This window comes from Pseudomonas vranovensis DSM 16006 (assembly GCF_000425805.1).
Classification (GTDB): domain Bacteria; phylum Pseudomonadota; class Gammaproteobacteria; order Pseudomonadales; family Pseudomonadaceae; genus Aquipseudomonas; species Aquipseudomonas vranovensis.
In genome coordinates this window covers 512,273-568,272 of record NZ_AUED01000003.1, presented here as the reverse complement: position 1 = coordinate 568,272, position 56,000 = coordinate 512,273, and the positions used below count along the sequence as shown (strand labels likewise).

Sequence of the window (56,000 nt, the reverse complement as noted above, 5' to 3'; positions counted from 1 at the left end):
CTTTGGCGATGACGGCCGACTGCTGATCCTGCCCAGCGAGGCCGAAGGCGGCGAGCAATGGGTCAGCCGCGAGGAACTGAACCAGGCCTACAGTGGCGAGGCGTTGTTCGCTCGCCCCCGGCATGAACTCGAAGACTTGCGCGCACCGCTGATGCCACGGGTCAATGCCTGGTTTCGCGATACGCTCAAGCTGTCGCGCTGGCTGTACAGCGATGCCATTCTTGCCAGCCTGCTGATCAACTTGCTCGGCCTGATGGTGCCGCTGTTCGTCATGCAGACCTACGATCGGGTGGTGCCCAACCAGGCCCTCTCGACCTTGTGGGTCCTGGTCGCCGGCCTGCTGATCGGCACCCTCTTTGAACTGATACTGCGCGTGGTCCGCGCCCACTTGCTCGATCAGGCCGGCAAAAAAACCGACCTGATTCTTTCCGCCACCCTGTTCGAACGCATCACCGGCATGTCGATGAAAGCCCGCCCGGCCACCATCGGCGGATTTGCCCAGAGCATCCATGACTTCCAGGGGCTGCGCGAGTTTCTCACCGCCGTGACCCTGACCAGCATCATCGACCTGCCCTTCGTGGTGCTGATGCTCCTGGTCATCGGCCTGCTCGGTGGCTGGCTGGTGGTGATTCCGCTGGTCGCCTTTCCGGTGACCATTCTCTTTGCGCTGTTCATCCAGGTGCGCCTGCGCGACACCGTACAGAAAAGCCTGGCGCTCGGTGCCGTGCGCCAGGCCCTGTTGATCGAGACCCTGGGTGGCCTTGAAACCCTCAAGGCCTGCAGTGCTGAAAGCGAGCGCCAGTACCAGTGGGAAAGCACCCACGGCGCCCTCACCCGCCTCGACGCCCACGCCCGCAATCTCTCGGCCCTGGCCACCAATGGCACGCTGTTCATCCAGCAGTTCTGCGGCATGGCAACCATCGTTGCCGGCGTCTACAGCATCATCGCCGGCAACCTCAGCGTCGGTGCCCTGGTGGCCAGTTATATGCTCGGCAGCCGGGTACTGGCCCCACTGGGGCAGATCGCCGGGTTGATCACTCGCTACCAGCAAGCGCAGTTGACCATGCGCAGCACCGACGCCCTTATGGCCCTGCCCCAGGAGCGCCAGGCCGGCCAGCAACCGCTGGAGCGCACACAACTGCACGGCGCCCTCGAGGTCAGCCATGTCACCTTTCGCTATGGCGGACAGAACGCCGCCGCGCTCAATGGCGTGAGCTTCAGCGTCAAGCCGGGCGAACGTATCGGCATCATCGGTCGCAGCGGCTCGGGCAAAAGCACCTTGGCCCGCCTGATGATGGGGTTCTATGCCCCCGACGAAGGCCAGATACTCCTCGACAACCTCGACCTGCGCCAACTCGACATCGCCGACCTGCGCAACCAGATCGGCTACGTGGCCCACGACCTGCCCTTGCTGGCCGGCAGCCTGCGCGACAACCTCACCCTCGGCGCGCGCTACGTGAGCGATGCCCGCATGCTTGAAGTGGCCGAGCTCACCGGTGTCAGCGAACTGGCCCGCCAGCACCCGCAAGGCTTCGACCGTCCTGTGGGCGAGCGTGGCCAGCTGCTGTCCGGCGGCCAACGCCAGGCCGTACTACTGGCCAGGGCGATGCTGCTGGAGCCACCGATCATGATCCTCGACGAACCCACCAGCCACATGGATAACGCCAGCGAAGACCAGTTGCGTCATCGCCTGCACGACTGGGTCCAGGGCAAGACCCTGCTGCTGGTCACCCACCGTACCTCGATGCTCAGCCTGGTCGACCGCCTGCTGGTGCTGGACAACGGCAAGGTGGTCGCCGACGGACCGAAGGAAGCGGTCATCGATGCACTGCGTAAAGGTCGTGTCGGTACAGCCATCTAAGGGGGCGACTCATGTCCAGCAACCAAGGCCCGCGCAGCTACTTCCAGAGTTTCGGCAAGACTGCCGAACGCGACTACATGCCCGATGTGGCCGGCGCCACCCTGCAGGATTCCCCGCGTTTGTCGCGCATCACCGTATGGCTGGCGGCAGCGTTGATTCTGGTCGCCGTGGCCTGGGCCTGGTTCGCGGTGCTCGACGAAGTGACCATGGGTGAAGGCAAGGCGATCCCATCCAGCAAGGTGCAAGTGATCCAGAACCTGGAAGGCGGCATCGTTACCGAGATCTTCGTGCGCGAAGGCCAGATGGTGAACAAGGGCGATACCCTGCTGCGCCTGGACGACACGCGTTTCTTGTCCAACAAGGGGGAAAGCGAGGCCGATCGCTACGCCCTCACCGCACAGGTCGAACGCCTGTCGGCCGAAGCCGAGGGCCGGCCTTTCCAGGTCTCCGAGGAAGTGCGCAGCAAGGCACCCCAGGTGGCCGAGGATGAGCTGTCGCTGTTCCAGTCCCGCCTGCGGCGCCTTACCAGCGAAAAACAGACCCTCAATGAACAACTGCGGCAGAAAACCCAGGAGCTGGCCGAGTTTCGTTCCAAGGCCGAGCAATACCGCTCGGCCTTGGCCCTGCTGCAGCAGGAACTGAACATGTCGACCCCGCTGGTGGGCACCGGGGCGATCTCGCCGGTGGAGATCCTGCGACTCAAGCGCAGTACCGTAGAAGCCCGCGGCTCGCTGAACGCCACCACCCTGGCCATTCCCCGCGCCGAGGCGGCAGTGGCCGAGATCAAGAGCAAGATAGAAGAATCGGAAGCCGGCTTTCGCTCGGAGGCGGCCAAGGAGCTCAACGAGAAACGCACCGACCTGTCGAAGATCACCGCCTCGAGCATCGCCATCGATGACCGCGTCACCCGTACCACGGTGGTCTCACCCGTGCATGGCATCATCAAATTGCTCAAGGTCAACACCATCGGCGGCGTGGTACAGCCGGGCAGTGACCTGCTGGAGATCGTACCGCTGGAGGACAACCTGCTGATCGAGGCCAAGGTCCGCCCCCAGGACGTGGCGTTCTTGCATCCGGGGCAGACAGCGATGGTCAAGTTCAGCGCCTATGACTACACCATTTATGGCGGCTTGAAGGCCAAGCTCGAACTGATCAGTGCCGACACCGTGACCGACGACAAGGGCAATTCCTTCTACCTGATCCAGGTGCGCACCGACAAGAACCACCTCGGCGGCGACAACAAACCGCTGCTGATCATCCCCGGCATGACTGCCACGGTGGACATCATCACCGGACAGAAAAGCGTACTCGACTACTTGCTCAAACCCGTGCTCAAGGCGCGTACCGAGGCCATGCGCGAACGCTGATACCTCCGCTGCAACCCAACTTGTGGGAGCGGGCTTGCCCCGCGAAAGCGATCTACCCGTCACCCCTCATCGCGGGGCAAGCCCGCTCCCACTGAGCCCACGCTTACGTGGTTGCGTTCGTAGGTCTCGCGGCCCATTGCCTCGATCTGCCCTTCGATCAACGCCTCGAACGGCGTGAGCAAGGTATCGAAACTCACGGGTGCCTCCAACACATTCAACGCCTGCACCACCGCCTCCAGGGTCGACAACGCCCCTTCGGCCGGGGCCTTGCGCAAGCGGTAGCGTGACGGCAACACCTGCGCCAGGGTTACCCGCGGCAAGGCCGCCAGCGGCGGGTTCAGGTGCAGCAGCTTGCTCGCCTTGCGCCAGGTACCGTCGGGTACCACCAGCAGCCACGGGCGTTCATCGCCGTCGGCATAGCTCACCAGGGGCTGTGCATCGTCACCGGGAAACAGCAACGCACTTCGATATCCCGGCACCTCGATCAACCCCGCCAGGTCTTCAAACACCTCCCCCACCCGCAATTCGGCATTGCGCAACCCCAGTGCAGCCAGTTTTGCCGTGTTCAAAGCATGGCGAACTTCGCTGGGGTGCTGCAATACGAGCACGCGCGTACGGCTGTCGAGGGACGGGATCAGCGGACAAAGGCAATGGGCTTGTGGGCGCAGGCAGCGCTCGCACTGGATTCTGGACATCGGGTTCTCCTGGGCGGGCAAAGTGTGCCACAGCAGTCCCGTAAAAAGCCCACTTCCCTGTGGGAGGGATGTAAAGGGTCAGCGGTTGAAGCGTTCGGCCAGGCTGTACAGGTAGTCGGCCATGCGCTCCAGATCCTGGCTGATCTCGGCCCCCTGCTTGGCTTGCCCGGCGCTGTGGTCACACAGCTGGGCGATACGGGTGATCTGCTGGTTGATGTCTTCGGCCACATGGCTCTGTTGCTCGGACGCCGTGGCCATCTGCTGGCTCATGCCGGTGATGCGGCTAACCGCCTGGGTGATACCCACCAGCGCCGACTGCACCGCTTCGACCCGCTGCACGCTGTCGCGGGATATCTGTTCGCCGCGACTGGCCGTCGACACCGCCCGATCCGCGCCGGCACGCAGTGAGGCGATGATCTGGTGGATTTCTTCTGTGGACGCCCGAGTGCGCTGGGCCAGGGAGCGAACTTCGTCGGCCACCACCGCAAAGCCGCGACCTTGCTCCCCCGCCCGCGCCGCCTCGATGGCAGCATTGAGCGCAAGCAGGTTGGTCTGCTCGGCAATCGAGGTAATCACATCCACCACACTGCCGATCGACTGGGTCTGGCCGGCCAGTTCGTTGACCGCCTGGCCGATATCACTGACCGCCTCGCTCATGCTACCCATGGCCCGCAGACTCTGCTGGGCCAGGTCACTGCCCTGCTGGGCCAGTTGATCGGCGTCGGCCGCTGCCGTGGCGGTGCTCTGCACGTTGTGGGTAACCTCCTGAATGGTTGCCGCCATTTGCGCAATAGCGGTGGCTGACTGGTCGGTTTCGCTGCGCTGGCGGTCCAGCATCTGCGCCTGCGCGCCAGACAGGTCCGAAGATTGCGCCGCACGCGACTTGACCCCCACTCCCGCATCCACCAGGCGGGTCAGGGCCGTTTGCAAACGCGCCTCCTCGCTCAGGATGGCCAGGTCCAGTTGCCCCTGCAAACCGCTGTTGCTGCTGTAGGTCAAGGCCACCAACGGGCTGGTGAACGCCTTGGGGTGTTCCGCCAGTGTGCGTTTGATCACCCGGTTCTGACGCGACTCGATCAAGTACCAGGCACTGAGCAGGCTGCTCATCAGTACTCCGAGGGCCGCATAGGGCGCCAGCCACAGGTAGCCGGCCGCCGACAGCGCGCCGGCACCCAGCAGGGGCCAGCCATGTTCGACCACCTCACCCGCGCGAGCAGCCCAGGACACGGCTGCCCGCCCCTGGCGCAGGCGCGCGTACAACGCCGTGGCGCGACGGACCTGCTCGCGGCTCGGCACCGAGCGCACCGACTCGTAGCCACTGACCCGACCATTCTCGTAGATGGCCGTCACATAAGCACTGACCCAGTAATAATCACCGTTCTTGGCCCGGTTCTTCACCACGCCCATCCACGGCTTGCCCTGTTTGATTGTTTCCCACATATGACCGAACACCGCAGGCGGCATGTCCGGGTGACGCACCAGGTTGTGTGGTTGCCCAAGCAATTCGTCGTAGGTAAAACCGCTGATGGCGACAAAAGCGTCGTTGCAATAGGTGATGCGGCTGTTGAGGTCGGTGGTGGAAATAAGCCGTTGATCGGCGGGGAAGGTTCTTTCGTGTTCTGTGACGGGCAAATTCATGCGCATCGGGCGGTCTCTGCTTGAAAGACGATGGGGACATTCATCAAAGCAGGTACAGGTTTAGCAGAGCCTTCATGCCGGTGTTGCCAATAGTTTCAGGAATTTCGAGGGCCCTTCTGACATTTTCAGGGGCCCTTGCATTCAGGCGGGGGTCAACTGCGCCTTGAGCAGGTCGCGAAAGGTCTGGATCAAGGGTTCGCGGCTGCGGCCACGGCGGATGATCATGGAAAATGGCGCCTGGTAGCCGAAGGTTGCCGGCGACAGTACGCGCAAGTCACCCTTGTCGGCCCAGGCCTGGGCGTAGTGCTCCGGCAGATAGCCGATGTAGGCGCCCGACAGCACCAGAATCAGCTGCGCCTCCATACTCTCCACCGTGGCCGCACTGTGCTTGAAGCCGTGGCGGGCAAGCTCGGCCTGGCTCCAGTAGCCGCGTCCGACCATGCGCTGTTGAGTGATAACCTGCTCGGGAATGCGCCGCTCGTTGAACAGCGGGTGACGATTGCTGCAGTACAGCCAGTGCTGTTCGCGGTACAGCGGCTGATAGACCAGCCCGCTCATGCGAGTGGAGAAGGCACCGATGGCCAGGTCCAGGCGGTTGTCCTGCACGCCCAGTTGCAACTCGTAGGGGCTCGAGACCGACAGGTGCAGGTGAACAGCCGGGTGTTCCTGGCTGTAGGCGCCGATGGCCTCGGCCAGGGGCAAGGCACGGTCACCAACGGTGGAGTCGATCACCCCAAGGTTCAGCGTGCCGCGCAACTCGCCCTTGAGGGCGGCCGCGTACTGCTCGAAGCCGTCCATTTCCGCCAGCAGGCGCAAGGTCTCCTGGTGGAACAGCTCGCCCTTGCTGGTCAGGCTGAAGCCGCCTCGCCCTCGATGGCACAGCACGATGCCCAGTGCCGCTTCGAGCTGGCTCATGTAGGTGCTGATGGCCGAGGTCGAGAGGTTCAGTTCGCGCTGGGCGCTGGCGAAACCCTGGTGGCGTACCACGCTGACGAAGATACGCAGGAGTTTCAGGTCAGGCAGTGCAGAGGCCATGGAAAGCGGAGTCCGAAAGGCGGCAAGTGGCAAAAGTCTAACCAGATTCTCGGCATTAGTTTAGAAAAACATGAACTAAGTATTTGCCTGTAGCGATTCTTTTCGAGCACTACCTTTTGCAGACTCTGCCGCAATGCACCTGTCAGCCGGCGCTTCAGGGTTTTTCCCAACCCAGGCAGACAGGTTCCAACAACTAAAACAATCGAATCGATGAGGCCCGACCGTGGACAAGATTCTGCACCAACCACTGGGCGGCAACGAAATGCCGCGTTTCGGCGGCATCGCCACCATGCTCCGCCTTCCTCACCTGCAAAGCGCCGAGGGCCTGGACGCGGCCTTCATCGGTATCCCGCTGGATATCGGTACTTCGCTGCGTTCCGGCACCCGCTTTGGCCCACGGCAGATCCGTGCCGAGTCGGTAATGATCCGTCCCTACAACATGGCGACCGGCGCTGCGCCCTTCGATTCGATGTCGGTGGCCGATATCGGTGACGTTGCGATCAACACCTTCAACCTGCTTGAAGCCGTGCGCATCATCGAAGAAGCCTACGACGAAATCCTCGAACACAACGTCATCCCCATGACCATGGGTGGCGACCACACCATCACCCTGCCGATCCTGCGTGCCATCCACAAGAAGCACGGCAAGGTAGGCCTGGTGCACATCGATGCCCACGCCGACGTCAACGATCACATGTTCGGCGAGAAAATCGCCCACGGCACCACCTTCCGCCGCGCCGTGGAAGAAGGCCTGCTGGACTGCGACCGCGTGGTGCAGATCGGCCTGCGCGCCCAGGGCTACACCGCCGAAGACTTCAACTGGAGCCGCAAACAGGGCTTCCGTGTGGTCCAGGCCGAAGAGTGCTGGCACAAATCCCTCGAGCCGCTGATGGCTGAAGTACGTGAAAAGGTCGGCGGCGGTCCGGTCTACCTGAGCTTCGACATCGACGGTATCGATCCGGCCTGGGCGCCAGGTACCGGCACCCCGGAAATCGGTGGCCTGACCACCATCCAGGCCATGGAAATCATCCGTGGCTGCCAGGGCCTGGACCTGATCGGCTGCGATCTGGTAGAAGTCTCGCCCCCTTACGACACCACCGGCAACACCTCGTTGCTGGGTGCCAACCTGCTGTACGAAATGCTCTGTGTCTTGCCGGGCGTCGCGCGCCGCTGACCGACAAACACCAGGGAAGCTACACAGGCAGGAGCCATGAAAGCCGGGCCGCACACGCGGCCTGAGCCGTAGACGAATGACCGGCGCCGGGCATGCCTGGCGTCAGGATCGATCTCACCATAATAAAGATAATCGGAGACACCCCCATGGCTTTGGACCTATTCGTTGTTCTGATCTATGCGGCTGGCATGCTCGCGCTGGGCTATTACGGCATGCGCCGGGCAAAAACCCATGAAGATTACCTGGTGGCCGGGCGCAACCTGGGCCCAAGCCTGTACATGGGCACCATGGCAGCAACGGTACTGGGCGGCGCCTCCACTGTTGGCACTGTACGCCTGGGCTACGTTCACGGCCTCTCGGGCTTCTGGCTGTGCGCTGCCCTGGGCCTGGGCATCATTGCCCTGAACCTGTTCCTGGCCAAACCCCTGCTGCGCCTGAAGATCTTCACCGTGACCCAGGTACTGGAGCAGCGCTACAACCCCATGGCCCGCCAGGCCAGCGCCGTGATCATGCTCGCTTACGCACTGATGATCGCCGTGACCTCGACCCTGGCCATCGGCACCGTGCTGCAAGTGCTGTTCGAGATGCCATTCTGGGCTGCGATCCTGCTCGGTGGTGGCGTGGTGGTGGTGTACTCGACCATCGGCGGCATGTGGTCGCTGACCCTGACCGACATCGTCCAGTTCGTGATCAAGACCGTAGGCCTGATGTTTGTCCTGCTGCCGATCTGCCTCTACCGCGTAGGCGGCTGGGATGAGCTGGTGGCCAAGCTGCCGGCATCGAGCTTCAGCCTGACCACCATCGGCTGGGACACCATCATCACCTACTTCCTGATCTACTTCTTCGGCATCCTGATCGGTCAGGACATCTGGCAGCGAGTATTCACTGCCCGTGACGAAAAAGTCGCCAAGCGCGCCGGTACCACTGCAGGCATCTACTGCGTGATCTATGGCCTGGTGTGTGCGGTGATCGGTATGACCGCCCATGTGCTGCTGCCGGACCTGGGCAATGCCAACAACGCCTTCGCCGCCATCGTCAAATCCGCCCTGCCTGACGGCATCCGCGGCCTGGTGATTGCTGCAGCCCTGGCAGCGATGATGTCCACGGCCAGTGCCGGCCTGCTGGCGGCCTCGACCGTGCTCACCGAAGACCTGCTGCCAAAACTGCGCGGCGGCAAACAATCGAGCCTGGGCATCAACCGCCTGTTCACCCTGCTGACCGGCATTGCCGTGCTGGGAATCGCCCTGGTGGTGGAAGATGTTATCAGCGCCCTGACCCTGGCCTACAACCTGCTGGTAGGCGGGATGCTGGTGCCACTGATCGGTGCGATCTACTGGAAACGTGCTACCACCGCCGGCGCCATCACCAGCATGACCCTGGGCTTTGTCACCGCCCTGGTGTTCATGGTCAAGGATGGGATGGATGCCAACACGCCGATCTACTACAGCCTGGCGATCGCGCTGGTGAGCTTTGTGGTGGTAAGCCTGATGTCCCGCCGGACGGCGGGTGCAGTGAATCTGGCCTGATCAGGCCAGCGGTGGCCGTCGCATCAAGCTGATGCGGCGGCCCGAGCCAGGCGCTAGCGACGAGGCTGGCGCTTGCGCTGCTCCTCATCGGTGGGGATCGGCACCGGCTGCAACGGCGGTGGAATCAAGCCCAGGGCCGCAGCCAGGTCATGAAGCCAGTTGAACAGATTATTTCTCATAACTCCCCCTTACGGGTCAGCCTGCACGGCGATTCAATCCTGCGATGCTTCATACAGATCATAGTCCTATGTCGTACTTTACGCATGCTCATGGTCTACAAGTTGGGGCTAGTTTGATCTCGATCAAGCACTGACCGCCACTTCGCCCGCCCCTGCAACTGTTTCCCCTTGTTGCAGATCTATCCAGGCGCTCAGGTTCGCCCCCCGCATACCCTTGCGCCACATCAGCCAGGTGGTGGCCTGATCAAAGGGTACCTGCAAGCGGTGCACCGCAACCCGTTCACGTCCGGGCAAGCTGTCGAGCATCGACTGTGCCATCAGCGCCACCCCCGCCCCGGCGATCACGCACGCCAACATACTCGGATACGACTCGATCTCCATCACCCGGCCCATGGCCGCGTGATCGTGTGCGTACCAGGCCTCCAGGCGCATGCGGTACGAACAGCCCTGGCGAAAGGTGAACACCGCCCGCCCAGTGACATCCTGAGCACTGCGCACCGGCGGATGATCCGGCTCCGTGATCAGTATCAGAGTCTCATCGCACAGCGGCACACCGTCGAGCCCGGCCAGCGCCAGCGGGCCATCCACCAGCGCCGCATCCAGGCGACCACTGATCAGGCCTTCGAGCAACTCACCACTGGGCGCCGCTTGCACCTGCAGATTCACCGCCGGATACGCCTTGTGATAGCGCGCCAGCAACGCTGGCAGATGAATCGCCGCGGTGCTGTACATCGTGCCCAGCGCGAAATCGCCTGCCGGCTGCCCGCCCTGCACCGCCGCACAGGCTTCATCATGCAGCGCCAGCATGCGCCCGGCATAGTCGAGCAGCACCTTGCCTGCCGGCGACAACTGCAAGCGCTGGCGTTCGCGACGAAACAACTCGACGCCCAGTTGCTCTTCGAGTTGGCGCAAGCGCGTGGACAGGTTCGACGGCACCCGGTGCAAGCGCTCCGCAGCGCGGGTGATCGAGCCTTCCTCGGCGACTGCCTGAAAGATCCGCAGTTGGCTGAGCTCCACGAAACATTCTCCAGAACAGAACAAGTTCATCATAATTATTCAATTTTTCTGAAAGTCAATCACTCGTAGCCTGACGGTCATCGAATCCGTTTCAGGAACCTGACCATGTCCCCGTTCATTCGCCTGCTCGCCAGCGCTGTCGCCCTGATGATGGCCATGGGCATCGGCCGCTTCGCCCTGACCCCGCAGCTGCCGCACCTGCTCAACGAAGGGCAGATCAGCCTGACCGCAGCCGGGCTGATTGCCGCCGCCAATTATCTGGGTTACCTGCTCGGTGCGCTGGACGCCATGTTCGCCCGCCGCCCCGGGCAAGTCCGCGCCCGCTTGCACGGCGGTTTGTGGCTGTGCGTGTCGCTGACCCTGGCCTCTGTGTGGGCGCATGACTTCTGGAGCCACCTGCTGCTGCGCTTCGGCACCGGAGTGGCCAGCGCCTGGGTGTTGGTGATGCTCACCAGCCTGACCCAGCAACTGGCGGTGGCCAGCAACCGGCAACGCCTGGGCGCACTGGTGTTCGCCGGGCCCGGCGTGGGGATCATGCTCACAGGATTGCTGGCGCTGTTTTCCAACCTCTACGGCCTGGGCTCAGCGCCGTTGTGGCTGATCTACGCCGCTACCGCGCTGCTGATGTTGCTGGCCGTGCTGCCGTTCCTGCCTCGGCCACAGGCCCTGGCACCTGCCAGCACCAGCGTGGCCACGCCGACGCGGGGCATTGCTCGCCTGGGCCTGATCTATGCGCTGTACGGTATCGGCTACATCATCCCGGCCACGTTCATGTCACAGATGGCCAGCGCGCGGTTTCACGGGCATTGGCTGGCAGACCTGTTCTGGCCGGGGTTCGGCCTGGCAGCGGCACTGGGTGTGGTGATGGTCAGCTATCGCCGCCCACACTGGGGCAGCACCTCACAGTGGTTGATGGCAACGCTGTGGCTGCAAGCTGCCGGCGTGTTCGCCTGCCTGCTGGGCAGCGGGCCGAGCCTGGCCCTGGGAGTGATCTTGTGTGGCATGCCGTTTCTGGCCTGCATGCAGTTGATGATGCAGCGGCTGCGAGAGCTATCGCCCCAGGCCAGCCAACGCAACACCGGCTTGCTGACCGCCTGCTTTGCCCTGGGCCAGCTCAGCGGCCCGTTGCTGGCGGCCTTGAGTACTCAGTTCGCCGCCAGCCTGCAGCCGGCGCTGGTGGTTGCCGGCAGCGGCCTGATGCTGGCTGGCGCCTTGCTGTTGCGCCCTGCGCCTAACCGAGCAGGCTGCGCAAGCGCCGTCGTACCCACTGCTCAGCGCTGACCAGCGTTACGCCGAGCAACACCATGACCGCCCCGAGCACGAAGTTCAGGCTCAACGGCTCACCGAGCAACAGCACACCAAAGGTCACGCCGAACAACGGGGTAATGAAAGAGAACACCGCCAGGTTCGAGGCCAGGTAGCGACGCAGCAACCAGAACCAGGTCAGGTAACTGAAGAACGAAACGATCAATCCCTGGAACAACAGGCTGCCAATCGACATCGGGGTGAAATGCACCTGGGTGACCTGGCCGCTGAGCGCGGCAATCAACAGCAGGCCGACGAAACCGACCGCCAGTTGATAGAACAAGGTCAGGGTCGCAGGCGCCTCGGACAACCGTGAGCCTCGCACAACCACCGTGGTCGCGCCCCAGGCCAGGCCTGCCAGTACGCCAAAGGCATCGCCCAGGAGCACGCGGCTGTCCATATCGGCGAATGACACCCCACCGGCAAAGGCATAGGCGATACCGCCAAAGGCCAGCACGATGCCCAACCACTGCAGGGGCCTCAGGCGCTCGCTCGGCAGCAAAAAATGCAAACCCAGGGCCGTGAACACCGGGGCGGTGTAGAGGAATACCGACATATGCGCTGCCGACGTCAGCTTCAGGCCTTCGGCAATGAACAGGAACTCCAGCCCGAACAGCGCACCGGCCAACAGGCCGCCGCGCCAGGTATGAGAGACCTGGTCCCAGCCCCCGCGAAAGCACATCAACAGCCCCACCAGCACCGCCGCCATTCCCGACCGCAAGGCTTGTTGCATGACCGGGGCAATATCGGGGGCCGCCAGTTTGATCATCACTTGCTGGATGCCCCAGATCAGGCACAGCACCAGCATGATTTGCAGGGCGAAGGCATCAGTGTTGCGGCGGGTGGCGCTCATTGCGGGCACCCGCTGTTGGCGAACGGCATGGCAGAGTCTCGGCAGCTGTGGATCCAGTTGCCAATTATCAGCGCCGCTGTACGGTCAATGCCAGCGTTGTGTCGTGCTCAGGCAATTTGAGGCCGCGACGCCACCTGGTCAAACAAGGTCGGCTCCAGTGCGTCTTCCTGTTCATCGAGTACCTGGCGCGGATGGTCATTGCCCGGAATGCTGCTGTCGATCAGGCTGAGCAAGCGAGCGCCACGCTCGGTGAGCACAAAGTTTTCACCGTTGCCGCCCTGATCTTCGGGCCGGCTTTCAATGAAGCTGCGATCGAACAGCAGCTTTTCGTACTCGCACGCTCGGGTCTTGAGGTGATCCAGCTCCGGTACCGGCTCGCCCTTGGCGGCCAGGGCGGCGGCGTGCTGTTCGGCATAGGGGCGCGGGGTAAAACTGTGACCGGCGCCGTTCTGCACTTCATGCAGCAGGCGTTCGATCAGGTCCCAGTCGTAGGTGATCATCGGCATGGCCTCACTCAAGGGTGTGTAAGGTTGTGACCGATGCGGGGGGCAGCGGTTCGACTGAACTTTACCCGCCTGTGGCACCTCAACCGGATAACGCACGCCAACGGAGCCCTGCCCATGAAGCCCCTGTTGAACATCGCTGCCGCTGCCAGCCTGCTGCTGGCCCTGCCCAGCTGGGCCTGCACGCTTGAGGAAGCCACGGAAAAACGCGAGGAACTGGCCAAGGAGGTCACGCGACTGACGGAGCAGAATCCGCAGAAGGCCAAGGAGATCAACGAAGAATTGAAAGGCATGAAGCTAGACAGCGCCAGCAAGGACCTGCCCGACAAATGCCAGCTGATCGACAAGCGGTTGCAGGAATTGAGGACAGCAGAGAAGCAGGTCTGACGTTATCGCGGGGCAAGCCCGCTCCTACAGTAGGAGCGGGCTTGCCCCGCGATCATTGCATCACTCCGCAGCCGGTGCCGGCTTGCGACGCTTCAGCGGTGCCAGGCCATCGGCACTGGCCAGCGGTGCATTGGGCTTCGGCTTGGCCGTCGGCTTGCGCTTGGCCGCGACTTTCTTGTCGCCCTTCTTGTCGGTCTTTTTCTTCTTGACCCCGGCCGCCTTGCCCGAGGCCTTGACCTTCTTCGGCCCGGTGTAGGTGCCTTTGACTTCCTTGATGACCCGGCGCTCGAAGCTCTGCTTGAGGTAGCGCTCGATGCTCGACATCAGGTTCCAGTCGCCATGGCAGATCAGCGAGACCGCCAGGCCTTCGTTACCGGCGCGGCCGGTACGGCCGATACGGTGAACGTATTCGTCGCCGCTGCGTGGCATGTCGAAGTTGATCACCAGGTCCAGGCCGTCGACGTCCAGGCCGCGGGCGGCCACGTCGGTGGCAACCAGAATCTTCGCACCGCCCTGCTTCAGCCGCTCGATCGCCAGCTTGCGGTCCTTCTGGTCCTTGTCACCGTGCAGGACGAACGCCTTGTAGTCCTTGGCCACCAGGTGACCGTAGATGCGGTCGGCCATGACCCGGGTATTGGTGAAGATGATCGCCTTTTCGTAGGTTTCGTTCTGCAGCAACCACTGAACGATCTGCTCTTTGTGCTGGTTGTGGTCGGCGGTGATAATCTGCTGGCGAGTACCTTCGGCCAGCTGGCTGACGCTGTTGAGCATCAGGTGCTCAGGCTCTTTCAATACCTTGCCGATCATGTCGCGCAGGCCGGCGCCGCCGGTGGTGGCGGAGAACAGCATGGTCTGCTCGCGGTTCGGACACTCGTTGCACAGGCGCTCGACGTCTTCGGAGAAGCCCATGTCGAGCATGCGGTCGGCTTCGTCCAGAACGATGACCTGAACATGCTCCAGGTGCAGGTTGCCGGCATTGAGCTGCTCAAGCAGGCGACCCGGAGTGCCGATCAGCACGTCCGGCACCTTGCGCAGCATGGCAGCTTGCTCTTTGAAGTCTTCGCCACCGGTGATCAGGCCAGCCTTGATGAAGGTGAACTGCGCGAAGCGCTCGACTTCCTTGAGAGTCTGCTGGGCCAGCTCGCGGGTTGGCAGCAGCACCAGGGCGCGGATCTCGACGCGTTTCTGCTTGAGGTCGACCAGGCGATTGAGCATCGGCAGGACGAAGGCTGCGGTCTTGCCGCTACCGGTTTGCGCCGTCACCCGCAGGTCCCGTCCCTGCAACGCCAGCGGAATGGCCGCTGCCTGCACCGGGGTCGGCTCGACAAATTTCAGCTCGTCCACGGCTTTGAGCAGGCGTTCGTGCAGGGCGAATTGGGAAAACACGGGTGTACCTCGGGCATGTGCAAAAAATTCAGTTGCATAGGGTAACGTTTTCCGGCGTCGCCGCCGAATTCTTTTGGCAACTTGTCGCCAATCCGCGCTCTAATGACCCTCCTTTTCACGTTTGCGGACAAATTTCACTACGGCAATGGATATTCAACAGATGTGGCAAAACGCCCTGGACCTGTGGGGCACCCTCGATCAACACCCTGTATTGCACGCGGGCCTGGGCCTGACGGTGTTGCTGGTCATCGCACTGGTACTCGGCCGGGTGGCGCGCTTTCTGATTCTGCACGCCGCCCGTCTGCTCGGCAGGCAACCGCCGCTGCACTGGCTCAACGACCTGCGCCAGAACAAGGTTTTCCACCGCCTGGCCCAGACCACCCCCTCGCTGGTGGTGCAGTTCGGCCTGAAACTGGTGCCCGAGCTCAATGCCACCAGCCAGCACTTTCTCGGCAACGTGGCGCTGGCCTTCACCATCCTGTTCCTGACCCTGGCCATCTCGGCCCTGCTCGATGCCTTGCTGGACATCTATGCCCGCACCGAACACGCCCGCACCCGCTCGATCAAGGGCTACGTGCAGTTGGCCAAGATGGTCTTGTTCGTGTTCAGCGCCATCGTCATCGTCGCCACCCTGATCGACCGCTCGCCGCTGTTGCTGCTTTCCGGTCTGGGTGCCATGTCGGCGGTCATCCTGTTGGTGTACAAAGACACCCTGCTGTCGTTCGTGGCCAGCGTGCAATTGACCAGCAACGACATGCTGCGGGTCGGCGACTGGATCGAGATGCCCCAGGTGGGTGCCGATGGCGATGTGGTCGACATCACCCTGCACACGGTCAAGGTGCAGAACTTCGACAAGACCATCGTCTCCATTCCGACCTGGCGCCTGATGTCCGAGTCGTTCAAGAACTGGCGAGGCATGCAGCAGTCGGGCGGCCGCCGGATCAAGCGCAGCGTGTTCATCGACGCCGGCGGCGTACGTTTCTTGACCGATGAAGAAGAACATCGCCTGAGCCAGGTCCACCTGCTGACCGACTACATGAGCCGCAAGCGCAGTGAACTCAGGGCCTGGAACGAGGCCCAGGGCAACGTGGCCGAAATGTCGGCCAACCGCCGGCGCATGACCAACATCGGCACCTTCCGCGCCTATGCCCTGGCCTACCTGAAGAGCCACCCCGAGATCCAGCCGAACATGACCTGCATGGTCCGCCAGATGCAGACCACTGCCCAGGGCGTGCCGCTGGAAATCTACTGCTTTACCCGCACCACTGTGTGGGCCGACTACGAGCGCATCCAGGGTGACATCTTCGACTACTTGCTGTCGGTGATGCCGGAATTCGGCCTGAGCCTGTACCAGCAGCCGAGCGGCAACGATCTGCGTGCCGGCCTGCTACCGGCCAGCCTGCCCCGCCCGCAGCGCACCCTGACTGCCGAGACGGCCGATCCACAGTGAGGCCAGGATCACCGCACCGCCGATGAACAAACTGCCCAGGGGCTCGTGTTGGTTCCAGATCAGCAGGTTGAGCAACAGCCCCACTGGCACATGCAGGTTGTTCATCACCGCAAGGGTCGCGCCGGACACCAGGCACGCGCCCTTGTTCCACCAGTACAGCCCCAGCGCCGTCGGGCATAGCCCCAGGAACAACAGCACCAGCCACTGCACATCGGTGCTTGGCAGGTGCTGGGTGTTGCCGAAAGCCAGGAAGGCCGGCAACACCACCATCAATGCCCCCAGGTAGAAATAGCCAAAGCGCCGGTAATGCGGCAAGTCGCTGGGGTTGCGCGCGATCAAGTGACGGTACAGCACCTGCCCGGCGGCGTAGGTGAAGTTGGCCAGTTGCAGCAGCAGGAAGCCGATGAAGAAATCCGGGCTGATACTGTCGAAACGGATCACTGCCGCACCGCCAACCGCGACCAGCGCTGCCACTAGTGCCCAGGGGTTGAAGCGCCGGTTCAGGGCGTCTTCGATCAGGGTCACGTGCAGGGGCGTGAGAATGGTGAACAGCAGCACTTCGGGCACCGTCAGCACCCTGAAACTCAAGTACAGGCACACATAGGTGATGCCGTATTGCAGCGCGCCGATCAGCAGCATCGAGCGCATGAAGCGCGGCTCGACCTGACGCCAGCGGGTCAGGGGCAGGAACACCAGCCCGGCCAGCACCACACGCGCCAGCACGGCGAAATAGCTGTCGACGTGACCGGCCAGGTACTCGCCGATCAGGCTGAAGGAAAACGCCTGGATCAGCGCGACGATCAATAAATAGCCCATGGTTGCCCCTTGCTGTAGAGGCGGCGACCTTATCCGCTCGCCTGTCGCTGAGCAAGCCCGCCTCTTCAGGCACAAAAAAGCCCGGTCAAAGACCGGGCAGGTACACCCAAAGGAGCAACAGGTGTCAGGCGGGAAAATTCAGTGTGCTCACGCCACCGCAGCCAGCTGGGCCTTGGCCTGGTTCAGGCCCTTCTCGTGGAAGTCGCCACCCAGGTTCAGGCCTTCGGCGTGAATGAAGGTCACGTCGTGGATACCGATGAATGCCATCACCTGGCGCAGGTAGGGTTCCTGGTGATCGCTGGAAGCGCCGGCATGGATGCCGCCACGGGCCGTGAGGATGTAGGCCTTCTTGCCGGTCAGCAGCCCCTGCGGGCCGGTTTCGGTGTACTTGAAGGTGATACCGGCACGCAGTACATGGTCCAGCCAGGCTTTCAAAGTGCTCGGAATGGTGAAGTTGTACATTGGCGCAGCCAGCACCAGCACATCGGCAGCCAGCACTTCATCGGTCAGCTCGTTGGAGCGGGCCAGGGCCTGCAGTTCATCGCCATTGCGCTGGTCTTCAGGTTTCATCCAGCCACCGAGCAGGTTGGCATCCAGGTGCGGCACCGGGTTCACGGCCAGGTCACGCAGGGTGATCGGGTCGGTCGGGTTAGCCGCCTGCCACTGGCTGACAAAGTCACGGGTCAGTTGCCGGGAGATCGAGTCCTGCTGGCGGGCGCTGCTTTCGATAACAAGTACACGGGACATTGGGTTTGCCTCCATCGGCGAATGCGGTCAGTCGATGGAGGTAAGATTAATCGGTGACCGATCGATTAAAAAGCGTAAAATCTGGGTGCAACCTATCAGTTAATTTGTTTTATTAGCCCAATGCTCTACCCTCAAGAACGGCGTGAGCCGCCTTTCACTCTTGAGGTTTGCAGTCCAGGGTGATGCGCAGCTTGATGATCTTGCGATTGAATTTGGCGGTGACATCCCGGCTTTGCTTGGCCGGCACCTGGACCCGACGCACCCGAGGCGCCTCCGGGCCGTTCTGGAACCGGACCTTGCACTGGGCCGGCACGTCACCGTAGTTGTTCAGGGTGATCGAACCCATGTCGTAGTCAGTGTCATAGGTGGTGTAGTCGACCTTGACGCCGTCCAGCTGCTTGTCCACATCGATGGGGTAAGCCAGCGCCGTGAGCGGAAGCAGGGCCAGCAATACAGCACAACATTTCTTCATACGACGCTCTCCATGAAAGAGCGCCAGCTTAGGACAACAGGAGCCGAAGATGAAAGCGCCGCGCGTTACCCTGGATCAGTGGCGGACCCTTCAGGCGGTGGTCGACCACGGTGGTTTTGCCCAGGCGGCCGAAGCCCTGCACCGCTCGCAATCCTCGGTGAGCTACACCGTGGCCCGCATGCAGGATCAACTGGGCGTGCCGTTGCTGCGCATCGACGGACGCAAGGCGGTGCTGACCGAAGCCGGCAATGTGTTGCTGCGCCGCTCCCGGCAACTGGTCAAGCAGGCCAGCCAGCTCGAAGACCTGGCCCATCACATGGAACAGGGCTGGGAAGCCGAAGTGCGCCTGGTGGTCGATGCCGCCTACCCCAATGCCCGCCTGGTCCGCGCCTTGAGTGCGTTCATGCCGCAAAGCCGTGGCTGCCGGGTGCGGCTGCGCGAAGAGGTGCTGTCCGGGGTCGAGGAGGTGCTGCATGAAGGCATCGCCGACCTTGCCATCAGCGGCTTCAATATCTCCGGCTACCTGGGCACCGAGTTGAGCTCGGTGGAGTTCGTCGCCGTCGCCCACCCTGACCACAGCCTGCATCGCCTTGGACGGGAGCTAAGCTTCCAGGACCTGGAAAGCCAGTTGCAGGTCGTGATCCGCGACTCGGGACGAGCCCAGCCGCGCGATGTCGGCTGGCTCGGTGCCGAACAGCGCTGGACGGTCGGCAGCCTGGCCACCGCCGCCACCTTCGTCAGCAGCGGCCTGGGTTTTGCCTGGCTGCCGCGCCACCTGATCGAGCGCGAGCTGCGCGAAGGCATCCTCAAGCCCTTGTCGCTGGATCAGGGTGGCAGCCGTCATCCACTGTTCTACCTTTACTCCAACAAGGACAAACCCCTGGGCCCGGCCACACAGATTCTCATCGAGTTGCTGCGCAACTTCGATACCGCACCGCTGGATGTGCCCTTCGCCGCCCCCGCCCAAGCCTGACAGGAATCACGCCCATGGCCTATTTCGAACACGAAGGTTGCTCGCTGCACTACGAGGAATACGGCCAGGGCGACCCACTGGTGCTGCTGCATGGCCTGGGCTCCAGTTGCCAGGACTGGGAAATGCAGGTGCCAACCCTTGCCCGGCACTACCGGGTGATCCTGATGGATATCCGCGGCCACGGGCGCTCCGACAAGCCCCGCGAGCGCTACAGCATCGCAAGCTTCAGTGCCGACCTGCTGGCCCTGCTCGAACACCTGCAAACCGGCCCGGTGCATCTGGTGGGTTTGTCCATGGGTGGCATGGTGGGGTTCCAGTTTGCGGTCGACCACCCCGAAATGCTGCGCAGCCTGTGCATCGTCAACAGTGCCCCCGAGGTCAAGCGCCGCACCCGCAGCGACTGGGTCTGGTGGGCCAAGCGCTGGGCCATGGCCCGCGCACTGAGCCTTGAAACCATTGGCAAGGCCCTGGCTGCCCGCCTGTTCCCCAAACCCGAGCAGGCAAGCCTGCGACGCACGATGGCCGAGCGCTGGGCTAAGAACGACAAACGCGCTTATCTATCGAGCTTCGACGCCATTGTCGGTTGGGGCGTCAGCGAACGCATCGGGCAGATCCGCTGTCCTACCCTGGTCATCAGCGCCGACCAGGATTACACCCCGGTACAACTGAAAGAACGCTATGTCAGCCTGATTCCCCAGGCACGACTGGCGGTCATCGAGGATTCGCGGCACGCTACGCCGCTGGACCAACCCCAGGTTTTCAATCAGACGCTGCTGCAGTTTCTGGCAGCGTCCACCACCCCTCAAGGAACATTGAGCCCATGCTGAAAAAACTCCTGCTCGCCACCTGCTCGGTCGTCTTCGCCACCAGCCTGATGGCTGCCGACAAGGCGCCTCACGTACTGCTCGACACCAGCTTCGGCCAGATCGAAGTGGAACTGGACCCGGTCAAGGCGCCGATCAGCAGCAAGAACTTCCTCCAATACGTGGACAGCGGCTTCTACAACAACACCATTTTCCACCGGGTGATTCCAGGCTTCATGGCCCAGGGTGGCGGCTTTACCGAGCAAATGGTGCAAAAGCCCACCAAGGACCCGATCCGTAACGAAGCCAGCAACGGCCTGCACAACACCCGTGGCACGCTGTCGATGGCGCGTACCTCCAACCCGAATTCGGCCACCAGCCAGTTCTTTATCAACGTGGCCGACAACGCCTTCCTCGACCCGGGCCGCGATGCCGGTTATGCCGTGTTCGCCAAAGTGGTCAAGGGCATGGATGTAGTCGACCAGATCGTCAACTCGCCAACCACCGTCAAGAAAGGCATGCGTGATGTGCCGGTTGACCCGGTATTCATCAAGTCGGCCAAACGCATCGACTGATCCCAAGGTTTCACAGGGACGTGAACCAAGGCCTTTGGGTCGACCAGACAGGAGTTACCCCGTTCATGTTGTTCCGCCGCTTCGAAAAGCTGATCGATATCTTCCGAGAAGCGCCCAGCGCAGCACCGCCCAGTACGGTGCTGCCGTTCTACCTCTACTACCTGCGCCAGGTGTGGCCAAGCTTTGCCGCCCTGCTGGTGGTCGGTCTTGTTGGCGCACTGATCGAAGTGGCGCTGTTCAGCTACCTGAGCCGGATCATCGACCTGGCCCAGGGCACTCCGAACATCAATTTCTTCAGCGAGCACGCCGGTGAACTGCTGTGGATGCTGGTGGTGGCGCTGATCCTGCGGCCGGTGTTCGTCGGCCTGCACGATTTGCTGGTCCACCAGACCATCAGCCCCGGCATGACCAGCATGATTCGCTGGCAAAACCACACTTACGTGCTCAAGCAGAGCCTGAACTTCTTCCAGAGCGACTTCGCCGGGCGTATCGCTCAACGCATCATGCAGACAGGCAACTCGCTGCGCGACTCGGCGGTGCAGGCGGTGGATGCCCTTTGGCATGTACTGATCTATGCCATCAGCTCGCTGGTGCTGTTTGCCGAGGCCGACTGGCGCCTGATGCTGCCACTGATCACCTGGATCCTCTGCTATATCGGCGCGCTCTATTACTTCGTGCCACGGGTCAAGGCCCGGGCGGTGGTCTCCTCCGACGCCCGTTCCAAGCTCATGGGCCGGATCGTCGATGGCTACACCAACATCGCCACCCTCAAACTCTTTGCCCATACCGACTACGAACAACAGTACGCCCGCGAAGCCATCAGCGAGCAGACCGAAAAAACCCAGTTGGCCGCCCGCGTGGTCACCAGCATGGACGTGGTCATTACCAGCCTCAACGGCCTGCTGATCGTCGGCACCACGGGCCTTGCGCTGTGGCTGTGGACCCAGTCGCTGATCAGTGTCGGCGCCATTGCCCTGGCCACCGGCCTGGTGATCCGCATCGTCAACATGTCGGGTTGGATCATGTGGGTGGTCAACGGCATCTTCGAGAACATCGGCATGGTCCAGGACGGCCTGCAGACCATCGCCCAGCCGGTCAGCGTGACCGACTCGCCCAACGCCCCGAGCCTCATGGTCGACCGCGGCGCAGTGAAGTTCGAGAACGTGGGCTTTCACTACGGCAAGGGCAGCCGGATCATCGACGGCCTGAACCTGGAGATCCGTCCCGGCGAGAAGATCGGCCTGATCGGCCCGTCGGGTGCTGGCAAGTCGACCTTGGTCAACCTGCTGCTGCGCCTGTACGACCTGGAGAGCGGTCGCATCCTGATCGACGGCCAGGACATCGCCCAGGTAACCCAGGCCAGCCTGCGTGCACAGATCGGCATGATCACCCAGGACACCTCCCTGCTGCACCGCTCGATCCGCGACAACCTGCTGTACGGTCGCCCGGACGCCAGTGAAGAAGACCTCTGGGAGGCGGTGCGCCGGGCCCGCGCCGACGAGTTCATCCCGCAGCTGTCAGACGCCCAGGGGCGTACCGGCTTCGATGCCCATGTGGGTGAGCGTGGGGTGAAATTGTCGGGCGGCCAGCGTCAGCGCATCGCCATTGCCCGGGTACTGCTCAAGAACGCGCCGATCCTGATCATGGACGAAGCGACCTCGGCGCTGGACTCGGAAGTCGAGGCGGCGATCCAGGAGAGCCTGGAAACCCTGATGCAAGGCAAGACGGTGATCGCCATTGCCCACCGCCTGTCGACCATCGCCCGCATGGATCGCCTGGTGGTGCTCGAGAAGGGCCGCATTGCCGAGATGGGCAGCCATGCCGAGTTGCTGGCTCACCAGGGCTTGTATGCGCGGTTGTGGCATCACCAGACCGGTGGGTTTGTGGGCATCGACTGAAATCTGCTGTGCGTTCATCGCTGGCACGCCCGCTACCACAATGCCCTGTCCAGGCAGCGCCTGTGGGAGCGGGCTTGCCCCGCGATAATGCCCTCACACCTGCCGATAAGGCAACGCCGTACGCGCATCCTCTGCATACGCCATCACCCCCGCCCGCTCCTGTTCCAGGAACGCCTCCACCGCCCGCCTCAAGCCTGGATGCAACAGGTAATGCCAGGACCGGGTAATCACCGGCTCGAACCCGCGAATCAACTTGTGCTCGCCCTGGGCCCCGGCATCGAAGCGCTGCAACCCCTCGGCAATGGCGAAGTCCATGCCCTGGTAGAAACAGGTCTCGAAATGCAGCCGGTCGAACTCATCCAGGCAGCCCCAGTACCGACCATACAGGCTGTCGCCGCCGACCAGGCTGAATGCCATGGCCACATCACGCCCGGCCTGGCGCGCCATGACCACCCGGATCGCTGTGGGCATGCGCTCGGCCAGCAAGCTGAAGAACGAGCGCGTCAGGTACGGCGCGCGCCGCCGCACGGCATAGGTGTTGGCATAACAGGCAAAGACAAAATCCCACTGCACCTCACTGAGTTCATCACCCCGCATCCAGCGAAATTCGATCCCCTGCCCCGCCACCTGCTCGCGCTCCTTGCGCATTTGCTTGCGCTTGCGGGAGGCGAGGCTGTCGAGAAAGTCCTGGAAATCCCGATAGCCCTGGTTGCGCCAATGAAACTGGCAGCCCAGGCGCTCCATCCAGCCTTCACGGCTGCGCATCACCGCATCACCCTGTTCATCGGTGAAGTTGACATGCGCCCCAGACAACCCTTGCTCGAACAGCGCCTCGCCGAGCAGATCGATCAAGGTCCCACACGCGTGGGCATCGCCCAACAGGCGTGAGCCAGTGACCGGTGAAAACGGCACGGCACACAGCAGCTTCGGGTAATAGGCAATCCCGGCCCGCTCACAGGCATCGGCCCAGCCGTGGTCGAAGACATATTCGCCAAAGGAGTGGGTTTTCACATAGGCCGGCAGGGCCGCCTGCACCTGTCCCGCGGCATCGGTGAGCAGGCGATGGGCCGGCGTCCAGCCGGTACGGCCGCTGACGCTGCCGCTGTCCTCCAGGCTGCTCAGGAAGGCATGGCGCAAAAATGGCTGTTCCCCCGGCACCAGGGCATCCCAGGTGGCAGGTGTGAGGTCGGCGAGGCGAGGCAGGATGAGGTTGGGCATGGGCGCAGTCTGCCTCTTCATGCGGACGAAAAAAAGCCCCGCCAGAGCGGGGCTGAAGATCTAACGGATGAGGAGCGATGTTGCTTAGAACACGTACTGCGCGCGCATTACAAAACCGTCGCCGCTGTCGTCGCCGGCAGCGTTCTCGGCGTTGTCGACATTAGCCTTGACGTACACGCCGCTGAGCTTGATCGATTCGTTGGCGTACCAGTTCACACCCACGTTGTGGACCTTGGCTTCGACGTCGTCGATGTTGGCGAACGCACCGTTGTCGTCGTCGACGCTCAGGTGGTCGTAGCGGTAGAAGACTTCCCAGGCACCGATCTGCTTGTTCGACGGTTTGATGGCGTCGAATTTGCCCAGCTTGTAGCCACGGGACTCACCCGTGATGGTGTAGGCCAGTTGACCGTAGTAGCCGTCGGCCTTGATGTCGGAGAAGGCAGCGCTGTCGGCTTCGACTTCACGCTTGATGTATTCACCCTGTACCGAGAACGGGCCCATGGCCCAGGCGGCTTCCAGGTTCCACGCCTTGTCGGTGTCGTAGGAACCGACCGGGGAGTTGTTGGCGCCACCGAGGGTCAGGCGGTTACCGTTGCTGCCGGCATCCTGGCCACCATCGGTGCTCACGCCACGCATGCCCAGGCGGCTGCGGATACGGCCGTCGAACGCGGTGTCGGAGAGGTCACGCTGGGCGTAGTTGACGCCAAAGTGCAGAACGTTGCCAGCTTCGTGCATCGGGGCAAAGACGCCGCGCAGGTTGAACTGCTTGGTGCTGTCGCCGTCCTTGTCTTGGTTGGTAGCGTCCTTGGCGAACACACCGACCGAACCGTACAGCGAGTCACCGGCGTTGCCGGAGGCCTGCAGGCCCATGCCGCCGTTGTGCGAGTTGGTCCAGTCGACCAGGTCGTACGCGGCGGTACGCTCTTGAGCGGTGACCCACTTGGAGCTGGTGGCTTTTTCCAGGCCAAACTCAGGGTCGAAACGGCCAACCTTGATCGAGACCGGCTTGAAGCCGTTGTAGGCCAGCGACGCTTCGTCGAAATAACCATCTTCGGAGCGGTTGTCACCGCCGGAGTTGTGCGAGAAGTCGTAGGCGATCGCATAGGCCCAGTCGGTGTACAGCACGCCGCCCAGTTCCAGGTAGGCGCGCCGGAAGTAACCGGCGTCCGCGGTGTTGCCGTTGTTGGTGTAGAAACCGTCAAAACGGCTGTAGTCAGCCTGGATACGACCGCCCAGCTTGAAGCTGAATTCCTTGTCGGTGGTAGCGACCTCGAGGCCACCTTTGGTCTTGACTACGATATCGGCGCCGTCGGTGGTCACGGTACCCGCGAAAGCCTGGGCGGTAACGGCCATTGCCAAGGCGCTGGCTGCGAAACCTGCGAAGTGCTTACGGATCATCGAAGAAGCTCCCCTACTTTATGGTCTTGATAATGTTGGAAAAACACGCGGCTTGGGCCACTTGTGCTGGGGAGGAATCTTGGCGGGGGCTTATGTCAGATCAGTGGCTTTTATATAAATGTTTTATGACAACGGAACTTTTTTACTTCGAAAGGAAATAAGCCTGAAAGCCCCATTGCAGGGCCTCCGGGCGGGCTTTCAGCGGCTTTTTTGCTCGCGCCGGGCGTCTGTCAGGCGCTGGACGATTTCATCGACATCGTCTACCGGCGCTTCGGGCAGTGCCTTGATCGTCGCCTGGGCCAGGCGCATCTGTTTGATGAACCGCCGGCAATTCTTGCAGAACAGCAGATGCTGGCGTGCCAGCAGGTTCTCGCCCAGGGTCAGTTGGCCATCCAGGTAATCGCTTGAGCGGGCGACCAGGTCCTTGCAGCTCAGCATTGGCCGGTTTCCTCGAAGTGTTCCAGGGTGGCGAAGACCTTCAGCCTCGCCCGGTGCAACAGCACGCGGACATTGGAGAGCGAGATGTCGAGAAGATTACAGATCTCCTCCAGTTCCAGTCCCTGGCGCTCGCGCAGAACCAGCACGCTGCTTTGCAGCTGCGACAGGCTGAGCAAGGTGTGCTCCAGGCATTCGCGCAACTGGTCCTGGCTCAGCAGCGCTTCTGGAGAGTCCTGGTGCCAGGCATGAGGCGCCAGCAGCCAATGACCGTCACTGGCGAACCGGTCATCGCCGACGCTGCCGTGGGGGGACGGGAGATCATCAAGCAGCACTTCGCGGCGGTTCTGCTTGTAGCGATTCTTGGCCGCGTTGGCGGTAATGGTCAGCAGCCAGGTCTTGAGGCTTGAGCGCCCCTGAAAGCCCGGCAAGCCGCGCACCACGGCCAGCCAGGCATCCTGCACGGCTTCATCGGCCTGGCGGCTGCCGAGGATGGCATAAGCCACGGCGCGCATGGCGCCCTGGTAAGTGCTCACCAATTCCTTGAACGCCTGTTGCTCGCCGAGCAACAGGCGTTCAAGCAAGCGTGCATCGGACTCGACCGTCATCGCCACCTCTTCCTGAACGAGCCCAATGGACAGTGAACCGCGCGGTTTGTTACAGCCGCACTCAACGCTTGCGCAGAATCACGCTGCCGATCGAGTAGCCGGCACCAAAGGAACTGAGTACACCCAGCGAGCCCTTGGGCAGATCGTCCTGGTGCTTGTGCAGTGCAATCACTGAGCCGGCCGAACTGGTGTTGGCGTAGGTATCGAGAATCACCGGCGCTTCTTCTTCCAGGGCGTCGCGGCCCAGCAGCTTCTTGACGATCAGGTGGTTCATGCTCAGGTTGGCCTGGTGTAGCCAGAAGCGCTTGACGTCGCTGACGTTGAGGTTGTTCTCGGCCAGGTGCTGGCCAATCAGCTCGGCGACCATCGGGCAGACCTCGCGGAACACCTTGCGGCCTTCCTGGACGAAGAGTTTGTCGGGCGCACCGATACCCTCTTCGGCCGCCCGGTTGAGGAAGCCGAAGTTGTTGCGGATGTTGTTGGAGAACTGAGTCAGCAGCTTGGTGCTGACGATGTCGAACGGGTGCGCCGACGTCGCCAGGTCGGCACGCTCGACCAGCACCGCAGTGGCTGCATCACCAAAGATGAAATGACTGTCGCGGTCACGGAAGTTGAGGTGGCCGGTGCAGATTTCCGGGCTGATCACCAGCACGGCGCGAGCCTGGCCCAGCTGCACGCTGTTGCAGGCAGTCTGGATGCCGAAGGTGGCCGAGGAGCATGCCACGTTCATGTCGAAGCCGAAGCCGTTGATGCCCAGGGCCTGCTGGACTTCGATGGCGATAGCCGGGTATGGGCGCTGCAGGTTGGAGCAGGCAACGATTACCGCGTCGACATCGGCGGCAGTGCGGCCGGCGCGTTCCAGCGCCTGTTCGGCAGCCGCCACGGCCATCTGGCAAAGGATCGAAGGTTCATCATTGGACCGCTCGGGCAGGCGTGGCGCCATGCGCTGCGGGTCGAGGATACCGGCCTTGTCCATGACAAAGCGGCTCTTGATGCCGGAAGCCTTTTCGATGAACGCGGCGCTGGACTCGGCCAGGGCCTGCACTTCGCCGCGCTCGATGGCCTGGGCGTTGTCAGCGTTGAACTGCTGCACATAGGCGTTGAAGGATTCCACCAGCTCTTCGTTGGAGATGCTGTTGGCCGGGGTGTACAGGCCGGTGCCGCTGATGACGACGTTATGCACGGTCGTTCCTCTGTTCGGTCGTTTTTTATTGGTACCAAGGTACCAAGTTGATCTGGCAATGACCCCAATCAGGGATCACTGCGCTGTACTTGATTCTGGCGCCGCGCAGCCCCTGAAAAATCCGGGGGACGCGGCGGATATCGTCCAAGTGTGCCACAACTGCCGGGGTTAGGCTTCCACCTGGCCCCACTGCTTGCTCAGTCGTTTGTCGGAAACCGGCACCTTGGTACCCAACTGCTGGGCGAACAGTGAAACCCGGTATTCCTCAAGCCACCAGCGGTACAACGTCAGTTGTTCATCGCGCTTGCCCTCCTGGGCATGCTTGTCGGCGCGGCTCTTGTATTGGGTCCACAGGTTGCCCAGTTCGCCGCTCCACACCCGGTCCTTTTGCACCTGGCTGCCAAGCTTCTCCAGGCGCAGTTCGATGGCCTTCAGGTAGCGCGGCAACTCCTTGAGCCACACCCCCGGGGTTTCGCGGACAAAGCCCGGGTACACCAGGTTGCCCAGTTGCTGCTTGATATCGTTGAGTGCCACGGCCTGGGCCAGGTCGATCTTGCCCTTGAAGCGCTTTTGCAGGCCGTGCCAGAGCTTGAGGATCTCCAGTGTCAGGCGTGCCAGGCGCTCGGCGTGCTCGGTCCAGCTGCCGCGCTTGCGCTCGGCCAGCGTCGCCAGGCCCGCACCATCGCGAGGCAGGGTACTTTCACCTTCAAGGATGCAACTGTCGAGGCTGGCCAGCAGGATGTCCTCGACCAGCGCCTCGATGCGCCCCAGTTCACGGTACAGCAGGCCCAGTTCAGTGAGCCCCGGCAGCTTGCCGCGCAGGAACTTGGCAGGCTCTGCCAACTGCTGCAGCAACAGCCGCTGCAAGGCGCGGCGGTGCTGGAACTCGGCCTCGGCCAGGGTCGAGAAGCGCCCTTCCTTGACCGTGCCGTTCTCTTCCACCAAGGCTGGGTAGACCGTCATCGACAGGCCGGCAATCTTCTGTTGCGCTGTCTCGGCCACCTGGGCAAACGCCTTGGCCTGCACCGGTTGCTGACTCTTTTCCGTCTGCGGCACCGCCAGCGCAGCCTGGCTTGCCGCGGCAAAGCGTGCAGTCAACTCGGCAAGATCGCGACCTTCACCCAGGAACTTGCCCCGGGCGTCGACCACTTCCAGGTTCATCTTCAGGTGATTGTCCACTTGGCCTGCCGCTTCGGCCCAGGCCTCGTCACTGACCCGCGCCCCGGTCATGCGCAGCAGTTCACGCCCCAGCGCCTGGGGCAACGAGCCTTCGGCAAAGGTCATGCGCTGCAGGGCGGCCTTGACGAAGTCCGGCACCGGCACGAAGTTCTTGCGCAAGGCCTTGGGCAGGTTGCGCACCAGGGCAATGCACTTGGCTTCGAGCAAGCCCGGAACCAACCATTCCAGACGCTCACCCGGCAGACTCGGCAGCAATGGCGCCGGTACCCGCACCGTAACGCCGTCGCGTGGATGGTTGGGCTCAAAGTGATAACTCAAGGCCAGGCTCAGTTCGCCCAGGCGCAAGGTGTCGGGGTACTGCGCCGCCGTCACTTCACTGGCCTCCCGAGCCAGCACGTCTTCCTCGCGCATTATCAACAGCTGCGGGTCTTTCTGGCTGTTGACCCGGTACCAGCTGTCGAAGGTGGCGGTCTGGTGGATTTCAGCCGGCAAGCGCGCTTCATAGAAGCCGTACAGGGTTTCCTCGTCGGCCAGGATGTCGCGGCGACGGGCCTTGGCCTCCAGCTCGTCAAGTTGTTCGAGCAGTTGCCGGTTGGCCGCCAGACACCTGGCCCTGGACTGGATCTCGCCGCCCACCAGCGCCTCGCGGATAAACAGCTCGCGGGACATCACCGGGTCGATCGGCCCGAAGTGTACCGGGCGCCGACCGACCACGATCATGCCGTACAGCGTGACCTGCTCGAAGGCCACCACCTGGCCACGTTTCTTCTCCCAGTGCGGCTCGAAGTGGTTCTTCTTGATCAGGTGGCCTGCCAGTGGCTCGATCCAGTCCGGCTCGATCTTGGCCACCATGCGCGCATACAGCTTGGTGGTTTCCACCAGCTCTGCGGTCATGATCCACTGCGGGCGCTTTTTCCCCAGCCCCGACGACGGATGCACCCAGAAGCGTCGCTGGCGCGCACCGAGGTAATCACCGTCCTCGGTCTTCTGGCCGATCTGGCTGAGCAGGCCCGAAAGGATTGCCTTGTGCAGTCTCGGGTAGTCGGCCGGTTCTTTGTTGATGCTCAACTGCAGGTCGCGGCAGATCAGGCTCAACTGCCGGTGGGCATCGCGCCATTCACGCAGGCGCAGGTAATTGAGGAAGTTCTTGCGGCACCAGTTGCGCAAGGGGCTCGCGGTCAAGGCCTGGCGCTGCTCTTCAAAGCCACGCCACAGATTGACCAGGGCGGCGAAGTCCGAGTCGACATCCTTCCATTGGGCATGGGCCTGGTCGGCAGACTGCTGACGCTCGGGCGGACGCTCGCGCGGGTCTTGCACCGACAGGGCACTGGCGACGATCAACAGCTCGTTGAGGCTGCCCTGCTTGGCACCTTCGAGCAGCATGCGGCCCAGGCGCGGGTCGACCGGCAGGCGCGCCAGTTGCCGGCCCAGCGGCGTCAGCTGGTTCTCGCGGTTGACCGCCGAGAGCTCCTGCAACAGGTTGAAGCCGTCGCTGATAGCCTTGCCATCTGGCGGCTCGATGAACGGGAACGCGTCGATCTCGCCCAGGCGCAGGTGCAGCATTTGCAGGATGACTGCAGCCAGGTTGGTGCGCAGGATCTCAGGGTCGGTGAAGACCGGGCGGGCGTTGAAGTCTTCCTCGCTGTACAGGCGCACGCAGATGCCCGGCTCCACCCGCCCGCAGCGACCCTTGCGCTGGTTGGCGCTGGCCTGGGACACGGCCTCGATCGGCAGCCGCTGGACCTTGGCGCGGTAGCTGTAGCGGCTGATGCGTGCGGTGCCGCTGTCGATTACGTAGCGAATGCCCGGCACTGTCAGCGAGGTCTCGGCAACGTTGGTCGCCAGTACCACGCGACGGCCCGGATGGGACTGGAAGATCTTCTGCTGCTCGGCCGGCGACAGGCGCGCATACAACGGCAGGATTTCGGTGTGGCGCAGCTGGGCCTTGCGCAGCATTTCGGCGGCGTCGCGAATCTCGCGCTCACCTGGCAAGAACACCAGCACATCGCCCGGCCCCTTGCCCTGGCTGCGCTCGAAGGCGGCAATTTCGTCGAGGGTGGCGAGGATGGCCTGGTCCACCGTCAGGTCGTCTTCGACCCGGTTGCCCTCCTCGTCCTGCTCGCTGGTCAGCGGCCGGTACCAGGTTTCCACCGGGTAGGTGCGGCCGGACACTTCAATGATCGGCGCATCGTTGAAGTGCTTGGAAAAACGCTCCAGGTCGATGGTCGCCGAGGTAATGATCACCTTGAGGTCCGGGCGACGCGGCAACAGGGTCTTCAGGTAGCCGAGCAGGAAGTCGATGTTCAGGCTGCGCTCGTGGGCTTCGTCGACAATGATGGTGTCGTAGCGCTCGAGAAAACGGTCGTGCTGGGTTTCAGCCAGCAGGATGCCGTCGGTCATCAGCTTGACCAGGGTGTTGGCATCGCTCTGGTCTTCAAAGCGCACCTGATAGCCCACCAAAGCCCCCAGCGGCGTGCCGAGTTCTTCGGCCACCCGGGTCGCCACACTGCGCGCCGCGATACGCCGTGGCTGGGTGTGGGCAATCAGGCCATGCTGGCCACGGCCCAGTTCCAGGCAGATTTTCGGTAGCTGGGTGGTTTTGCCCGAGCCGGTCTCCCCGGCAATGATCAACACCTGATGCTCGGCCAGGACCTTCTTGATCTCGTCCCGCTTGGCCGCAATCGGCAGGCTGTCGTCGTAACGGATGCTCGGCACACTGGCCTTGCGCGCGGTGACCTGGGCGCAGGACGCCTGGACCTTCTCCACCCATTGGGCCAACTTCGCCTCGTCCGGGCGCTTGCGCAATTCATGCAATTGGCGGCGCAGGCGGTGGCGCTCGGCAATCATGGCGTGGTCGAGGTTTTTCAGCAGTTGATCGATAGCGTGGTCAGTCATGGGGGCTTTTAGTTGTGCAGGTGAGCCTGCTTTTTCATGATTGGCATAGGAAGGGCTGCGATTGTCGCAGATTTGCCCCCGCTCGGCACGGTTGCGGGTGGCGACCAGTATGTTTAGCCGTTGATGATCTGAAGGTATACAAAGGCTGATTTAATGAACCTTCCTTGGCGTGGGAGTATCCAGGCATGACTTCGCCCCTGTGTATGCCCCGCCCGCTGTTGCGCCCTTCGTTCCCGAAGGTGCGGGCTCGCTCTGGCGAAAACCCGCTGGTTCATATCATTCTCGCCTTCTGGGCCTTGTGGCACTGCCGCCATGCCCGCCCACCCGATACTCGCCTCGCTCTGCACTGAACCGTGCGGCCAACCCCTGGCCGACTTTCCTTGTCGATGGCTGTCGCCTGATGGCGAATACAGTCCTGTGCGCCTGATGGCGCGAGCGAGCACCCGATGCAATTTGCCCCCCTTGAGCAGGCCCGAAGTTTCCTGGCACAAAACCCCGATATCGAAATGATCGAGCTGTTCATCCTCGATGCCAACGGCGTGCCCCGCGGCAAGCTGCTGCACCGCGAAGAACTGCTGGCGGTGTATGAAAGCGGCCGGCCGCTGCCCAGCACCATCCTCGGGCTGACCCTCAATGGCGATGATGTCGAGAACTCCGGGCTGGTGTGGGACGTGGGCGATATCGACTGCCGCGCCTACCCGCTGGAAAACAGCCTGGTGCGCCTGCCCTGGCGGCAGATCCCCACGGCCGCAGTGCAGGTCAGCATGCACCCCAGCGAAGGCATGCCGGCGACCATCGCCGACCCGCGCCACCTGCTGGTCAAGGTGATCGATGCGCTCAAGGCCGAGGGCTACCACCCGGTCATGGCGTGCGAGCTGGAGTTCTACCTGCTCGATCAGAAGCGCGACGCCCATGGTCGGCCGCAACCGGCACTCGACAGCGACGGCGGGCGCCCTCGCGGTACCCAGGTGTATGGCCTGCGCGAACTGGAACAGATCGAGCCGTTCCTCGCCGACCTGTATGCCGCCTGCAAGGCCCAAGGGATTCCGGCGCGTACCGCCATTTCCGAATACGCCCCAGGCCAGGTGGAAATCACCCTGGAGCACGGCGATGCACTGCTGGCGATGGACCAGGCGGTGCGCTACAAGCGCCTGGTCAAAGGCGTGGCGCACAAGCACGGCATGCAGGCGTGCTTCATGGCCAAGCCGTTCGACGACCTGGCCGGCACCGGCATGCACATGCACGTGAGCCTGGCCGATGCCGAAGGCAACAACCTCTACGCCAGCGACGACAAGGCCGGCACCCCGCTGCTGCGCCAGTCGGTGGCCGGCATGCTCGAGCACTTGCTCGACTCGCTGCTGTTGTTCTGCCCCAACGCCAACTCGTACCGGCGCTTCCAGGCCAACAGCTATGCACCGCTGGCGCCGACCTGGGGCGTCGACAACCGTACCGTGAGCCTGCGCGTACCGGGCGGCCCGGCCAACAGTCGGCATATCGAACACCGCATCTGCGGAGCCGATGCCAACCCGTACCTGGCCGCAGCGGCGATCCTCGCCAGTATCCACCACGGCATCCGCCAGCAGCTCGACCCGGGCGCCCCGGTCGAAGGCAACGGCTATGCCCAGGCCAAGGAACTGCTGCCCACCGACTGGCTGACCTCGCTCAAGGCCCTGGAGTCTTCAAGCTGGGCGCGCGAGGCGTTCGGTGAAGCCTTCCTCGGCGTTTACCTGGCGGTCAAACGCGCCGAGTACCGTCAGTTCATGGCCGAAGTCGGTGAACAGGACTGGCGCTGGTACCTGACCCAGGCCTGATCCCTTTATTTTTGCGCCAAGGATTTTTTATGAACGCAGCCGTGAACACCGGCACCGCCCAGCGCAGTGCTTCCTACTACACCGCCAGCCTGAACGACGCTACCCAGTACCCCACCCTCAAGGGCACGGTAAACGTTGATGTGGCGATTATCGGCGGCGGCTTTACCGGTGTCGCCAGCGCCGTGGAACTGGCCGAACGCGGGCTCAAGGTCGCTATCGTCGAAACCAACCGCATTGGTTGGGGCGCCAGCGGGCGCAACGGTGGCCAGGTCACCGGCAGCCTGTCGGGCGATGAAGCCATGCGCAAGCAGATGCGCGACAGGCTGGGCGACGAGGTGGACGACTTTATCTGGCACCTGCGCTGGCGCGGCCACCAGATCATCGAGCAACGGGTAGAGCGCTACGGCATTGCCTGCGACCTCAAGCGCGGCCATTTGCATGCAGCGATGAAGCCCTCGCACATGACAGAACTGCAGGCTTTCGAGGCCGAGGCGCGGCGCCGCGGCATGGGCGATCAGGTGCAACTGCTGGATCGCGCCGACATGGCCGAACACCTGCAAAGCCCGCTGTACCTGGGCGCCCTGAAGAACCTGCGCAACCTGCACCTGCATCCGCTCAATTTGTGCCTGGGCGAAGCCCGCGCTGCCCACAGTCTGGGTGCGCTGATCTTCGAGAATTCCGAGGTGCTGGATATCGTCCACGGCGAACACCCTGCCATCGTCACGTCCCAAGGGCGGGTCGAAGCCAAGCAGATCCTGCTGGCGGGCGACGTGTACCACAAACTGGAAAACCGCCAGCTCAAGGGCAAGATCTTCCCGGCCATGGGTGGCATCGTCACCACTGCACCACTGGGCGAGCTGGCTGCGCAGATCAACCCCCAGGACCTGGCGGTGTACGACTGCCGTTTCGTGCTCGACTACTACCGCCTGACCGCCGATGGCCGCCTGCTGTTCGGTGGCGGCGCCAACTACTCAGGGCGTGACTCGCGGGATATCGCCGGCGAACTGCGCCCGTGCATCGAACGTACCTTCCCGGCGCTCAAGGGTGTGCCAATCGAGTTCCAGTGGAGTTGCGCGATGGGCATCGTGGTCAACCGCATTCCGCAGTTGGGCAAGCTGTCAGACAACGTCTGGTACTGCCAGGGCTATTCGGGGCACGGCATTGCCACCAGCCATATCATGGGCGAGATCATGGCCGAGGCCCTGACCGGCACGCTGGAGAAATACGATACGTTTGCCGGCTGCAAGCACATCAAGGTGCCCATGGGCGATGTGCTGGGCAATCCGTTGTTGGCGGCGGGGATGTGGTATTACCAGATGCTCGAGAAGCTGCGCTAAGCGCAAAAGCATCGCGGGGCAAGCCCGCTCCTACAACGTTTGTAGGAGCGGGCTTGCCCCGCGACTGTCCTGCACAGAAGCGATCAGGCGATCTTCTTCAGCCCCAGCTTCTTCAACTCTTCATCACGCAGCTCACGACGCAGGATCTTGCCGACGTTGGTAGTCGGCAGCGCCTCGCGGAACTCGATGAACCGCGGCACCTTGTAGCCGGTGACGTTGGCACGCATGTGCTCCATCACTTGTTCCTTGGTCAGGGTCACACCCGGCCGTGCAACGATGAAGAGCTTGATCACTTCACCGGATTTCTCGTCCGGTACGCCGATGGCCGCGCATTGCAGCACGCCAGGCAATGCGGCCAAGACATCTTCGAGCTCGTTGGGATAAACGTTGAAACCGGAGACCAGGATCATGTCTTTCTTGCGGTCGACGATGCGCATGTAGCCGTCCGGCTGGATCAGCGCGATGTCACCGGTCTTGAGCCAGCCTTCGCTGTCGAGGATCTCGTTGGTGGCGTCCTGGCGCTGCCAGTAGCCTTTCATCACCTGCGGGCCTTTGACGCACAGTTCGCCAACTTCACCCAACGGCAATTCGGTACCGGCGTCATCGACGATCTTGCACAGGGTCGAAGGCACGGGAATGCCGATGGTGCCGACCTGGTTGTGCTGGGCCGGATTGACCGTTGCCACCGGACTGGTCTCGGTCATGCCGTAGCCTTCGCAAATGGCGCAACCGGTGACCGCCTTCCAGCGATCGGCCACGCTCATCTGCAGGGCCATGCCACCGGACAAGGTGATTTTCAGTGCCGAGAAGTCCAGCTTGCGGAAGTTTTCGTTGTTGCACAGGGCAACGAACAAGGTGTTCAGGCCGACAAAACCGCTGAACTTCCACTTCGACAGCTCCTTGACCATCGCCGGCAAGTCGCGCGGGTTGCTGATCAGGATGTTGTGGTTGCCGATAAGCATCATCGCCATGCAGTGAAAGGTGAAGGCGTAGATGTGATACAGCGGCAGCGGGGTGATCAGGATCTCGCAACCTTCATTGAGGTTGGAGCCCATCAGCGCGCGGCACTGCAGCATATTGGCCACCAGGTTGCGGTGGGTGAGCATCGCGCCCTTGGCTACGCCTGTGGTGCCGCCGGTGTACTGCAGCACGGCCACATCATTGCTGCCGGGGTTGGCTTCCTTGACCGGCTGGCCGGCGCCTTTGCTCAGCACATCATTGAACTTGACGGCCTTGGGCAGGTGGTAGGCCGGCACCATTTTCTTCACGTACTTGATCACGCTGTTGATCAACAGGCGTTTTACCGGTGGCAGCATATCGGCCACTTCGGTGACAATAACGTGCTTGACCTGGGTCTTGGGCACCACCTTCTCGGCCAGGTGCGCCATGTTGGCCAGGCACACCAGCGCCTTGGCACCGGCGTCGTTGAACTGGTGCTCCATTTCCCGCGCGGTATACAACGGGTTGGTGTTGACCACGATCAGGCCTGCACGCAGGGCCCCGAACACGGCGACCGGGTATTGCAGCACGTTGGGCAATTGCACGGCGATACGATCGCCGGGTTGCAGGTCGGTATGTTGCTGCAGGTAAGCGGCAAAGGCGCCCGACAACTCATACAACTCGCCGTATGTGATGGTTTTGCCCAGGTTGCTAAAGGCGGGTTTGTCAGCAAAGCGTTGGCAGGACTGTTTCAATACTGCCTGGATATTCGGGTACTCGTCGGGATTGATTTGCGCAGCAACCCCGGCTGGGTACTTATCCTTCCAAAAATTTTCGATCATGGAAGCCCACTCCTCCAGCAACAGCGAATTCTTCACCGCAGTCGATGCGATTATTATTGATATGAGATTACGGTTTATTGCAAACCAGGTAATCGGAAGCGGGCCGAGAGTAGCAGCTTTGCCAAGGGTCGACTAGAGCTAAAGTAGCCCGAACAGTCACGGAAATGACTCTTGATTATTTAATAGTCATTTTTAGAGTAAAAAACCTAAAGACCTGCAATCGCAGGAGCGGGCTTGCCCCGCGATGGGCCAATTGATCGGCTTCATCGCGGGGAAAGCCCGCTCCTACCACGTGCCGTCAGGCAATGTCGCGAAGCTCGCGGCGCAGGATCTTGCCCACCGCCGTCATCGGCAAGGAGTCACGCAGCACAATGTGCTTGGGCACCTTGTAGCCGGTGAAGTTGGCCTTGCAGTAGGTCTTCAGTTCCTCAAGGCTCACGCCGCCTTCACGCGCGACCACGAACAACTTCACCGCCTCGCCGGAGCGCTCGTCCGGAATGCCGATCACTGCGCAGTTGGCCACCTTTGGATGGCTCATGACCACTTCTTCGATCTCGTTCGGGTACACGTTGAAACCCGAGACGATGATCATGTCCTTCTTGCGGTCGACAATCCGGGTAAAGCCATCGGGGTCGATCACGGCGATGTCGCCGGTCTTGAACCAGCCATCGCTGTCCAGGGCCTCGGCGGTGGCCTCCGGGTGCTGCCAGTAGCCCTTCATGACCTGCGGGCCCTTGATGCACAGCTCGCCGCGCTCGCCCAGCGGCTGCTCGTTGCCCTCATCGTCGATCACCTTGAACCCCGTGCCCGGCACCGGAATGCCCACCGTGCCCAGGCGCGCCAGTTGGCCGTAGGGATTGGTGCTGGCCACCGGCGAGGTTTCCGTCAACCCGTAGCCTTCGACGATGCGGCAGCCCGTGATGCTTTCCCAGCGCTCAGCGGTGGCCTTGACCAGGGCGGTGCCGCCCGAGTTGGTGACCTTGAGGGCAGAGAAATCCAGGTTCTTGAACTCGGGGTGATTCATCAGCGCCACGAACAAGGTGTTGAGCCCGAGCAGCCCCGAGAACTTCCACTTTTTCAGCTCCTTGATGAAACCGCCGATATCCCGCGGGTTGGTAATCAGCACGTTGTGATTGCCGGTGACCATCATGCACATGCAATTCGCGGTGAATGCATAGATGTGATAGAGCGGCAGCGGCGCGATCATCACCTCCTGCCCTTCCCTGATCAGCCGCTGGCCGTCAGGCCCGTGCTGGGAGAAGCAAGCCAGAACCTGGAGCATGTTGGCCACCAGGTTGCCGTGGGTGAGCATCGCGCCCTTGGCCAGGCCCGTGGTGCCGCCGGTGTACTGCAGCACGGCGATGTCGTCGAGACTCAGGGCCACCGGCTTTGGCACCAGGCCTCGGCCCTGGCTCAAGGCAGCCTTGAACCGCACGGCCTGGGGCAACTGGTAGTCGGGCACCATCTTCTTGACCTTGGCAACGATGGTGTTGACCAGCCAGCCCTTGGCCATTGGCAGCATGTCGCCCATCTTCGCTTCGATCAGGTACTCGATGCCGGTGTCGGGCAGCACTTCCTGCACCAGCTTGCCGAACATGTTCAGGTACACCAGCGCGCGCGCACCGGAATCCTTGAACTGGTGGCGCATCTCGCGGGCGGTGTACAGCGGGTTGGTGTTGACCACGATCAGCCCGGCGCGCAAGGCACCGAATACGGCGATGGGATACTGCAGCACGTTGGGCATCTGCACGGCGATGCGGTCGCCCGGCACCAGGTCGGTGTGCTGCTGCAGGTAGGCGGCGAAGGCCGCAGAGTGACGTTCGAGTTCGGCATAGGTCAGGGTCACCCCCAGGTTGCTGAACGCCGGGCGATCAGCAAACTTCTTGCAAGAGCGTTCGAATACTTCGACCACAGACTTGTAAGCATTCATGTCAATGTGCGAAGAAACGCCTTCGGGGCGCTTGTCATTCCAGAAATCAGCTTGCATTTATTCTTGTCCTCATACCTGAGCCGTTCCGGCCCCCTTGCCTGCTTGGCGAAGAAGGTGCTTTGCCGACGTTAGCAGGTATGTCGCAGGTGGCAAATATGCCAAGCGCTGTCATTTACATTGTGAATCTTGTTGGTAGACGCCCTTCAATTCTGTGCTTGGGTTATACACTGTGCTCACCCCACCGATCTGCGTGCACAAGGACCCGCCATGCATCACGACGCGTTCTGGCTACCGGCCAGCGACCATTGCAGCTTGTATGTCTATCAATGGCTGCCGAGCACGCCCATCAAGGCGGTGGTATTGCTGGCCCATGGCATGGCCGAGCATGCCGGACGCTACCAGCGCCTGGGCGAAGCCTTGAGCGCCGCAGGTTTTGCCCTGATCGCCCATGACCAACGCGGCCACGGCCGTAGCGCCGAACTCGGCACCCTGGGCCTGTTCGCCGCGCACAAGGGTTGGAGCGCGGTGGTCAACGACCTGGGCCTGCTCAGCCAGCACATCGGCCAGCAGTACCCCGGCACGCCGGTCTTCATCTTCGGCCACAGCATGGGCAGCTATATTGCCCAGGCCTACCTGATGCACCACGGCGCCAGCCTGCAGGGCGCCATTCTCAGCGGCTCCAACTTCCAGCCACCGGCGCTGTACCGCGCCGCCTGCGTGATCGCCCGTTTCGAAGCCTGGCGACAGGGGCCATTGGGGCACAGTGCATTGATCGAATGGCTGTCGTTCGGTTCATTCAACAAGGCCTTCAAACCCAACCGCACGCCGTTCGACTGGCTCAGCCGCGATAACGCCGAGGTTGACCGCTATGTCGCCGACCCACTGTGTGGCTTTCGCTGCACCAACCGCCTGTGGATTGACTTGCTGATGGGCCTTGAGCAAATCAGCCAGCCAGCCAACCTCAAGCAGATCGATCCGAACCTGCCGATTCTGGTGATGGGCGGCGAATGTGATCCGGTCAGTGCCGGCAAGCGTCTGAAAGATCTGGCCGGTGCCTTGCGCCTGGCCGGCAACCAGCATGTCCAGTTGCAGCTGTACCCCAAGGCACGGCATGAACTGCTCAATGAAACCAACCGTGACGAGGTCACGGCCGCGATCATCGACTGGCTGGAGCAGGCGTTGGCCCTTGGCCGCCCTGCCCGCAGCGAATGACGGCCGACCTCGTTTCCAGATGCAGGAACCCCAACGATGACCCAGGTCACCAACACGCCTTACGAAGCCCTTGAAGTCGGGCAGACCGCCAGTTTCAGCAAGACCGTCGAAGAACGTGACATCCAGCTGTTCGCAGCGATGTCCGGTGACCACAACCCGGTACACCTGGACGCCGAGTTCGCCGCCAAGAGCATGTTCAAGGAACGCATTGCCCACGGCATGTTCAGTGGCGCGCTGATCAGCGCCGCCGTCGCGTGCGAGCTGCCCGGCCCTGGCACCATCTACCTGGGTCAGCAGATGACTTTCCAGAAGCCGGTGAAGATTGGTGACACCCTCACCGTGCGCCTGGAAATCCTCGAGAAGCTGCCCAAGTTCAAAGTGCGCATCGCTACCCGCGTGTTCAACCAGAACGAAGAGCTGGTGGTCGATGGCGAAGCGCAGATCCTCGCCCCCCGCAAACAGCAGACCGTCGACCTGGTAAGCCCGCCGCCGATCTCCATCGGCTAAGGTTCACAGCTCGCTCAGGCGGCGCTCGATGAAGCGCCGCTCGGCGCCTTGCTGGGTCAGGCCCAAGGCGGTCTGGTACGCATCGCGCGCCTGCTCCAGCCGCCCCAGTTGCCGACAGAGTTCGGCCCGGGCGGCATGGGCCAGGTGATAGTCCTGCAACTGGCCGCTGGCCAGAATCGCCTCCACCGCCTGCAATCCCACTTCCGGACCATCGCGCCGCGCCAGCGCCGCAGCACGGTTGAGCGCCACTACCGGCGACGGCCAACCCTGCAGCAGCGCATCGTATAAACCGACAATCTCTTCCCAGTCCGTCTCCTCGGCACTGTCGGCTTCAGCGTGTACAGCGGCAATCGCCGCCTGCAGGCTGTACACCCCAAACTGCTGACTGCGCAGCGCCTGCTGCACCAGCTGGCTGCCCTCGGCGATCAATGCGCGGTTCCACAAGCGGCGGTCCTGCTCATCCAGCACGATCAGCTCGCCCTGCTCATCACTGCGCGCCGCCTGTCGCGAGGCCTGTAGCAGCATCAAGGCCAACAGTCCCAGCACTTCCGGGTCAGGCAGCAATTGCTGCAGCAACCGCCCCAGGCGGATTGCTTCATCGCTGAGGTCATTGCGCATCAGGTTGTCGCCCGATGACGCCGAATAGCCCTCGTTGAACACCAGATAAATCACCCGCAAGACGCTATCGAGTCGCTCGGGCAACTCGGCCAGCGTAGGCACCTGATAAGGGATTTTCGCATCGCGAATCTTGGCCTTGGCCCGTACAATACGCTGGGCAATGGTGGCCGGGCTCTGCAGAAAGGCCCGGGCGATCTCCTCGGTGGTCAAGTCGCAGACCTCACGCAAGGTGAGCGGTACCTGGGCGTCGGCGGCCAGCGCTGGGTGGCAACAGGTGAAGATCAGGCGCAGACGATCGTCTTCCAGCTCCTCGACATTCACTTGATCGTCCTCCTGCACCTCCAGGGCCATCATCAACTGCGCCTGGGAACGGTCGAAACGCGCACGTCGACGCAGCCCATCGATGACCTTGAAGCGCCCGGTGGACACCAGCCAGGCCCGGGGGTTGGCCGGGATGCCATCGCGCTGCCAACGCTCGACCGCCACGAAAAACGCTTCGTGCATGGCCTCCTCGGCCAGGTCGAAATCCCCCAGCAAGCGAATCAGGGTTGCCAGGATTCGCCGCGACTCCCGCTTGTAGACCGACTCGACCTCGGCCCGTACCAACGCCTGCGTCGCCATCAGTCCGGCATCTGGGTAGTCACCAGCGCCACCAGCCGGTCCAGGCTCTCGCCCCAGCCGCGATGAAAACCCATTTCTTCATGGGCCAGGCAATCGGCAGCGTTCCAGTGCCAGGCGCGTGCGGTGTACTGGGTCTTGCCGCGCACGTCTTCAAAGGTCACCACCGCCGTCATGAAGGCCTTGTTCGATGGCACCCAGCCGGGCCCGAAAGCATCGGTAAAGACAATACGCTCAGGCGCGACAATCTCCAGGAATACGCCCTGGTTCGGGTATTCCGTACCGTCTGGCGCTTGCATCACCGTGCGAAACAGCCCCCCGACCCACAACTGCATCTCGCACAGGGGCGTGGTCATGCCGTTGGGCCCCCACCACTGCGCCAGCAGCTCGGGCTCGGTCCATGCCTGGAACACCTTGCGACGAGGTGCATCGATCAGGCGGGTGAGGGACAGCTCGTGCTGCGCTGTTCCTGGTGGATGAAGGCTCATCTTGTTGTTCTCCTTCGTTTCAGGGTTGGAGCTCGCGGATCGGCCTCACTTCGACACTGCCGACCCGGGCGGCAGGGATTCCCTTGGCAATATTCAACGCTTCGTTCAGGTCACGGGCATCGACCAGATAGAAACCGGCCAGTTGCTCCTTGGTCTCGGCAAAAGGCCCATCGGTCAGGCTCATGCGCCCTCCGCGCATCCTCACCGTGGTTGCCGTCTGCACAGGCTTGAGCGCTTCGGCGGCCAGCATCCGCCCGCTGCCCTGGATCGACTCGGCATAGGCCATGCACTCGGCATCGGCGGGGCTGTCGGGCAGGCTGTGCAGCAGACCTTCTTCACAGTAGACCAGGCAAAGGTATTTCATCGTCGTCTCCACAGCAGATGCTCACTATGGCTGCAGTCCGCGCTCCCGGAGAAAGCGCGATTTGGCATAACCGTTGACGTTTTCAGTTCAAGGCTTGAGCGTGAACAGCGCGGCGCCCGTCTCCATATCGAACGGTGCCGACCAGTGTTCATGAATGACCTTCCACTGCCCGCCAATACGCTGGTAGCCGACGGTTACACGCATATAGCAGCTCTTGTCCTCGCCGCCCTCTTCCCCACCCGGGCCACAGCGATTGAGCCAATGGGCAAACGCCAGTTCCGGGGTAGCGTGGATCTGCAATTGCTCCATCTCGAAGACCATCTCGCCGGGGCAATGCTCCATGCAGGCCTGCCAATGGGCCTTATAGGCGGCCTTGCCCTTGAACTGCAGTTCCTTTACGGCATCGAAGGCGACGATATCGTCGGCGTATGGGGCGGTGATGGCGGGAATGTCTCGGGCACGGACGGCGGGGATCCAGCGTTCTATCAGCTGGCGGATCTCGGTTTCGGCGGCACTGCTCATGGTCGTGTCCTCTGCGATTCGACAGGTGTCAGGCGCCGAACAGTTCGGCGCGTTCACAAGTGGTCGAATCAGGGTGCGAGGAATCGACAGTACCGGGTCACTTTTTTAGTTGCGCCGCTCCAGTGGCAGCCAGATTTCCATCACGCTGCGGCGATCGAACGGATCGAAATCCTTGCCATAGCGCTCGAACTCCGGTGCCTGGGCAACTCGCTCGCCAGAGGTGGGCAACCAGTCATTCCAGATAGCCTGGAACGTCGCCTTGAGATTCTCGACGCTGCCATGGTGCTCGAACACCGCATAGCGCTGCGGCTTGAGCTGCACATGCTGGAAATCGGCCGGCAATACCTCGGCGTCCTCCACTTGCACCCCGGCGATGTAGTCGAAATGGCCTTTGCCGTCGGCGTTGCAGCACACGCCGTAGGTGTACGCGCCGATCTGCCCGGCCACCCGGCCGATGTGCGGCTCGAAGCGCTGCCACAATTCAGGAATGGTGTGGGTCGTGGACTGCGTGAAACGTCCACCCATGCCTGCGATGACCAGGGCCTGGCCCTCTTCGATTCGCACGGGTTCGATTGCAACGTGATTCGGGATGGACATGTCCATTGCCTCCTTTAATGAATCGTTGGCCTGCCCGGGCATTGCAGGGCAGCTGGGTCGTCCGCTAGCGTAGTCGCAATTGCTCCGATGCGGAATCAACCCATGACACTGATCGCAGAACCCCTGCACGCCTGCGGCCTGGTCGAATCGTCATGGGTGCGCGCCAGCGCCGCGAGTTTTCCCCGGCACACCCATGATGAGCTGGTGCTGGGCGCCAACCTGGCCGGGCACGAACAGATCTGGCTCGACGGCAAGCACCTGGAGGTGCCAGTCGGTGCTGTGACGCTGTACAACCCGCTGGCGGTGCAGGCGTCAGAGTTCGGCCCGCAAGGTGTCGAGTACATCAGCCTGCACCTGGACATCAGCGCGTTGCAACGCATCATGCGTGAGCACAATCTCGGCCCTGGGCACGGTTGCCCGACCTTTGCACAAGGGGTGTTGCATCAACCTGAGTTGTACCGTTCGATCATCGACTTCGCCGGCGCTGACACAGCGGCCGAACAAGAAGCAGCCTTGCTGCAGCTGCTGGCCAATCTGTTTGAGCAGGCCCCCTCGGCCATTGGTGAGCAGGCACCGGCCATCGAACGCAGCGTGGCACTGATGCGCGCCCACCTGCATCAACGCCTGACGCTTGAACAACTGGCGCACGCGGCGGGCCTGAGCAAATTTCACTTCGTGCGCTGCTTCAAAAAAGCCAGGGGCCTGGGGCCGCTGCAGTACCACATGCAACTGCGCCTGATCGAAGCGCGTCAGCAGCTGCGCACAGGCGCACACCCCAGGGATGTGGCGCTGGGCCTGGGCTTCTACGACCAGAGCCATTTCATCAATGCGTTTGGCAGGGTCATGGGCGTCACCCCGACCGCCTACTCAGCCGCGTTCCGGCGCCCCTGAACAAAAGAGCCCCTTACGGGGCTCTGGTCATTGCTAAGGAAGAAAACCACTGCCTGCCGAGCGCTTGGCACGTTTGGCGGCACGTTTTTCGTCAGCCGTTTTCAGGGGCTTTTTCTTGGCCATCTTTTTCGCATCAAGACCTTTCATCTCGAAGATCCTCCGGCCGGACGGCACCTGCGCGCGGGTGCCCCGACTGATTATAGACCTGCTGTGGCGGCGGGCACGGCGAGGATGAATTCGCGGTAGCCCGAGACAATCACATAGACGGCGAAGTAGCAGAAAATCGCCGCCGAAAGCAGATACGACCACGTCAGCAGCCGATCACCCAGCAGTCGCCCGCCATGGCTTGCGATCAGGCACAGCGACAGGCACCAGAGCAGACCGGCGGCAAAAAAGCCGGACAGAAACAGCCCGGCTTCCATCACCCCGCCACCCGCGGAGCGGGAGATCAGCACGCCCCCCACCGCGGCAAACCAAAGAATCGCGCTGGGCGAAGACATGGCCAGGAAGATCCCGCGAACGAACTCGCGCCAGGCCGACTCCACCACCACCTCGCCCGCCTGCACATGGCCTTCCCCACGCCAGGCCGCCAGCAGCATCTTGACCGCAAACCACACCAGCAACACCGAGCCGCCCAGCCACAACACCCAGCGGACCGTCTCGAACTGCAGCAGCACGGTCATCCCCGCCAGCGCCGCCACGGCGTACACCAGATCGCCCACGCACGTGCCAAGGCCCAACCAGAAGCCCTGCAGAAAACCGCGCTGCATGGCCAGGGTGATCATGGCGATATTGGCGATGCCGATATCCAGGCACAGTGACAAGCTGAGAAGAAAACCATTGGAAAAAGGCATTGAGGGTTCCAGAGACAGCGTTGAAGGCAGGCGCCATTAAAGCGGCAATTGCCTTGGCTGTATTGGAAGAAATTGCCTTAGCTCTGGCCCGTCAGCACCTGCGCATACCGCGCTCGATCGACATTGGCCCCACTGAGGATCACCGCCACCTTACGCCCCTGCTGGCGCTCGCGCTCCTGAAGCAGCGCGGCCAAACCGGCGGCGCCAGCGCCTTCGGCGGTGTTGTGGGTGTCTTCGTGATAAATGCGCATGGCCTGGGCGATTTCTTCATCGCTGACCCGGACAATGCGGGCGGCATGCTCACGGACCAGGTCGAAAGTTTCTGGCACCGGAATGCGACAGGCCATGCCGTCGGCGAAAGTGTTGGCCGTGGCGGTGGTGACGATGTTGCCCTGCTCGAAGCTCTGGGCGAAGGCATCCGCCTCGGTCGAGACCACGCCAACAATTTCGGTGCGCAGGCCCAGCAGGTTGCGAGCCTGGATCAGCCCACAGATGCCCGAGCCCATGCCGATGGGCACGTACACGCAATCCAGGTCCTGTACAGCATCGAACAGTTCCAGCGCATAGGTGGCCACCCCTCGTACCAACTGCGGATGGAAGGACGGCACCATTTCATAGCCGTGCTGCTGTGCCTGGCGTGCCGCTTCTTCGCGGGACTGGTCAAAATCCGCGCCGTGTTCGATCAACTCCGCGCCCAGGGCCCGCATCGCCGCGTTCTTTTCCCGCGAGTTGCCCTCGGGTACGACGATGATGATCGGCAAGCCCGCATTGCGCGCCGCCAGGGCCATGCTCTGGCCGTGGTTGCCACGGGTGGCAGTGACCAGCCCGCGAACGCCTGGCTTGTGCGCCAGCAACCACTGCACATAAAGCAAGCCGCCGCGCACCTTGAAGGCGCCGGTGGGTGCATGGTTCTCGTGCTTGACCCACACCTGGCAACCCAGCCGCTCGGCCAGCCGTGGCCAGGCGTACTGGGGGGTGGCGGGCACACTGGCGTGAACCAGGCGGGCAGCGTCGCGCAGGGCAGGCAGGTCGAACATGGAACACCTCGGCAGCAGTGGATTTGACCTGATCCTAGCCCCGGCGCATTGTATGGGCCAAACCCTATATTGCATGGCCAACAATAAATGTGGACTCCTACCCTGCCCGACAATGACCAGCCGCGTTACCTGGCGTTGGTCGAGGCCATTGCTGCCGCCATCGAGGGGGGTGAGCTGAAAGTCGGCGAACGCCTGCCACCCCAACGACGCCTGGCGTGGAACCTGGGACTCAACCCCAGCACCACCCAGCAGGCCTACCGCGAAGCTGCTGCCCGCCACCTGGTCAGCGGCGAGGTGGGGCGCGGCACCTACGTGCTGGCCGGCAGCAAGGAAGCCACGCTGTTTCACCTCAAGCAACGTCACCTGCAACCGGGCTTGATCGACCTGTCGACCAACGTCCCGGTGATAGACCCCGACAACAACGATATCGAGCGCACCTTGCACGCCTTGCTGCACGCCGGCGAGGTGCGCAGCCTGGACCGTTACCTGAGCGCCGAAGCGCTGCTGCTGGCCCGGGTGCAAGGCGCCGCCTGGCTGGCCAATCGCGGCCTGCAATTGAACGCCGATCAGCTGTTGCTATGTGGCGGAGCCCAGCAAGGGCTGTTCAGTCTGCTGCTGTCGCTGTGCCAGCCCGGCGAGCCGGTATTGGTTGAATCCCTCACCGCACCGGGCATCAAGGCCGCCTGCCGCCAGCTGCGCCTGCCGTTGCACGGTGTGGCTCAGGATCACCAGGGCATCCTCCCGGACGACCTGGACCGCGTCGCGCGTGCCACCGGCGCCCGGGTGCTGGTGCTCACGCCCAGCCTGCAGAATCCCACCGGCGCCTGCATGGGGCTCGAGCGCCAGCACGCTGTTGCCCAAGTGGTGCTTCGTCATGGCCTGCTGCTGATCGAGGATGATGTGTACGGCGCGCTGACCGACCAGGCGCCGCTGTGGGCACTGCTCGGCCAGCAGAGCGTCCTGGTCAGCAGCCTGTCCAAAACGGTGGGTGCCGGCTTGCGCCTGGGCTGGATCGTCGCCGACCCGCCGCTGCTGGCCAAGGTCGATCCCCATGCCCAGGCAACCCACTGGCAGGTTTCGCCGCTCAACCTGCACATTGCCTGTCGCTGGATCGCCGATGGCACGACGGCGCGACGACTGGCCTGGCAACGTGAAGAGATGGGACAGCGCTGGCGCCTGGCGCGCAAGATCCTCGGCAGTGAGCGGCTCTACAGCCAACACCCTTCACCGCATATATGGGTGAGCTGCCCGCAACCGGCACAGACACTGGTGCCACGTTGCAGGGCTAACGCCGTGGAAGTGGTACCGGCCGAGGTGTTTGCGGTAAAACAGAACGATCTGCCGGCCATTCGCATCAGCCTGTCGGCAGCCAGCAGCCGCGCCGAACTCAAACAGGGCCTTGAGCGCGTGGCGCAGGCCATGGAGACGCAATGACTGATTGCTATCGCCAGGCAGAGGCATTTCTCGCCGCACTGGACCCGCGCTGGGCTTTGCATGTGCAGGCCATCGGCCCATGCCTGCATAAACCTTTGCCGCACCGCGACCCCTACCAGGCGCTGGTGCGCGCTATCGCCTACCAGCAGTTGCATGTCAAAGCCGGCGACGCGATTCTGGGCAGGTTCATTGCGTTGTATCCGGGGTGCGATTTTCCAAGTCCGGCACAGGTAATGGCGACCACCCCGGAACAACTGCGGGCCTGTGGCTTTTCCGCCAGCAAGCTTGCGACCATTCAGGGCATCGCCCGGGCCCGGATCGACGGTGTGGTACCGGATCACCAGCAGGCGATGGCTCTGGAGGATGAGCAACTGATCGAACGCCTGGTCAGCCTGCGCGGCGTCGGTCGCTGGACAGTGGAGATGCTGTTGATCTACACCCTGGAGCGCATGGACATCCTCCCGGCCGATGACTTTGGCGTGCGCGAGGGCTACCGTCGGCTGCAGGGGCTCGATGCCCAGCCCACCCGCCGGCAGATGATCGAGCTCGGGCAGGCCTGGCAGCCCTTTCGCACCGTTGCCGCCTGGTACCTGTGGCGCGTGCCGAACACGCGAGTTTGAACGCAAGACCCGGAGTTTTTCTGCAACCGGTCCGCTCTAACCTGAACGTATCGACCCTCACCAAGAGACTATCGGCATGAACCAGGGCAAACCCCGTATCAGCGAATCCGATCCACGCTGGCAAGCCGTCGTGGCGCGCGACCCGGCAGCCGACCGGGACTTTGTCTACGCGGTGCGTACCACCGGTGTGTACTGCCGCCCCAGCAGCAGCTCGCGGCTGCCGCGAATCGAAAACGTCGAGTTTTTCGACACCCCGGCGCAAGCCGAAGCTGCCGGTTATCGCCCGAGCAGACGCCGGGGCGCAGACCAGACCCGAATGGCCGAACAGCACCGCACCCAAATCACCCGTGCCTGCCAGTTGATCGAAAGCGCCGAGTCGGCTCCGAGCCTGAACCAACTGGCCGCGCAACTGGCCATGAGTCCGTTTCATTTTCACCGGGTGTTCAAAGCCGTCACCGGGCTCACGCCCAAGGCCTACGCCTCGGCCCACCGGGCGCGCAAGGTGCGCAAGCAGTTGCAGCAGTCTTCGACGATCACCGACGCCCTGTACGAGGCCGGCTTCGACTCCAATAGCCGCTTCTACGAGTCCAGCAACGCGCGCCTGGGCATGACGCCGGGGGCTTACCGCGATGGCGGCGTCAATACCGATATCCGCTTTGCCATCGGTCAGTGTTCGTTGGGGGCGATATTGGTGGCGCAAAGTGAACGAGGGATCTGCGCGATCCTGCTGGGTGATGACCCGCAAGCATTGCTGCAGGACCTCCAGGACAAATTCCCCAAGGCCAACCTGCTGGGCGCAGACGCTTCGTTTGAAACCCTGGTGGCCAGGGTGGTGGGGCTGGTCGAAACTCCGGGCATCGGCCTGGACCTGCCGCTGGACTTGCGCGGCACCGCTTTTCAGGAACGCGTGTGGCAGGCATTGCGCACGATTCCGCCTGGCACTACCGCCAGTTACGCAGAAATCGCCCAGCGTATCGGCGCTCCCAAGGCAGTGCGTGCCGTAGCCCAGGCGTGTGCAGCCAACAGCCTGGCCGTTGCCATTCCCTGCCACCGAGTGGTGCGCAGTGACGGCAACTTGTCGGGCTATCGTTGGGGCGTGGAACGCAAGCGCCAGTTGCTGGAGCGTGAGGCTCCGTAGACACCAGGGTCAGGTCTCGTTATTGCAGGTGGTTTTGACAATAACGCGGTTAACGCTCGCGCCACCATCAATCAACCGTTACTGCAACCACTGCCCATGGCGCGGTATTCTATGGTGTGACGCTGACCGTGGTGGTCTTCATAGGTCATGGTCGCCGGCACAACTTCACAGACATTGGGAATGGTCGACAAGTTGATAACTTTGGCAATATCCAGGTCCTGGGTGTAGTCATACTGTTCGACAGCCGGTTGTACCGCTGCGGTGTTGATTTCATCAGCCATGGCAAAGGAAGACACCCCCACCAGGGCAAGCACCATTAAACTTTTCATCGTATAAGCCTGCAAAGCAATCAAACTAATCGATTGACTTCATTGGCCAACAGGGGCGCGGAGAAGTTGTTATATCAATCACACACGACATAACACGAAGTACCGATCCCACTGTTTATGTTCTGCGTGGGACAGGGGTAGTTTACAACTTGGGATGATGGCTTTAAGCCCTGCGCCAGACAATCACTGTTACCGTAATCGTAACAATGGCAAGGGCGGTGCCCCTCGACAGCCTGACTGCACCGGTGTACAAGCCCGGACCAGAGCCCCCGCAGGAGATTTTCGGTGCCTTCGCTTCGCTACTGCCCGCTGACTGGCCTCGAGCGGCCACTGCTCAACAAATTCTATAAAAGCCAGCATTCGCCCATGCGCGCAGCCACCGACGGACAACTCTGGGTGGCCCGCGCCGATGATATCGTTGCCGCCTTGTGCCTGAGCCCTGTCACAGGAGGGCACTGGTTGACCGGCTTATGGGTGGCCACGCCCTGGCGCGGACAGCGGATCGCCCGCCACCTGCTGGAGGCGGCGCTGCACTCTGCTCAAGGGACGGTGTGGCTGTTCTGCCACCCGGATCTGCAGCACTTCTACAACCGCCTGGGTTTCGCCCCTTGCATGCACTTGCCGGCGGCGCTGGGCGAACGCCTGGCCCGCTATCAGCGCAGCAAACCGTTGCTGGCGATGGCCCGCAATCAGTCGTCGCTGGCGGAGTCCAGGCCGGGGAACAGCACGTCGGTATAGCCGAACTTGTTGAAGTCGTGGATACGCGAGGGGTACAACCGCCCGATCAAGTGATCGCACTCGTGCTGCACCACCCGTGCGTGAAAGCCTTCGGCCAGGCGGTCGATCACCTGGCCCTGAGGGTCGATCCCGGCATAATGGATGCGTCGGTAACGCGGCACCACCCCGCGCAAGCCCGGCACCGACAGACAGCCTTCCCAGCCCTCTTCCACTTCAGTACCCAACGGGGTAATGACCGGATTGAGCAGGATCGTCTGCGGCACAGGTTCGGCATCCGGATAACGCTCGCTGCGCTCGAAGCCGAAGATCACCAGCTGCAGGTCGACCCCGATCTGCGGCGCGGCCAGGCCAACGCCGCCCACGTGACGCATGGTCTCGAACATGTCGGCAATCAACTGGTCCAGTTCGGCACTGCCGATCAGTTGCGCCGGCACTGGCGGGGCGATGCGCAGCAAGCGCTCATCGCCCATTTTCAGAATGTCACGAATCATGGGAAGTTCGACTCAAGGGTTCGCCTTCGGGCGTGGCCGGGTGGTCAAGCGAATGATCACGCCCCAACCCGGAAACATGCTTTTTATCATGTTCATGGGCATCCTCACCGGCCTCTTTTTCACCGGGGTTCTTGCCTTCGGCAGACAGATGCTCGATCACGGCATTCATTTCCGCCCCCAGCAACAAAACCGCGGCAGAAATATAGAAATACAGCAGCAACACGATAATTGCACCGATGCTGCCATACATCGCGTTGTAGTCGGCGAACGTCTTGACGTAATAACCAAACCCCAATGACGCCAGTATCCATACCACCACGGCCAGTACCGAGCCCGGGGTAATAAAACGAAACTCCTGTTTCACGTCCGGCATCACGTAGTAAATCAATGCCACTGCCACCATCATCAGAATGATAATTGCCGGCCAACGCAACACCGTCCACAAGGTGACGATGAATTCCTGCATGCCGATCTGCGAAGCGATCCACTCCATCACCTGCGGGCCCAGTACCATCAGCGCCGCCGCTGCCAGCAACATGCCGGCGATACCCACGGTGTAGAAGATCGACAAGGGAATGCGCTTCCAGACCGGGCGCCCTTCGATCACGTCGTAGGCCGCGTTCATTGCGCTCATCATCAGCCGCACACCGGCCGAGGCCGTCCACAGGGCGATCACGATACCTACTGAAAGCAAGCCGCCCTTGGACTGCTGCAACTGGTCGATCACAGGGTTCACCTGCTCCAGCGCCTGGGGCGGCAATACCAGCTCAGATTGCAGCCGCAGCCAGGAGAAGAAGTCCGGCAAGTGCAAAAAGCCGATCAGGGCGATCAGGAACAGCAGGAAGGGGAACAGCGAAAACAGCATCTGGTAGGCCAGTGCCGACGCATAGGTGGACATCTCGTCATCGAGAAACTCCTTGACGGTGCGCACCAGCACGCGGTGCAAGGGCAAGCCGCGCAGGTCGGGGAAAATCATAGCGTCTCCTTTCGCCGTTCGAGGGTCATGGAAAAGGCTCCTCACTAAAGTCTGCAGTAAAGTCTAAACGACGATCGCGCCAAAGTTTCGATTGATTGCTGCAGATAGCACAACGGCCACTCCAGGTGGCCGCCGTGATTCGTCACTGGCATCGATCAAGGCTTCTTCACCGCATCCTTGACCTTGCCGACCACCTGCTGGGCTTCACCCTTGCGTTCCTGCAACTCGCCTTCGGCGCGAAGGCGCTCATTGTCAGTGGCTTTGCCAATACCTTGTTTGACATTACCGACCGCTTCGTTGGCCATACCTTTGACTTTATCTTTGGTGCCACTCATAGGAGTTCTCCTGAAGGGGAAAAACGGGCTGTCAGAGTCGACAGTCAATGGACCTGTGGCCTTGTTCGGGAGTTTCAATTATTTGCCCGACGGCCAAACAGCGGGCGAATACCGCCCCGATTCGCTGCACCCTGCCGCCGACTGGCGAGGGCTTCCCTTAGAATTCGCAACAGCGCGGCAGGCCTTGTGTACCGCTGCGATAAAAACAACAGCCGATTGTGGAAGTCCTACGATGCGTGTCATGCCTTTGTTGGCAGCCCTGCTGCTGCCCCTGTCTGCCCTGCCCTTTAGCGCCACTGCCGCCGCACCGGCACCGGCGTTGACCACGCTGGTGGTGGATCGCTATGTCGATGACCTGCAACCTGGCAGCCTGCGCTGGGCGATCGAGCGCAACAACCAGAACCCCGGCCAGTTCCGGATCGAGATACGCCCGGTGGGCAAGGCGCCCTATGTAATCAAGCCGACATCACCGTTGCCAGCAATCCAGGGGCCGGTGAGTATCGAGGGCAGCGCATGGCCGCGCACGGGACAATTCATTGCCATCGACGGTTCGGCCTACATCATCGGTGACGGTACCCAGGCGTGCCCTGGCGCAGTGGCCGGCCAGTTCGGCACCAACGTGCGCACCACCACCGGTCCCGGCCTGGTCCTGCGTGATACCCGTGGCGTGAGCATCTCGGGCCTTGAGGTGCGCAATTTCTGCATCGGCATCCTGATCAACCGCGCCAGCAACAACGTGATTCAGGACAACCGCATCCTTGCCAACAAGGGCGGTGCCGGCATCATGCTCACCGGCGACGATGGCCAGGGCAATCCAACCGCCACCACCACCAATAACAACAAGGTGCTGCGCAACCAGTTGATCGACAACGGCGACGGCCTGGAGTTGACCCGTGGCGCGGCGTTCAACCTGGTGGCCGACAACCTGTTCCGCTCCACCGCCGCCAACCCGGAGCCGTCCCAGGGCATCGAGATTCTCTGGGGCAATGACAACAGCGTGGTGCGCAACCGCTTCGAGAACTACTCCGACGGTTTGCAGATCAACTGGGGACAGCGCAACTACCTGGGTGCCAACACCTTCACCGGCAACTCCATTGGCGTGAGCGTCAGCGGCGCGGGCAATATCCTCGACGGCAACCAGATCCACGGCAACCGTATCGGCGTTGCCCTGCGCCCGGAGCCTACCTCCACCAGCAACCGTCTCAGTGCCAACCAGATCTGGAACAACAACCTGGACATCCGCCGCTGCCAGGCCGGAGGTTCATGCCTGGCCAAGCAGCAGACCGGCGCCATCGTCTTCGGTGTTCCGGCCATCGAGCATGCCCTCTATGAGGGTTCGCGCGGCATCGGGGTCGATCAGTCGGGCAACAACCGGGCAATCATCTGCAGCGACGAGGCGCAGGTGAAGGGCTGCCAGCCGATGCCCAATCACAATCAGCCAGCTCCGCTGCTGACCGCCCTCAAAGGCAATCGCCTCCGCGGCACCGTGAACGGCGAACCTGACAGCCTGCTGCGGGTAGAAGTGTTCGCCAATCAACAGGCCCAGAGCGCTGAAGCCGAGCACTACCTGGGCGAGTCCCTGGTCGCCACCGATGCCAAGGGCCAGGGTCAGTTCGACTATGTGCTGGAGCAAGGCACGACGTTCGGCTCCTTCACCGCAACCGTCACCCGCGCCGATGGCGCCACCTCGCCCTTGAGCCAGCCACTCTCGGCTTCCGTGGGCCACGCCAACCGCTGAAACAGAGCGAGCGCCGCTTGCCAGGCTGGCAAGCGGCGCATCTGGCTGCTTTATGTTTCAGGCCAATCCCAGCACAATGAGCGACCTTTCAAGCGTCACCCGTAGGAACCTGCATGAAACTCGACAAACCCACCGCCATTGCCCGTCGCAACCAGGAACTGGAAAGACCGGTACTTTCCAGCGACAACACCCTGTTTGCCGTGCTCGACACCAAGCGCAGCCTGTGGTGGTTCGATGTGCCGGTAAAGCTGGTGCTGAAAAAAGACGCGGCTGACTGGGTCAACCTGCTGCTGCACACGCCCGAGACCGACGAACTGCAGCACCTGAAGGTGCCGGTGAATTTCTTGAAGGCCCATCTGGAGAAGATGGAAGTGCGCCACCCCGGCAAGCGGCGCTCCACCATCAGCCTGGCGCTGAGCGCAGACCGCGACTCGATGCTCCAGGACCTGCGTCCGGGCGGCGAGAACCTGAACTTTGCAGGCTTTCGCCAGGCCTGATCAAACCAGCTCGATGCGGTCGGCGTGGATGACGATACGGCCATCTTTGTACAAGGCACCGATGGCTTTCTTGAAGTTGCCCTTGCTGACCCCGAACAAGTCGCTGATCGCCTGTGGATCGCTCTTGTCGCTTACCGGCAGCACGCCATTGGCGTCCTTGAGCTTGGCCAGGATCTTGTCGTGCAGGCTGTTGGCCAGGTCCTGGCCAAGGGGCTGCAGGCTCAAGGCAATCTTGCCGTCGCTGCGCATCTCCTTGATGTAGCCCTTCTCCTGCTTGCCCGAACGCAGGAACTTGAACACTTCGTTCTTGTGAATCAGGCCCCAGTGCTTGTTGTTGATGATCGCCTTGAAACCCATCGGGGTTTCTTCGACCACCAGCAAATCAACCTCCTGGCCTTGCGCGTAGGTGGCCGGCACCTTGTCCAGGTAGCGGTCCAGGCGCGCGGTGGCGGTGATCCGACGGGTGCGCTTGTCCAGGTAGGCATGCACCACGCAATACTCGCCCTGGCGCATCTGGCGTTTTTCTTCGGAGTACGGCATCAGCAGGTCCTTGGGCAAGCCCCAATCCAGGAAGATACCGATGCTGTTGATTTCCTTGACCTTGAGGCTGGCGAACTCACCGACCTGCAGCTTGGTCTTTTCGGTGGTCGCGATCAGCTTGTCTTCGCTGTCCAGGTACACGAAAACGTTCAGCCAGTCTTCGACCTCGGTGGGCGTGTCCTTGGGGATGTAGCGGTTGGGCAGAAGGATTTCACCATCCGCGCCGCCGTCCAGGTACAGGCCGAAGTCCGTGTGTTTCACGATTTGCAAACTGTTGTAACGCCCAACTAAAGCCATTTCCGGAAATCCTCGTTGCGAGCCCGGCATTCTACACCCGAACCGGCCACACCGCCCGGTCGCCGTTGGCTACCCATCGGTAAAAAGGAACCGGGGTGCCGCGCGCTGTTCTATAAATTCAAGCAAGCCCTCGCAAGGATTCGCTCATGTACGCCTGCCTGCCCAAGTACTTGCGCACCCTCCTGCTACTGGTCCTGCCGGCCCTCTTGGTGCTGGCCTGCAGCCGTATCGACCTCGCCTACCGCAACCTCGATATGCTGGTGCCCTGGTCGCTGAACGACTACCTGAACATGAACCGCCAGCAAAAAACCTGGCTCAACCAACGCCTCAAGCAGCACCTGGCGTGGCATTGCCGCACGCAGCTGCCGGGCTACCTGACCTGGATCGACGAAGTCCGACAGATGGTCGCCGACAACCAGGTAACCGACCAGCAATTGCAACTGCGCACCCAGGAAGCGAAACAGGCGATCGCCAAAGTGGCCGACCAGATCACCCCTTCGGCAGCCCAGCTATTGCGGGCGATGGACGATGAACAGGTCCACGAGATGCGCCAGGCCTTTGCCGAAGACATCAGTGAGCGCCAGGCAAAGTATGTGAAAACGCCCCTGGCGCGGCAGATCGAACAACGCGTCGAGCGCATGGAAAAACGCCTCACGCCATGGCTGGGCGAGCTCAGCTCACAACAGCGGCTGCGGATCATGACCTGGTCACAGGGGCTGGGTGA

53 protein-coding genes and 2 pseudogenes (2 of these 55 running past the window's edge) are annotated in these 56,000 nt (G+C 62.3%); 23 read left to right on the top strand and 32 right to left on the bottom strand.

What is annotated here, in order from left to right; all coding sequences use genetic code 11:
* Positions 1–1,861 carry the 3' portion of a type I secretion system permease/ATPase gene (locus tag H621_RS0109685; protein ID WP_371919753.1) on the top strand. 287 nt of this gene lie to the left of the window's left edge, so the window shows 1,861 of its 2,148 coding nt (coding positions 288–2,148); its start codon lies beyond the left edge, outside the window; the stop codon is at positions 1,859–1,861.
* Between the two features lie 11 nt (positions 1,862–1,872).
* A complete protein-coding gene (locus H621_RS0109680) occupies positions 1,873–3,228 on the top strand; it encodes an HlyD family type I secretion periplasmic adaptor subunit (RefSeq protein ID WP_028943198.1) in 1,356 nt (451 codons plus the stop codon).
* A gap of 59 nt (positions 3,229–3,287) precedes the next feature.
* On the opposite strand, the gene H621_RS27005 is transcribed toward H621_RS0109680, so the two are convergent.
* The 4 genes and pseudogenes from H621_RS27005 to H621_RS0109665 form a co-directional block, all read right to left on the bottom strand.
* Complete coding sequence (locus tag H621_RS27005; protein WP_051270496.1) at positions 3,288–3,923, bottom strand: tRNA-uridine aminocarboxypropyltransferase; 636 nt, start codon at positions 3,921–3,923, stop codon at positions 3,288–3,290.
* A 78-nt stretch (positions 3,924–4,001) separates the two neighbouring features.
* A pseudogene (locus tag H621_RS29210) lies at positions 4,002–4,976 on the bottom strand (methyl-accepting chemotaxis protein); the annotation flags it as partial.
* 279 nt (positions 4,977–5,255) lie between these two features.
* Positions 5,256–5,561, bottom strand: a pseudogene (locus H621_RS29205) (PAS domain-containing protein); the annotation flags it as partial.
* A 141-nt stretch (positions 5,562–5,702) separates the two neighbouring features.
* Positions 5,703–6,596 (bottom strand): LysR family transcriptional regulator, encoded by an 894-nt coding sequence (locus H621_RS0109665; RefSeq protein ID WP_028943196.1) that lies wholly within the window; start codon positions 6,594–6,596, stop codon positions 5,703–5,705.
* Positions 6,597–6,819: 223 nt separating this feature from the next.
* Here H621_RS0109665 and speB point away from each other — a divergent pair, with 223 nt between their 5' ends.
* Entirely contained in the window at positions 6,820–7,770 is a 951-nt protein-coding gene (gene speB, locus H621_RS0109660) for an agmatinase (RefSeq protein ID WP_028943195.1), read from the top strand.
* Positions 7,771–7,916: 146 nt separating this feature from the next.
* Positions 7,917–9,296, top strand: a complete 1,380-nt coding sequence (locus H621_RS0109655) for a sodium:solute symporter family protein (protein ID WP_028943194.1) — start codon at positions 7,917–7,919, stop codon at positions 9,294–9,296.
* A 53-nt stretch (positions 9,297–9,349) separates the two neighbouring features.
* On the opposite strand, the gene H621_RS29100 is transcribed toward H621_RS0109655, so the two are convergent.
* Both H621_RS29100 and ptrR read right to left on the bottom strand, forming a co-directional pair.
* On the bottom strand, positions 9,350–9,475 hold the full coding sequence (locus tag H621_RS29100; protein WP_256205393.1) for a PA1414 family protein: 126 nt from the start codon (positions 9,473–9,475) through the stop codon (positions 9,350–9,352).
* A gap of 123 nt (positions 9,476–9,598) precedes the next feature.
* A complete protein-coding gene (gene ptrR, locus H621_RS0109645; protein WP_028943193.1) occupies positions 9,599–10,492 on the bottom strand; it encodes a putrescine utilization regulator PtrR in 894 nt (297 codons plus the stop codon).
* 105 nt (positions 10,493–10,597) lie between these two features.
* On the opposite strand from ptrR, the gene H621_RS0109640 reads away from it, so the two are divergent.
* Complete coding sequence (locus tag H621_RS0109640) at positions 10,598–11,773, top strand: MFS transporter (protein ID WP_028943192.1); 1,176 nt, start codon at positions 10,598–10,600, stop codon at positions 11,771–11,773.
* Here H621_RS0109640 and H621_RS0109635 read toward each other — a convergent pair.
* Both H621_RS0109635 and H621_RS0109630 read right to left on the bottom strand, forming a co-directional pair.
* Entirely contained in the window at positions 11,724–12,650 is a 927-nt protein-coding gene (locus tag H621_RS0109635; RefSeq protein WP_028943191.1) for a DMT family transporter, read from the bottom strand. The genes H621_RS0109640 and H621_RS0109635 overlap by 50 nt on opposite strands.
* A gap of 107 nt (positions 12,651–12,757) precedes the next feature.
* On the bottom strand, positions 12,758–13,150 hold the full coding sequence (locus H621_RS0109630; protein WP_028943190.1) for a hypothetical protein: 393 nt from the start codon (positions 13,148–13,150) through the stop codon (positions 12,758–12,760).
* Between the two features lie 120 nt (positions 13,151–13,270).
* Between H621_RS0109630 and H621_RS0109625 the strand changes: the two genes are divergently transcribed.
* Positions 13,271–13,540, top strand: coding sequence for a hypothetical protein (locus H621_RS0109625; protein ID WP_028943189.1), 270 nt, complete (start codon positions 13,271–13,273; stop codon positions 13,538–13,540).
* A gap of 60 nt (positions 13,541–13,600) precedes the next feature.
* Here the strand turns inward: H621_RS0109625 and H621_RS0109620 are convergent, their stop codons facing one another.
* The gene (locus H621_RS0109620) at positions 13,601–14,926 is read right to left on the bottom strand and encodes a DEAD/DEAH box helicase (RefSeq protein WP_028943188.1); all 1,326 of its coding nucleotides are present in this window, start codon (positions 14,924–14,926) and stop codon (positions 13,601–13,603) included.
* A 145-nt stretch (positions 14,927–15,071) separates the two neighbouring features.
* Between H621_RS0109620 and H621_RS0109615 the strand changes: the two genes are divergently transcribed.
* A complete protein-coding gene (locus tag H621_RS0109615; RefSeq protein ID WP_028943187.1) occupies positions 15,072–16,376 on the top strand; it encodes a mechanosensitive ion channel family protein in 1,305 nt (434 codons plus the stop codon).
* On the opposite strand, the gene H621_RS0109610 is transcribed toward H621_RS0109615, so the two are convergent.
* The 3 genes from H621_RS0109610 to H621_RS0109600 all read right to left on the bottom strand — a co-directional run bounded on the left by H621_RS0109610 (position 16,314) and on the right by H621_RS0109600 (position 18,411).
* Entirely contained in the window at positions 16,314–17,192 is an 879-nt protein-coding gene (locus H621_RS0109610; RefSeq protein ID WP_028943186.1) for a carboxylate/amino acid/amine transporter, read from the bottom strand. The genes H621_RS0109615 and H621_RS0109610 overlap by 63 nt on opposite strands.
* A gap of 147 nt (positions 17,193–17,339) precedes the next feature.
* Complete coding sequence (locus tag H621_RS0109605) at positions 17,340–17,939, bottom strand: FMN-dependent NADH-azoreductase (RefSeq protein WP_028943185.1); 600 nt, start codon at positions 17,937–17,939, stop codon at positions 17,340–17,342.
* A gap of 154 nt (positions 17,940–18,093) precedes the next feature.
* Positions 18,094–18,411: a hypothetical protein gene (locus H621_RS0109600; protein ID WP_028943184.1), complete on the bottom strand. Its 318-nt coding sequence runs from the start codon at positions 18,409–18,411 to the stop codon at positions 18,094–18,096.
* Between the two features lie 49 nt (positions 18,412–18,460).
* Between H621_RS0109600 and H621_RS0109595 the strand changes: the two genes are divergently transcribed.
* The 4 genes from H621_RS0109595 to H621_RS0109580 all read left to right on the top strand — a co-directional run bounded on the left by H621_RS0109595 (position 18,461) and on the right by H621_RS0109580 (position 22,660).
* Positions 18,461–19,384 carry a PA3225 family LysR-type transcriptional regulator gene (locus H621_RS0109595; RefSeq protein WP_028943183.1) on the top strand — a complete coding sequence of 308 codons (924 nt, stop codon included), beginning with the start codon at positions 18,461–18,463 and terminating at the stop codon, positions 19,382–19,384.
* 14 nt (positions 19,385–19,398) lie between these two features.
* Positions 19,399–20,211 (top strand): alpha/beta fold hydrolase, encoded by an 813-nt coding sequence (locus tag H621_RS0109590; RefSeq protein WP_028943182.1) that lies wholly within the window; start codon positions 19,399–19,401, stop codon positions 20,209–20,211.
* Complete coding sequence (locus H621_RS0109585) at positions 20,205–20,762, top strand: peptidylprolyl isomerase (RefSeq protein WP_028943181.1); 558 nt, start codon at positions 20,205–20,207, stop codon at positions 20,760–20,762. Before H621_RS0109590 ends, H621_RS0109585 begins: the two co-directional genes overlap by 7 nt.
* 65 nt (positions 20,763–20,827) lie before the next feature.
* The gene (locus H621_RS0109580) at positions 20,828–22,660 is read left to right on the top strand and encodes an ABC transporter ATP-binding protein (RefSeq protein WP_028943180.1); all 1,833 of its coding nucleotides are present in this window, start codon (positions 20,828–20,830) and stop codon (positions 22,658–22,660) included.
* 93 nt (positions 22,661–22,753) lie between these two features.
* Here H621_RS0109580 and H621_RS0109575 read toward each other — a convergent pair whose 3' ends face one another.
* The 6 genes from H621_RS0109575 to hrpA all read right to left on the bottom strand — a co-directional run bounded on the left by H621_RS0109575 (position 22,754) and on the right by hrpA (position 31,576).
* Positions 22,754–23,878, bottom strand: coding sequence for a GNAT family N-acetyltransferase (locus tag H621_RS0109575; RefSeq protein ID WP_028943179.1), 1,125 nt, complete (start codon positions 23,876–23,878; stop codon positions 22,754–22,756).
* An 84-nt stretch (positions 23,879–23,962) separates the two neighbouring features.
* Positions 23,963–25,276 (bottom strand): OprO/OprP family phosphate-selective porin, encoded by a 1,314-nt coding sequence (locus tag H621_RS0109570; RefSeq protein ID WP_028943178.1) that lies wholly within the window; start codon positions 25,274–25,276, stop codon positions 23,963–23,965.
* A gap of 198 nt (positions 25,277–25,474) precedes the next feature.
* Complete coding sequence (locus H621_RS0109565; protein WP_028943177.1) at positions 25,475–25,714, bottom strand: anti-sigma factor family protein; 240 nt, start codon at positions 25,712–25,714, stop codon at positions 25,475–25,477.
* Entirely contained in the window at positions 25,708–26,319 is a 612-nt protein-coding gene (locus H621_RS0109560) for an RNA polymerase sigma factor (RefSeq protein WP_028943176.1), read from the bottom strand. The genes H621_RS0109565 and H621_RS0109560 overlap by 7 nt, the downstream gene beginning before the upstream one ends.
* A 61-nt stretch (positions 26,320–26,380) precedes the next feature.
* Positions 26,381–27,502 carry a beta-ketoacyl-ACP synthase III gene (locus tag H621_RS0109555; RefSeq protein WP_028943175.1) on the bottom strand — a complete coding sequence of 374 codons (1,122 nt, stop codon included), beginning with the start codon at positions 27,500–27,502 and terminating at the stop codon, positions 26,381–26,383.
* Positions 27,503–27,670: 168 nt separating this feature from the next.
* Positions 27,671–31,576: an ATP-dependent RNA helicase HrpA gene (hrpA, locus tag H621_RS0109550; protein ID WP_028943174.1), complete on the bottom strand. Its 3,906-nt coding sequence runs from the start codon at positions 31,574–31,576 to the stop codon at positions 27,671–27,673.
* Positions 31,577–32,022: 446 nt separating this feature from the next.
* Here hrpA and H621_RS0109545 point away from each other — a divergent pair, with 446 nt between their 5' ends.
* Together H621_RS0109545 and H621_RS0109540 are read left to right on the top strand one after the other, a co-directional pair.
* A complete protein-coding gene (locus tag H621_RS0109545; protein ID WP_028943173.1) occupies positions 32,023–33,387 on the top strand; it encodes a glutamine synthetase family protein in 1,365 nt (454 codons plus the stop codon).
* Positions 33,388–33,416: 29 nt separating this feature from the next.
* Complete coding sequence (locus tag H621_RS0109540) at positions 33,417–34,724, top strand: NAD(P)/FAD-dependent oxidoreductase (RefSeq protein ID WP_028943172.1); 1,308 nt, start codon at positions 33,417–33,419, stop codon at positions 34,722–34,724.
* A gap of 83 nt (positions 34,725–34,807) precedes the next feature.
* Here the strand turns inward: H621_RS0109540 and fadD1 are convergent, their stop codons facing one another.
* A complete protein-coding gene (gene fadD1 / locus H621_RS0109535; protein WP_028943171.1) occupies positions 34,808–36,505 on the bottom strand; it encodes a long-chain-fatty-acid--CoA ligase FadD1 in 1,698 nt (565 codons plus the stop codon).
* A 298-nt stretch (positions 36,506–36,803) separates the two neighbouring features.
* Positions 36,804–38,492, bottom strand: coding sequence for a long-chain-fatty-acid--CoA ligase FadD2 (gene fadD2, locus H621_RS0109530; protein WP_028943170.1), 1,689 nt, complete (start codon positions 38,490–38,492; stop codon positions 36,804–36,806).
* Positions 38,493–38,702: 210 nt separating this feature from the next.
* On the opposite strand from fadD2, the gene H621_RS0109525 reads away from it, so the two are divergent.
* Together H621_RS0109525 and H621_RS0109520 are read left to right on the top strand one after the other, a co-directional pair.
* Positions 38,703–39,647, top strand: coding sequence for an alpha/beta hydrolase (locus tag H621_RS0109525; protein WP_028943169.1), 945 nt, complete (start codon positions 38,703–38,705; stop codon positions 39,645–39,647).
* 36 nt (positions 39,648–39,683) lie between these two features.
* A complete protein-coding gene (locus H621_RS0109520) occupies positions 39,684–40,154 on the top strand; it encodes a MaoC family dehydratase (RefSeq protein WP_028943168.1) in 471 nt (156 codons plus the stop codon).
* A 3-nt stretch (positions 40,155–40,157) separates the two neighbouring features.
* On the opposite strand, the gene H621_RS0109515 is transcribed toward H621_RS0109520, so the two are convergent.
* The 5 genes from H621_RS0109515 to H621_RS0109495 all read right to left on the bottom strand — a co-directional run bounded on the left by H621_RS0109515 (position 40,158) and on the right by H621_RS0109495 (position 43,361).
* The gene (locus H621_RS0109515; protein ID WP_028943167.1) at positions 40,158–41,393 is read right to left on the bottom strand and encodes an RNA polymerase sigma factor; all 1,236 of its coding nucleotides are present in this window, start codon (positions 41,391–41,393) and stop codon (positions 40,158–40,160) included.
* Entirely contained in the window at positions 41,393–41,878 is a 486-nt protein-coding gene (locus H621_RS0109510) for an SRPBCC family protein (protein ID WP_028943166.1), read from the bottom strand. The genes H621_RS0109515 and H621_RS0109510 overlap by 1 nt, the downstream gene beginning before the upstream one ends.
* Before the next feature lie 19 nt (positions 41,879–41,897).
* Positions 41,898–42,242: a YciI family protein gene (locus H621_RS0109505; RefSeq protein WP_028943165.1), complete on the bottom strand. Its 345-nt coding sequence runs from the start codon at positions 42,240–42,242 to the stop codon at positions 41,898–41,900.
* 87 nt (positions 42,243–42,329) lie between these two features.
* Positions 42,330–42,764 (bottom strand): YybH family protein, encoded by a 435-nt coding sequence (locus H621_RS0109500; protein ID WP_028943164.1) that lies wholly within the window; start codon positions 42,762–42,764, stop codon positions 42,330–42,332.
* 105 nt (positions 42,765–42,869) lie between these two features.
* Positions 42,870–43,361: a GyrI-like domain-containing protein gene (locus H621_RS0109495; RefSeq protein ID WP_051270494.1), complete on the bottom strand. Its 492-nt coding sequence runs from the start codon at positions 43,359–43,361 to the stop codon at positions 42,870–42,872.
* A gap of 102 nt (positions 43,362–43,463) precedes the next feature.
* Between H621_RS0109495 and H621_RS0109490 the strand changes: the two genes are divergently transcribed.
* Positions 43,464–44,252: an AraC family transcriptional regulator gene (locus H621_RS0109490; protein ID WP_051270492.1), complete on the top strand. Its 789-nt coding sequence runs from the start codon at positions 43,464–43,466 to the stop codon at positions 44,250–44,252.
* A gap of 197 nt (positions 44,253–44,449) precedes the next feature.
* Here the strand turns inward: H621_RS0109490 and H621_RS0109480 are convergent, their stop codons facing one another.
* Together H621_RS0109480 and H621_RS0109475 are read right to left on the bottom strand one after the other, a co-directional pair.
* A complete protein-coding gene (locus H621_RS0109480) occupies positions 44,450–45,106 on the bottom strand; it encodes a LysE family translocator (protein ID WP_028943161.1) in 657 nt (218 codons plus the stop codon).
* A 77-nt stretch (positions 45,107–45,183) separates the two neighbouring features.
* The gene (locus H621_RS0109475) at positions 45,184–46,143 is read right to left on the bottom strand and encodes a threonine dehydratase (RefSeq protein WP_028943160.1); all 960 of its coding nucleotides are present in this window, start codon (positions 46,141–46,143) and stop codon (positions 45,184–45,186) included.
* A gap of 87 nt (positions 46,144–46,230) precedes the next feature.
* On the opposite strand from H621_RS0109475, the gene H621_RS0109470 reads away from it, so the two are divergent.
* The 3 genes from H621_RS0109470 (at position 46,231) to ada (ending at position 49,335) form a co-directional block, all read left to right on the top strand.
* Positions 46,231–47,577, top strand: a complete 1,347-nt coding sequence (locus tag H621_RS0109470) for an aminotransferase-like domain-containing protein (RefSeq protein ID WP_028943159.1) — start codon at positions 46,231–46,233, stop codon at positions 47,575–47,577.
* Positions 47,574–48,197, top strand: coding sequence for a DNA-3-methyladenine glycosylase family protein (locus tag H621_RS0109465; RefSeq protein WP_028943158.1), 624 nt, complete (start codon positions 47,574–47,576; stop codon positions 48,195–48,197). Before H621_RS0109470 ends, H621_RS0109465 begins: the two co-directional genes overlap by 4 nt.
* A 76-nt stretch (positions 48,198–48,273) precedes the next feature.
* The gene (gene ada, locus H621_RS0109460; RefSeq protein ID WP_036989620.1) at positions 48,274–49,335 is read left to right on the top strand and encodes a bifunctional DNA-binding transcriptional regulator/O6-methylguanine-DNA methyltransferase Ada; all 1,062 of its coding nucleotides are present in this window, start codon (positions 48,274–48,276) and stop codon (positions 49,333–49,335) included.
* A gap of 71 nt (positions 49,336–49,406) precedes the next feature.
* On the opposite strand, the gene H621_RS0109455 is transcribed toward ada, so the two are convergent.
* Entirely contained in the window at positions 49,407–49,664 is a 258-nt protein-coding gene (locus H621_RS0109455; RefSeq protein WP_028943156.1) for a DUF2790 domain-containing protein, read from the bottom strand.
* A gap of 285 nt (positions 49,665–49,949) precedes the next feature.
* Here H621_RS0109455 and H621_RS0109450 point away from each other — a divergent pair, with 285 nt between their 5' ends.
* On the top strand, positions 49,950–50,402 hold the full coding sequence (locus tag H621_RS0109450) for a GNAT family N-acetyltransferase (RefSeq protein WP_028943155.1): 453 nt from the start codon (positions 49,950–49,952) through the stop codon (positions 50,400–50,402).
* On the opposite strand, the gene def is transcribed toward H621_RS0109450, so the two are convergent.
* From def to H621_RS0109435, 3 genes are all read right to left on the bottom strand, one after another.
* Entirely contained in the window at positions 50,354–50,893 is a 540-nt protein-coding gene (def, locus tag H621_RS0109445) for a peptide deformylase (RefSeq protein ID WP_028943154.1), read from the bottom strand. The two genes, H621_RS0109450 and def, sit on opposite strands and share 49 nt — an antisense overlap.
* The gene (locus tag H621_RS0109440; protein ID WP_028943153.1) at positions 50,883–51,869 is read right to left on the bottom strand and encodes a YihY/virulence factor BrkB family protein; all 987 of its coding nucleotides are present in this window, start codon (positions 51,867–51,869) and stop codon (positions 50,883–50,885) included. The genes def and H621_RS0109440 overlap by 11 nt, the downstream gene beginning before the upstream one ends.
* Positions 51,870–52,024: 155 nt before the next feature.
* The gene (locus H621_RS0109435) at positions 52,025–52,204 is read right to left on the bottom strand and encodes a CsbD family protein (protein WP_028943152.1); all 180 of its coding nucleotides are present in this window, start codon (positions 52,202–52,204) and stop codon (positions 52,025–52,027) included.
* 232 nt (positions 52,205–52,436) lie between these two features.
* Between H621_RS0109435 and H621_RS0109430 the strand changes: the two genes are divergently transcribed.
* Positions 52,437–53,942 (top strand): right-handed parallel beta-helix repeat-containing protein, encoded by a 1,506-nt coding sequence (locus H621_RS0109430; RefSeq protein WP_028943151.1) that lies wholly within the window; start codon positions 52,437–52,439, stop codon positions 53,940–53,942.
* Between the two features lie 113 nt (positions 53,943–54,055).
* Complete coding sequence (locus H621_RS0109425) at positions 54,056–54,439, top strand: hypothetical protein (protein ID WP_028943150.1); 384 nt, start codon at positions 54,056–54,058, stop codon at positions 54,437–54,439.
* On the opposite strand, the gene H621_RS0109420 is transcribed toward H621_RS0109425, so the two are convergent.
* On the bottom strand, positions 54,440–55,276 hold the full coding sequence (locus H621_RS0109420; protein ID WP_028943149.1) for a CvfB family protein: 837 nt from the start codon (positions 55,274–55,276) through the stop codon (positions 54,440–54,442).
* A gap of 158 nt (positions 55,277–55,434) precedes the next feature.
* On the opposite strand from H621_RS0109420, the gene H621_RS0109415 reads away from it, so the two are divergent.
* Positions 55,435–56,000, top strand: the 5' portion of a protein-coding gene (locus H621_RS0109415; protein WP_028943148.1) for a DUF6279 family lipoprotein. The gene runs 292 nt beyond the window's last position; the window shows 566 of its 858 coding nt (coding positions 1–566); it begins with the start codon at positions 55,435–55,437; its stop codon lies off the right edge, out of view.

Bases quoted from the DNA above. Each gene is read 5' to 3' on its own strand.
- H621_RS0109680 (WP_028943198.1), top strand. From the start codon at position 1,873: ATGTCCAGCAACCAAGGCCCGCGCAGCTACTTCCAGAGTTTCGGCAAG.
- H621_RS27005 (WP_051270496.1), bottom strand. From the start codon at position 3,923: ATGTCCAGAATCCAGTGCGAGCGCTGCCTGCGCCCACAAGCCCATTGC.
- H621_RS0109665 (WP_028943196.1), bottom strand. From the start codon at position 6,596: ATGGCCTCTGCACTGCCTGACCTGAAACTCCTGCGTATCTTCGTCAGC.
- H621_RS0109655 (WP_028943194.1), top strand. From the start codon at position 7,917: ATGGCTTTGGACCTATTCGTTGTTCTGATCTATGCGGCTGGCATGCTC.
- H621_RS29100 (WP_256205393.1), bottom strand. From the start codon at position 9,475: ATGAGAAATAATCTGTTCAACTGGCTTCATGACCTGGCTGCGGCCCTG.
- H621_RS0109640 (WP_028943192.1), top strand. From the start codon at position 10,598: ATGTCCCCGTTCATTCGCCTGCTCGCCAGCGCTGTCGCCCTGATGATG.
- H621_RS0109635 (WP_028943191.1), bottom strand. From the start codon at position 12,650: ATGAGCGCCACCCGCCGCAACACTGATGCCTTCGCCCTGCAAATCATG.
- H621_RS0109630 (WP_028943190.1), bottom strand. From the start codon at position 13,150: ATGATCACCTACGACTGGGACCTGATCGAACGCCTGCTGCATGAAGTG.
- H621_RS0109625 (WP_028943189.1), top strand. From the start codon at position 13,271: ATGAAGCCCCTGTTGAACATCGCTGCCGCTGCCAGCCTGCTGCTGGCC.
- H621_RS0109615 (WP_028943187.1), top strand. From the start codon at position 15,072: ATGGATATTCAACAGATGTGGCAAAACGCCCTGGACCTGTGGGGCACC.
- H621_RS0109610 (WP_028943186.1), bottom strand. From the start codon at position 17,192: ATGGGCTATTTATTGATCGTCGCGCTGATCCAGGCGTTTTCCTTCAGC.
- H621_RS0109605 (WP_028943185.1), bottom strand. From the start codon at position 17,939: ATGTCCCGTGTACTTGTTATCGAAAGCAGCGCCCGCCAGCAGGACTCG.
- H621_RS0109600 (WP_028943184.1), bottom strand. From the start codon at position 18,411: ATGAAGAAATGTTGTGCTGTATTGCTGGCCCTGCTTCCGCTCACGGCG.
- H621_RS0109595 (WP_028943183.1), top strand. From the start codon at position 18,461: ATGAAAGCGCCGCGCGTTACCCTGGATCAGTGGCGGACCCTTCAGGCG.
- H621_RS0109590 (WP_028943182.1), top strand. From the start codon at position 19,399: ATGGCCTATTTCGAACACGAAGGTTGCTCGCTGCACTACGAGGAATAC.
- H621_RS0109585 (WP_028943181.1), top strand. From the start codon at position 20,205: ATGCTGAAAAAACTCCTGCTCGCCACCTGCTCGGTCGTCTTCGCCACC.
- H621_RS0109580 (WP_028943180.1), top strand. From the start codon at position 20,828: ATGTTGTTCCGCCGCTTCGAAAAGCTGATCGATATCTTCCGAGAAGCG.
- H621_RS0109575 (WP_028943179.1), bottom strand. From the start codon at position 23,878: ATGCCCAACCTCATCCTGCCTCGCCTCGCCGACCTCACACCTGCCACC.
- H621_RS0109570 (WP_028943178.1), bottom strand. From the start codon at position 25,276: ATGATCCGTAAGCACTTCGCAGGTTTCGCAGCCAGCGCCTTGGCAATG.
- H621_RS0109565 (WP_028943177.1), bottom strand. From the start codon at position 25,714: ATGCTGAGCTGCAAGGACCTGGTCGCCCGCTCAAGCGATTACCTGGAT.
- H621_RS0109560 (WP_028943176.1), bottom strand. From the start codon at position 26,319: ATGACGGTCGAGTCCGATGCACGCTTGCTTGAACGCCTGTTGCTCGGC.
- hrpA (WP_028943174.1), bottom strand. From the start codon at position 31,576: ATGACTGACCACGCTATCGATCAACTGCTGAAAAACCTCGACCACGCC.
- H621_RS0109545 (WP_028943173.1), top strand. From the start codon at position 32,023: ATGCAATTTGCCCCCCTTGAGCAGGCCCGAAGTTTCCTGGCACAAAAC.
- H621_RS0109540 (WP_028943172.1), top strand. From the start codon at position 33,417: ATGAACGCAGCCGTGAACACCGGCACCGCCCAGCGCAGTGCTTCCTAC.
- fadD1 (WP_028943171.1), bottom strand. From the start codon at position 36,505: ATGATCGAAAATTTTTGGAAGGATAAGTACCCAGCCGGGGTTGCTGCG.
- fadD2 (WP_028943170.1), bottom strand. From the start codon at position 38,492: ATGCAAGCTGATTTCTGGAATGACAAGCGCCCCGAAGGCGTTTCTTCG.
- H621_RS0109525 (WP_028943169.1), top strand. From the start codon at position 38,703: ATGCATCACGACGCGTTCTGGCTACCGGCCAGCGACCATTGCAGCTTG.
- H621_RS0109520 (WP_028943168.1), top strand. From the start codon at position 39,684: ATGACCCAGGTCACCAACACGCCTTACGAAGCCCTTGAAGTCGGGCAG.
- H621_RS0109515 (WP_028943167.1), bottom strand. From the start codon at position 41,393: ATGGCGACGCAGGCGTTGGTACGGGCCGAGGTCGAGTCGGTCTACAAG.
- H621_RS0109510 (WP_028943166.1), bottom strand. From the start codon at position 41,878: ATGAGCCTTCATCCACCAGGAACAGCGCAGCACGAGCTGTCCCTCACC.
- H621_RS0109505 (WP_028943165.1), bottom strand. From the start codon at position 42,242: ATGAAATACCTTTGCCTGGTCTACTGTGAAGAAGGTCTGCTGCACAGC.
- H621_RS0109500 (WP_028943164.1), bottom strand. From the start codon at position 42,764: ATGAGCAGTGCCGCCGAAACCGAGATCCGCCAGCTGATAGAACGCTGG.
- H621_RS0109495 (WP_051270494.1), bottom strand. From the start codon at position 43,361: ATGTCCATCCCGAATCACGTTGCAATCGAACCCGTGCGAATCGAAGAG.
- H621_RS0109490 (WP_051270492.1), top strand. From the start codon at position 43,464: ATGACACTGATCGCAGAACCCCTGCACGCCTGCGGCCTGGTCGAATCG.
- H621_RS0109480 (WP_028943161.1), bottom strand. From the start codon at position 45,106: ATGCCTTTTTCCAATGGTTTTCTTCTCAGCTTGTCACTGTGCCTGGAT.
- H621_RS0109475 (WP_028943160.1), bottom strand. From the start codon at position 46,143: ATGTTCGACCTGCCTGCCCTGCGCGACGCTGCCCGCCTGGTTCACGCC.
- H621_RS0109470 (WP_028943159.1), top strand. From the start codon at position 46,231: ATGTGGACTCCTACCCTGCCCGACAATGACCAGCCGCGTTACCTGGCG.
- H621_RS0109465 (WP_028943158.1), top strand. From the start codon at position 47,574: ATGACTGATTGCTATCGCCAGGCAGAGGCATTTCTCGCCGCACTGGAC.
- ada (WP_036989620.1), top strand. From the start codon at position 48,274: ATGAACCAGGGCAAACCCCGTATCAGCGAATCCGATCCACGCTGGCAA.
- H621_RS0109455 (WP_028943156.1), bottom strand. From the start codon at position 49,664: ATGAAAAGTTTAATGGTGCTTGCCCTGGTGGGGGTGTCTTCCTTTGCC.
- def (WP_028943154.1), bottom strand. From the start codon at position 50,893: ATGATTCGTGACATTCTGAAAATGGGCGATGAGCGCTTGCTGCGCATC.
- H621_RS0109440 (WP_028943153.1), bottom strand. From the start codon at position 51,869: ATGATTTTCCCCGACCTGCGCGGCTTGCCCTTGCACCGCGTGCTGGTG.
- H621_RS0109435 (WP_028943152.1), bottom strand. From the start codon at position 52,204: ATGAGTGGCACCAAAGATAAAGTCAAAGGTATGGCCAACGAAGCGGTC.
- H621_RS0109430 (WP_028943151.1), top strand. From the start codon at position 52,437: ATGCGTGTCATGCCTTTGTTGGCAGCCCTGCTGCTGCCCCTGTCTGCC.
- H621_RS0109425 (WP_028943150.1), top strand. From the start codon at position 54,056: ATGAAACTCGACAAACCCACCGCCATTGCCCGTCGCAACCAGGAACTG.
- H621_RS0109420 (WP_028943149.1), bottom strand. From the start codon at position 55,276: ATGGCTTTAGTTGGGCGTTACAACAGTTTGCAAATCGTGAAACACACG.